Source organism: Nostoc sp. DedSLP03, from assembly GCF_034530815.1.
Taxonomy (GTDB): domain Bacteria; phylum Cyanobacteriota; class Cyanobacteriia; order Cyanobacteriales; family Nostocaceae; genus Nostoc.
Genome location: NZ_JAVRCK010000010.1, coordinates 1 through 57,671 on the forward strand (window position 1 = coordinate 1; position 57,671 = coordinate 57,671).

51 protein-coding genes (1 of these 51 running past the window's edge) are annotated in these 57,671 nt (G+C 42.2%); 17 read left to right on the forward strand and 34 right to left on the reverse strand.

Annotation, left to right across the window (positions count from 1 at the left end):
- Nucleotides 1-337 precede the first annotated feature (337 nt).
- The 4 genes from RM368_RS06890 to RM368_RS06905 form a co-directional block, all read right to left on the reverse strand.
- On the reverse strand, nucleotides 338-796 hold the full coding sequence (locus RM368_RS06890) for a phosphate-starvation-inducible PsiE family protein (RefSeq protein WP_322693387.1): 459 nt from the start codon (nucleotides 794-796) through the stop codon (nucleotides 338-340).
- A gap of 411 nt (nucleotides 797-1,207) precedes the next feature.
- Entirely contained in the window at nucleotides 1,208-3,442 is a 2,235-nt protein-coding gene (locus RM368_RS06895; protein ID WP_322693388.1) for a nitrate reductase, read from the reverse strand.
- 360 nt (nucleotides 3,443-3,802) lie between these two features.
- On the reverse strand, nucleotides 3,803-5,305 hold the full coding sequence (locus RM368_RS06900; protein WP_322693389.1) for a NarK family nitrate/nitrite MFS transporter: 1,503 nt from the start codon (nucleotides 5,303-5,305) through the stop codon (nucleotides 3,803-3,805).
- A 254-nt stretch (nucleotides 5,306-5,559) separates the two neighbouring features.
- On the reverse strand, nucleotides 5,560-7,155 hold the full coding sequence (locus RM368_RS06905; RefSeq protein ID WP_322693390.1) for a ferredoxin--nitrite reductase: 1,596 nt from the start codon (nucleotides 7,153-7,155) through the stop codon (nucleotides 5,560-5,562).
- Nucleotides 7,156-7,672: 517 nt separating this feature from the next.
- On the opposite strand from RM368_RS06905, the gene RM368_RS06910 reads away from it, so the two are divergent.
- From RM368_RS06910 to RM368_RS06925, 4 genes are all read left to right on the forward strand, one after another.
- Complete coding sequence (locus tag RM368_RS06910) at nucleotides 7,673-8,086, forward strand: ubiquinol-cytochrome c reductase iron-sulfur subunit (protein WP_322693391.1); 414 nt, start codon at nucleotides 7,673-7,675, stop codon at nucleotides 8,084-8,086.
- A 46-nt stretch (nucleotides 8,087-8,132) separates the two neighbouring features.
- Complete coding sequence (locus RM368_RS06915) at nucleotides 8,133-9,434, forward strand: HEAT repeat domain-containing protein (protein WP_322693489.1); 1,302 nt, start codon at nucleotides 8,133-8,135, stop codon at nucleotides 9,432-9,434.
- Nucleotides 9,435-10,409: 975 nt separating this feature from the next.
- Nucleotides 10,410-11,180 (forward strand): WGxxGxxG-CTERM domain-containing protein, encoded by a 771-nt coding sequence (locus tag RM368_RS06920; RefSeq protein ID WP_322693392.1) that lies wholly within the window; start codon nucleotides 10,410-10,412, stop codon nucleotides 11,178-11,180.
- 733 nt (nucleotides 11,181-11,913) lie between these two features.
- Complete coding sequence (locus RM368_RS06925; RefSeq protein ID WP_322693393.1) at nucleotides 11,914-12,891, forward strand: LysR family transcriptional regulator; 978 nt, start codon at nucleotides 11,914-11,916, stop codon at nucleotides 12,889-12,891.
- 90 nt (nucleotides 12,892-12,981) lie between these two features.
- Here RM368_RS06925 and gcvP read toward each other — a convergent pair whose 3' ends face one another.
- From gcvP to gcvT, 3 genes are all read right to left on the reverse strand, one after another.
- The gene (gcvP, locus tag RM368_RS06930; RefSeq protein WP_416212219.1) at nucleotides 12,982-15,876 is read right to left on the reverse strand and encodes an aminomethyl-transferring glycine dehydrogenase; all 2,895 of its coding nucleotides are present in this window, start codon (nucleotides 15,874-15,876) and stop codon (nucleotides 12,982-12,984) included.
- Nucleotides 15,877-16,122: 246 nt separating this feature from the next.
- The gene (gene gcvH, locus RM368_RS06935; protein ID WP_289797706.1) at nucleotides 16,123-16,512 is read right to left on the reverse strand and encodes a glycine cleavage system protein GcvH; all 390 of its coding nucleotides are present in this window, start codon (nucleotides 16,510-16,512) and stop codon (nucleotides 16,123-16,125) included.
- Nucleotides 16,513-16,636: 124 nt separating this feature from the next.
- Nucleotides 16,637-17,773, reverse strand: a complete 1,137-nt coding sequence (gene gcvT, locus RM368_RS06940) for a glycine cleavage system aminomethyltransferase GcvT (protein ID WP_322693395.1) — start codon at nucleotides 17,771-17,773, stop codon at nucleotides 16,637-16,639.
- A gap of 234 nt (nucleotides 17,774-18,007) precedes the next feature.
- Between gcvT and RM368_RS06945 the strand changes: the two genes are divergently transcribed.
- Nucleotides 18,008-18,505: a pentapeptide repeat-containing protein gene (locus RM368_RS06945; RefSeq protein WP_322693396.1), complete on the forward strand. Its 498-nt coding sequence runs from the start codon at nucleotides 18,008-18,010 to the stop codon at nucleotides 18,503-18,505.
- A gap of 78 nt (nucleotides 18,506-18,583) precedes the next feature.
- Here RM368_RS06945 and RM368_RS06950 read toward each other — a convergent pair whose 3' ends face one another.
- The 6 genes from RM368_RS06950 to RM368_RS06975 form a co-directional block, all read right to left on the reverse strand.
- On the reverse strand, nucleotides 18,584-20,353 hold the full coding sequence (locus tag RM368_RS06950; RefSeq protein WP_322693397.1) for a tetratricopeptide repeat protein: 1,770 nt from the start codon (nucleotides 20,351-20,353) through the stop codon (nucleotides 18,584-18,586).
- A 215-nt stretch (nucleotides 20,354-20,568) separates the two neighbouring features.
- Entirely contained in the window at nucleotides 20,569-20,697 is a 129-nt protein-coding gene (locus RM368_RS06955) for a DUF3368 domain-containing protein (protein ID WP_322693398.1), read from the reverse strand.
- A gap of 433 nt (nucleotides 20,698-21,130) precedes the next feature.
- Nucleotides 21,131-21,661 carry a hypothetical protein gene (locus tag RM368_RS06960; protein ID WP_322693399.1) on the reverse strand — a complete coding sequence of 177 codons (531 nt, stop codon included), beginning with the start codon at nucleotides 21,659-21,661 and terminating at the stop codon, nucleotides 21,131-21,133.
- A gap of 279 nt (nucleotides 21,662-21,940) precedes the next feature.
- The gene (locus RM368_RS06965; protein ID WP_322693400.1) at nucleotides 21,941-22,687 is read right to left on the reverse strand and encodes a class I SAM-dependent methyltransferase; all 747 of its coding nucleotides are present in this window, start codon (nucleotides 22,685-22,687) and stop codon (nucleotides 21,941-21,943) included.
- A gap of 403 nt (nucleotides 22,688-23,090) precedes the next feature.
- Complete coding sequence (locus tag RM368_RS06970) at nucleotides 23,091-24,884, reverse strand: tetratricopeptide repeat protein (protein ID WP_322693401.1); 1,794 nt, start codon at nucleotides 24,882-24,884, stop codon at nucleotides 23,091-23,093.
- Between the two features lie 6 nt (nucleotides 24,885-24,890).
- On the reverse strand, nucleotides 24,891-25,256 hold the full coding sequence (locus RM368_RS06975) for a hypothetical protein (protein ID WP_322693402.1): 366 nt from the start codon (nucleotides 25,254-25,256) through the stop codon (nucleotides 24,891-24,893).
- A gap of 134 nt (nucleotides 25,257-25,390) precedes the next feature.
- Here RM368_RS06975 and RM368_RS06980 point away from each other — a divergent pair, with 134 nt between their 5' ends.
- Together RM368_RS06980 and RM368_RS06985 are read left to right on the forward strand one after the other, a co-directional pair.
- Nucleotides 25,391-25,639: a hypothetical protein gene (locus RM368_RS06980; protein ID WP_322693403.1), complete on the forward strand. Its 249-nt coding sequence runs from the start codon at nucleotides 25,391-25,393 to the stop codon at nucleotides 25,637-25,639.
- A gap of 206 nt (nucleotides 25,640-25,845) precedes the next feature.
- Complete coding sequence (locus RM368_RS06985; RefSeq protein ID WP_322693404.1) at nucleotides 25,846-26,217, forward strand: hypothetical protein; 372 nt, start codon at nucleotides 25,846-25,848, stop codon at nucleotides 26,215-26,217.
- Here the strand turns inward: RM368_RS06985 and RM368_RS06990 are convergent.
- The 3 genes from RM368_RS06990 to nfi all read right to left on the reverse strand — a co-directional run bounded on the left by RM368_RS06990 (nucleotide 26,209) and on the right by nfi (nucleotide 29,625).
- On the reverse strand, nucleotides 26,209-28,170 hold the full coding sequence (locus RM368_RS06990) for an FHA domain-containing protein (RefSeq protein WP_322693405.1): 1,962 nt from the start codon (nucleotides 28,168-28,170) through the stop codon (nucleotides 26,209-26,211). The two genes, RM368_RS06985 and RM368_RS06990, sit on opposite strands and share 9 nt — an antisense overlap.
- A 130-nt stretch (nucleotides 28,171-28,300) precedes the next feature.
- Nucleotides 28,301-28,852, reverse strand: a complete 552-nt coding sequence (locus RM368_RS06995; RefSeq protein ID WP_322693406.1) for an FHA domain-containing protein — start codon at nucleotides 28,850-28,852, stop codon at nucleotides 28,301-28,303.
- A gap of 107 nt (nucleotides 28,853-28,959) precedes the next feature.
- Nucleotides 28,960-29,625 carry a deoxyribonuclease V gene (nfi, locus tag RM368_RS07000; RefSeq protein WP_322693407.1) on the reverse strand — a complete coding sequence of 222 codons (666 nt, stop codon included), beginning with the start codon at nucleotides 29,623-29,625 and terminating at the stop codon, nucleotides 28,960-28,962.
- A gap of 244 nt (nucleotides 29,626-29,869) precedes the next feature.
- Here nfi and RM368_RS07005 point away from each other — a divergent pair, with 244 nt between their 5' ends.
- The 5 genes from RM368_RS07005 (at nucleotide 29,870) to RM368_RS07025 (ending at nucleotide 33,498) form a co-directional block, all read left to right on the forward strand.
- Nucleotides 29,870-30,391, forward strand: a complete 522-nt coding sequence (locus tag RM368_RS07005; RefSeq protein WP_322693408.1) for a hypothetical protein — start codon at nucleotides 29,870-29,872, stop codon at nucleotides 30,389-30,391.
- 189 nt (nucleotides 30,392-30,580) lie between these two features.
- The gene (locus RM368_RS07010) at nucleotides 30,581-31,753 is read left to right on the forward strand and encodes a hypothetical protein (RefSeq protein WP_322693409.1); all 1,173 of its coding nucleotides are present in this window, start codon (nucleotides 30,581-30,583) and stop codon (nucleotides 31,751-31,753) included.
- A gap of 70 nt (nucleotides 31,754-31,823) precedes the next feature.
- Nucleotides 31,824-32,057 (forward strand): hypothetical protein, encoded by a 234-nt coding sequence (locus RM368_RS07015; RefSeq protein WP_322693410.1) that lies wholly within the window; start codon nucleotides 31,824-31,826, stop codon nucleotides 32,055-32,057.
- Entirely contained in the window at nucleotides 32,045-32,494 is a 450-nt protein-coding gene (locus RM368_RS07020) for a type II toxin-antitoxin system VapC family toxin (RefSeq protein WP_322693411.1), read from the forward strand. The genes RM368_RS07015 and RM368_RS07020 overlap by 13 nt, the downstream gene beginning before the upstream one ends.
- 38 nt (nucleotides 32,495-32,532) lie before the next feature.
- Nucleotides 32,533-33,498: an aldo/keto reductase gene (locus RM368_RS07025; protein WP_322693412.1), complete on the forward strand. Its 966-nt coding sequence runs from the start codon at nucleotides 32,533-32,535 to the stop codon at nucleotides 33,496-33,498.
- Nucleotides 33,499-33,531: 33 nt separating this feature from the next.
- On the opposite strand, the gene RM368_RS07030 is transcribed toward RM368_RS07025, so the two are convergent.
- The 7 genes from RM368_RS07030 to purC form a co-directional block, all read right to left on the reverse strand.
- Nucleotides 33,532-34,785: a DNA cytosine methyltransferase gene (locus RM368_RS07030; RefSeq protein ID WP_322693413.1), complete on the reverse strand. Its 1,254-nt coding sequence runs from the start codon at nucleotides 34,783-34,785 to the stop codon at nucleotides 33,532-33,534.
- 153 nt (nucleotides 34,786-34,938) lie between these two features.
- Nucleotides 34,939-36,105 carry a lipid-A-disaccharide synthase gene (gene lpxB, locus RM368_RS07035; RefSeq protein ID WP_322693414.1) on the reverse strand — a complete coding sequence of 389 codons (1,167 nt, stop codon included), beginning with the start codon at nucleotides 36,103-36,105 and terminating at the stop codon, nucleotides 34,939-34,941.
- Between the two features lie 164 nt (nucleotides 36,106-36,269).
- Complete coding sequence (gene lpxA, locus RM368_RS07040; RefSeq protein WP_322671486.1) at nucleotides 36,270-37,088, reverse strand: acyl-ACP--UDP-N-acetylglucosamine O-acyltransferase; 819 nt, start codon at nucleotides 37,086-37,088, stop codon at nucleotides 36,270-36,272.
- 307 nt (nucleotides 37,089-37,395) lie between these two features.
- Nucleotides 37,396-37,926 carry a 3-hydroxyacyl-ACP dehydratase FabZ gene (fabZ, locus tag RM368_RS07045; protein ID WP_322671485.1) on the reverse strand — a complete coding sequence of 177 codons (531 nt, stop codon included), beginning with the start codon at nucleotides 37,924-37,926 and terminating at the stop codon, nucleotides 37,396-37,398.
- A gap of 98 nt (nucleotides 37,927-38,024) precedes the next feature.
- On the reverse strand, nucleotides 38,025-38,873 hold the full coding sequence (gene lpxC / locus RM368_RS07050; RefSeq protein ID WP_322693415.1) for a UDP-3-O-acyl-N-acetylglucosamine deacetylase: 849 nt from the start codon (nucleotides 38,871-38,873) through the stop codon (nucleotides 38,025-38,027).
- Between the two features lie 239 nt (nucleotides 38,874-39,112).
- Nucleotides 39,113-41,845 carry a BamA/TamA family outer membrane protein gene (locus RM368_RS07055; protein ID WP_322693416.1) on the reverse strand — a complete coding sequence of 911 codons (2,733 nt, stop codon included), beginning with the start codon at nucleotides 41,843-41,845 and terminating at the stop codon, nucleotides 39,113-39,115.
- 176 nt (nucleotides 41,846-42,021) lie between these two features.
- A complete protein-coding gene (gene purC, locus RM368_RS07060; RefSeq protein ID WP_322693417.1) occupies nucleotides 42,022-42,759 on the reverse strand; it encodes a phosphoribosylaminoimidazolesuccinocarboxamide synthase in 738 nt (245 codons plus the stop codon).
- A gap of 639 nt (nucleotides 42,760-43,398) precedes the next feature.
- Between purC and RM368_RS07065 the strand changes: the two genes are divergently transcribed.
- On the forward strand, nucleotides 43,399-43,674 hold the full coding sequence (locus RM368_RS07065; RefSeq protein WP_322693418.1) for a hypothetical protein: 276 nt from the start codon (nucleotides 43,399-43,401) through the stop codon (nucleotides 43,672-43,674).
- Nucleotides 43,675-43,742: 68 nt separating this feature from the next.
- Here the strand turns inward: RM368_RS07065 and RM368_RS07070 are convergent, their stop codons facing one another.
- From RM368_RS07070 to RM368_RS07090, 5 genes are all read right to left on the reverse strand, one after another.
- Nucleotides 43,743-46,340, reverse strand: coding sequence for a GAF domain-containing protein (locus RM368_RS07070; RefSeq protein ID WP_322693419.1), 2,598 nt, complete (start codon nucleotides 46,338-46,340; stop codon nucleotides 43,743-43,745).
- A 178-nt stretch (nucleotides 46,341-46,518) separates the two neighbouring features.
- Nucleotides 46,519-47,649, reverse strand: a complete 1,131-nt coding sequence (locus RM368_RS07075) for a glycosyltransferase family 1 protein (RefSeq protein WP_322693420.1) — start codon at nucleotides 47,647-47,649, stop codon at nucleotides 46,519-46,521.
- A gap of 6 nt (nucleotides 47,650-47,655) precedes the next feature.
- The gene (locus tag RM368_RS07080; RefSeq protein ID WP_322693421.1) at nucleotides 47,656-48,300 is read right to left on the reverse strand and encodes a DUF4291 domain-containing protein; all 645 of its coding nucleotides are present in this window, start codon (nucleotides 48,298-48,300) and stop codon (nucleotides 47,656-47,658) included.
- A 12-nt stretch (nucleotides 48,301-48,312) separates the two neighbouring features.
- Nucleotides 48,313-49,467 (reverse strand): NAD-dependent epimerase/dehydratase family protein, encoded by a 1,155-nt coding sequence (locus RM368_RS07085; protein ID WP_322693422.1) that lies wholly within the window; start codon nucleotides 49,465-49,467, stop codon nucleotides 48,313-48,315.
- A 200-nt stretch (nucleotides 49,468-49,667) separates the two neighbouring features.
- Nucleotides 49,668-50,198, reverse strand: coding sequence for a hypothetical protein (locus RM368_RS07090; protein ID WP_322693423.1), 531 nt, complete (start codon nucleotides 50,196-50,198; stop codon nucleotides 49,668-49,670).
- 300 nt (nucleotides 50,199-50,498) lie between these two features.
- On the opposite strand from RM368_RS07090, the gene RM368_RS07095 reads away from it, so the two are divergent.
- The 3 genes from RM368_RS07095 to RM368_RS07105 all read left to right on the forward strand — a co-directional run bounded on the left by RM368_RS07095 (nucleotide 50,499) and on the right by RM368_RS07105 (nucleotide 52,943).
- A complete protein-coding gene (locus RM368_RS07095) occupies nucleotides 50,499-50,852 on the forward strand; it encodes a hypothetical protein (protein WP_322693424.1) in 354 nt (117 codons plus the stop codon).
- Nucleotides 50,853-50,939: 87 nt separating this feature from the next.
- Nucleotides 50,940-52,451: an AAA family ATPase gene (locus tag RM368_RS07100; protein ID WP_322693425.1), complete on the forward strand. Its 1,512-nt coding sequence runs from the start codon at nucleotides 50,940-50,942 to the stop codon at nucleotides 52,449-52,451.
- A gap of 141 nt (nucleotides 52,452-52,592) precedes the next feature.
- Nucleotides 52,593-52,943, forward strand: coding sequence for a DUF1257 domain-containing protein (locus RM368_RS07105; protein ID WP_094350625.1), 351 nt, complete (start codon nucleotides 52,593-52,595; stop codon nucleotides 52,941-52,943).
- Between the two features lie 192 nt (nucleotides 52,944-53,135).
- Here RM368_RS07105 and RM368_RS07110 read toward each other — a convergent pair whose 3' ends face one another.
- Together RM368_RS07110 and RM368_RS07115 are read right to left on the reverse strand one after the other, a co-directional pair.
- Nucleotides 53,136-53,585 carry a DEAD/DEAH box helicase gene (locus RM368_RS07110; protein WP_322693426.1) on the reverse strand — a complete coding sequence of 150 codons (450 nt, stop codon included), beginning with the start codon at nucleotides 53,583-53,585 and terminating at the stop codon, nucleotides 53,136-53,138.
- Nucleotides 53,586-53,798: 213 nt separating this feature from the next.
- Nucleotides 53,799-53,921: a hypothetical protein gene (locus RM368_RS07115; RefSeq protein ID WP_322693427.1), complete on the reverse strand. Its 123-nt coding sequence runs from the start codon at nucleotides 53,919-53,921 to the stop codon at nucleotides 53,799-53,801.
- A 34-nt stretch (nucleotides 53,922-53,955) separates the two neighbouring features.
- On the opposite strand from RM368_RS07115, the gene RM368_RS07120 reads away from it, so the two are divergent.
- Nucleotides 53,956-55,140: an AbrB family transcriptional regulator gene (locus tag RM368_RS07120; RefSeq protein WP_322693428.1), complete on the forward strand. Its 1,185-nt coding sequence runs from the start codon at nucleotides 53,956-53,958 to the stop codon at nucleotides 55,138-55,140.
- Between the two features lie 82 nt (nucleotides 55,141-55,222).
- Here RM368_RS07120 and RM368_RS07125 read toward each other — a convergent pair whose 3' ends face one another.
- The 4 genes from RM368_RS07125 to glsA form a co-directional block, all read right to left on the reverse strand.
- A complete protein-coding gene (locus RM368_RS07125) occupies nucleotides 55,223-55,717 on the reverse strand; it encodes a hypothetical protein (RefSeq protein WP_322693429.1) in 495 nt (164 codons plus the stop codon).
- Between the two features lie 43 nt (nucleotides 55,718-55,760).
- Complete coding sequence (locus RM368_RS07130) at nucleotides 55,761-56,831, reverse strand: FAD-dependent monooxygenase (RefSeq protein WP_322693430.1); 1,071 nt, start codon at nucleotides 56,829-56,831, stop codon at nucleotides 55,761-55,763.
- Between the two features lie 256 nt (nucleotides 56,832-57,087).
- Nucleotides 57,088-57,405, reverse strand: a complete 318-nt coding sequence (locus RM368_RS07135) for a hypothetical protein (RefSeq protein WP_322693431.1) — start codon at nucleotides 57,403-57,405, stop codon at nucleotides 57,088-57,090.
- 66 nt (nucleotides 57,406-57,471) lie between these two features.
- Nucleotides 57,472-57,671: the final stretch of a glutaminase A gene (gene glsA, locus RM368_RS07140; RefSeq protein ID WP_322693432.1), read on the reverse strand. 784 nt of this gene lie beyond the right edge of the window; the window shows 200 of its 984 coding nt (coding positions 785-984); its start codon lies off the right edge, out of view; it ends in the stop codon at nucleotides 57,472-57,474.

Genomic DNA, 57,671 nt, shown 5'->3' on the forward strand with positions numbered 1-57,671 from the left:
CTTTCATCTTCTTACTTCTCCCGCCTTTTTTCCTAATTCACATTAGGCGTAAATTAATAATTTATACTGTTGTTCAACAAACCCAAAATTGCTGTGTCCCTAAGAGGATGTTTGAAAAGTGGTATGTTGTGATTTTAATCGAATTATTACCCCCCCTTAATTTCACCGATATACTGGAGGGAAACAAGAAAATCCGATTCCCTCCCCAATATATCGGGGAGGGGGTAGGGTGGGGTAAAAAATATTTGATACATCAATCATGACTTTTCAAACATCTTCTGAGAGTGGTCTGTATTCCATGCAATTAAGAACTGCTATAATTTGTTAGGCATTTTATTTAGCTTGCATCTTTGGAATTACTAAGACGAATTATTAAATAACTAATTGATAAAGCAAGAATAGCTATACCTAAGCCAATTATATCAATTCCTGGAACTTTTTCTAAGTCAAGAATAATAATTTTTCTGGCAACAGCTATTAAAGAAGTGACAATAACCAATTCAACCTGAAAAACATGTCGTCGAAGATAGGCGGTAATATTTTCTAAAATTTCTAAAGCAATTAAAATATTTAAAAATAAACCGAAAATTTTATATAAGGTTGAGTTAAATTTTCCATAAGGAACTGCAAATAACTCTTTAAAAATAAAAATTCCTAAATCTCCGATCGTTACCAAAATTACGATCACCATAAAAATAGATAGAACTTTAGAAACTAGCACTTCTATGTTTTCAATGACGTGCATAAAGTTCCGATCGCTGGTAGCTCCTAGCATTCGTTTCATTAGCTTTTTCATCTGCTGCACCCAATTCTCAAATAAAAGAAAATCCCATAGATAAATCTAAAGGATTGGAAATAATTGACAATTTTTTGTAAATATCTCTGCTTTTTTATTCTTTATCCATAGCGAAAATAAACTTTAGTAAAATCCCTTGTTACTAAAAATTTATCTCTTTAAATATAGTAATTGGTAACAGTCAAAATTAGAGAGTTAGAAAAAATGATAATAACTATTGACTATTGATTATTGACGAAATTACCTGTTGCTGGTTATAAATTACCACTTCCGAGCTACACTTTGCAGCTGACTATAGGACTCATATTTGATTGCGTGAAAAAAACTCATTACACCTTTATTCCTTCTTCCCAGTCCCCAGTCGCCAGTCCCCAGTCCCTAGTCCCCGGCCTTTACGAGTAATTCTCCGAATCAAATCGGATTGCTATATTGTGAGGACTGGAGTTGATAATCTTTGATGGGAACTTCCAGCGAAATTGGTATCAGCTGCACAGCACAGGCTTTTAATTCTGGTTGCAGCGAATCGGGGCAAGATTCTGGATGGGTGAGGGCGTTGGCTTCGGCATTATCTGCCCACAGCGAACCCCAGTGCATAGGGACAAAAACTGTACCAGGTGCGATCGCTTTTGTGACTTTAGCAGGAAACTTCGCTTTACCACGACGCGAGCGCACTTCTATATACATACTATCGGCAATACCTAACCGAGCAGCATCACGCGGATGAATTTCGATAAACGGTTCGGGATGCATTTTGCAAATTTTTTCAATTTGACCGGTGCGTGTCTGCGTATGCCAATGTCCGTAAAGTCTTCCATTAGTTAACACAAACGGATAATTTGGGTCTGGCGGTTCTGCCAATCCCTTGGAGTAATATGCCCCAAATCGAGCGCGTCCATCAGGGGTGTGGAAGCGCAAGTTAGTGTATAGTCTTTTGCCACGATTAGCAGATGCTTCTCCCCCTGCTTCCCCTGCTCCTCTGCTTCCCCTGCTCTCTTCAGGGTGAGGCCATTGCGTCGGGCCTTGTGTCTGTAATTGCGCGTGACTGATACCTGTCATATCGCAAGGGCGATTTTTAGTTAGTTTGACAAATTCAGCATAAACTTCAGCAGAGTTAGCAAAGGCAAATTCTTTCTTAAAACCTAATCTACGTCCAACTTCGGCAAAAATTTCCCAATCGGCTTTAGCTTCTCTTGGTGGTTGGCGAAATGCTGAACACAGAGTTACCATCCGTTCGGAGTTTGTCATCACGCCAGTTTTTTCACCCCACTGGGCTGCTGGTAGTAGAACGTGAGCGTAGGCAGAAGTTTCTGTGGGATAATATGCGTCTTGGTAAATAGTGAAAGGCGATCGCAACAATGCCTTTTTAGTCCGCTCTAAATCTGGCATACTTACAGCGGGATTAGTAGCTGCAATCCACAGTAACCCTACAGCATCATTTTCTAACCCTGTAATCATGTCCCAAGCAGTCAAACCGGGATTGGGCGAAATCTGTCCTGGCTTGAGTCCCCAAAACTCCTCAACTTCTGCACGGTGCTGCGGATTTTTCACCACCCGATAACCCGGTAATAAATGCGCCAAACCTCCGGCTTCCCGTCCTCCCATCGCGTTCGGTTGACCTGTGAGAGAAAAAGGGCCAGCCCCAGGTTTGCCAATCTGTCCAGTCATTAGGTGCAGGTTAATAATCGTTCTAACCTTAGCCGTCCCTTCTGAAGATTGATTTACACCCATTGACCACAAAGACAGTACTCGCTCAGATTTACCCCAGTAACGTGCTGCTGTTTCTAAATCTTCAATACTAATTCCACATTGACGAGCTACCACTTCTGGCGGATAGTGGCGAATCACCTCAGCATAAGCGGGAAAGTTGCTGGTGCAGTCCTCCATGAACATCGTATCAATAGAGTTCCAGCGCATCAATAAATGGGCGATGCCGTTCAACAAGTCGATATCTGTACCGGGACGAATCGCTAAATGTAAATCAGCGGCTTCTGCGGTTGGTGTGCGACGGGGATCGACCACAATCATCTTGACTTTGCGGTTCTTTTTGTGATACTTTGCCAGTCGATTGAAAACGATGGGGTGACATTCGGCTGTATTAGTACCAATTAGAAATGCACAGTCGGTTAACTCCAAGTCATCGTAACAGCAGGGCGGGCCATCTGCGCCAAAGCTTTGAATGTACCCAGCCACAGCACTAGACATACATAAACGTGAGTTGGCATCAAAATTATTCGTACCCAGACAGCCTTTCATAAGTTTCTGGGCTATGTAGTAATCCTCAGTTTGAAACTGACCGGAACCATACATACATAAGGCTTCTGGCCCTTGGGTGAAACGCACGGTTTGAATGCGTTTGGCAATCAGATCGAAAGCTTCATCCCAGCTAACGCGGCGAAACTCTCGATCTAAAGAGTCTCGCACCATTGGGTAATGTAATCTATTTTTATCTAAAGATTCTGCGATCGTTGCACCTTTGACGCAAACCATTCCCTGACTAGATGGATGGGCCTTGTTACCCCGCACCCGCCAAGTTGGATTTCCTTGACTATCTCGATTAGTTGCTTTGCCAAGTTGAGCTGGGGGTGAAACTTCTAAACCACAGCCAACACCACAGTAGGGACAAAGAGTTTTGGTAAATTCACTCATGGCTGTTGTACCATTTTGTTATTTTGATTTTGCAACCTCAGATTTAGCGACAGCTTGAGAATGCAAGAGAGTTTGTAGTAAGCACTTTAGTGCTTAAGACTTTTTGGCATTGTGGGGATAAGGGGTGGGATGAAGAAGAGGGGGAAGGGGTAAAAGAATGGAATTTTTCCTTTCCCTTTAACCTTTTTTCCTGCATTCGTCTTGTTCCCAGCCTCTAGGCTGGGAATATATCTAAAAGAGGCTCTGCCTCTTGTCAAGAAGATCGGAGGCGGAGCCTCCCAGAATGGTTTCCCAGCCTAGAGGCTGGAAACTAGTCATGTATCTTTGCCTTATTGCCTAATCTCTATTTTCAAGACAGGTCTATTCTTCAGTTAATAAAATAGGGTTTTTCGTTGCGGTTTCTGGTAATTCACCTTCAAATGCAGGGGCAAAGGAACCTTTTGGTTCTTTGAGGAAGAAGGCACACATAAAAGCACAGACTAGTGCAGCTAAACCCATTGTGGAAAATAGTGTGGGAGCATCGGTTAAGCTGAAAATTGTCAGGTAAACTACACCACCAAAATTACCGTAAGCTCCCACATTACCGGCAATTTGTCCAGTGGCTTCTTTCTTAATTAGGGGAACGATGCTGTAAGTCGCACCGCAACCGGCTTGGGCAAAATAGGCGGCAAACATTGTCACTGCGATCGCTACCGGAATCGGCCAGTTACCATTAATAAAATGTGCAATCAAATAACTAACACCAATGCCGGCACTGATAATTGTCATTGTCCATTTACGGGAGCTAAATTTATCAGAAATTAAGCCACCACTTGGACGAGAAACCAAATTTAAGAATGGATAGGTAGCAGCAATCATCCCAGCTACAACGTGCTCTAAAGCAAAGGTTTTTTCAAAGAATGCCGGGAGCATGGAAACAACTGCCAATTCACTGCCAAAGTTCGTTATGTAAGTGAATTCAAGTAAGGCTACTTGACCAAATTGGAAGCGTTCGGATGGAGCGTAAGTTTTCTTGCCAATTAAAAGTTCTCGGTTTACTTGCCAAGCTTTGTAACTTTGGTAAGCAAATAATCCTGCTAACAGTAACCAAATCAAATACATTTGGCTCAAAGTTAGGAAGTGAATGTTCTTTTGTTCCAAACGCCAAGCCAATAAACCCAAGGCGAATATTAAACCAAAATTCGAGACAATCATCGCCCAGAAGCTTTTAACACTGGTTACTTCTAGAGAACCATTTTTCTTAGGTTTTTTGTAGACTTTACCTGTGGGTGTATCTTGGACGTTGTTGTAATAAATTACGCCGTAGATAGCTGCAATAATCCCTGTAAATGCGATCGCAAATCGCCAGTTAGAAGCACCACCAGCGAAAAAGCTCGTGGAAACTGCAAGTATCGGTAAGGCAAACTCTGCGCCAAAAGCCCCAAAGTTACCCCAACCGCCATAAATACCTTGAGCAATTCCCATCTCCTTCGGCTGGAACCATTCGGACACCATACGGATACCCACAACGAATCCAGATCCGACAATTCCCATCAGCAAACGGCTGATGACTAGTTGATTAAAGTCTTGCGCTAGCGCCGTCGCTAAACAAGGAACAAGCGCAAACATCAGCAGCATTGAGTAGGTGATTCTGGGGCCAAAACGATCCAGAAGCATCCCAATAATTAGTCGTGCGGGAATTGTGAGGGCAAGGTTACAAATGCCTAAAGTTTTGATTTGTTCTGGTGCTAAATGTAGTTCTCTGCCAATGGTTGTAGCGAAGGGGGCAAAGTTAAACCAACAAACAAAGGTGAGAAAGAAAGCAAACCAAGTCTGATGTAAGATGCGGTAGCGATCGCTAAATGAAAATAAGTTTTTAAGCATTCCAATCGTTCTAATTGAATAAAATACGGTGAAGAGGTAGCCGAAGTTGAGCCTTTAAGGTCGAAGGTTAAGCCTTTAAGGTCGAAGGTTGAGTCTTTAGGTTTGAAGGTTGAGTCTTTAAGGTCGAAGGTTAAGTCTTAAAGTTTGAACATTAAGCCTTAAAGTTTGAAGTATGAGTCTTGCCCAATGCCCAATACTTCGACTTCGCGGTAGTTGAGCGCAGTCGAAACTCAGTACAAGTGCCCAATGCTCAACTAGCAGTTACCAACTAGTAAGGCTTCTTGCTTGAGTTTTGCCCCAAACTTTTGGATGAGTAAATCTTGCAATATTGGCTGCAAATCTTCGCATGGGATGCCTTTGGTGATGCAAGTTCCCAAATGGGCATCTTTGCCAACTTTGCCGCCCATATATATGTCAACACCTTCCAAGGTTTTGCCATTTTTGCGAGTTTTAGTTCCCATCAAGCCGATGTCTGCAACTTGGGGTTGTCCGCAGGAGTTGGGACAACCTGTCCAATGAATTCGCACTGGTTCGGTGAAGGTTAACTCTTCTTCTAAGGCTTTAATCATTGCCAGGGCGCGGTTTTTGGTTTCGATCAGGGCAAAGTTGCAAAATTGTGCGCCTGTGCAAGATACTAGCGATCGCGCCAGTAAACCTGGATTGATAGAAAATCTTTCCAGTAAATGCTCAGTTAAAAATGTTGCTAAACGCGAGTCAGCAATATTGGGGATCACAATGTTTTGCTCAACTGTGAAACAGATTTCACCACTGCCGTAAACTTCAGCCAGACGAGCAATTTCAAACATATCTTCGGCATACAACCGACCAACAGGAATGTGTAAGCCTGCGTAATTTAATCCTGCTTGTTTTTGTTTATATACCCCGATGTGGTCGCGTTTTTCCCAGTCGATCTCGTCTTTGGGTGCTGCGGATATTAATGATTTACCCAAACGGCTTTCTACTTCTGCTCGAAACTTATCTAAACCCCATTCATCGATTAGCCACATCAAGCGCGATTTTTGCCGATTAGCACGCGGCCCACAATCTCGAAATACTTCCAAAACCGCTCTACATAAAGCTACTACATCTTCGGGAGCCACCCAAGCATTCAGAGGAATCGCCGCCTCACAACGTTTAGCTGAGAAAAAGCCCCCGACTAAAACGTTAAACCCGAAAATTTTGTCGTGGGAATCAGCAGAAGGAAAATTTTGCTCCCCTGCTTCTTTAAATGCTGGAACAAAAGCTAAATCGTTGATTTCAGCGTGAACTGAATTGTCTCTTCCACCTGCGATCGCAATATTAAACTTGCGTGGTAAGTTGCTAAATTCTGGGTTTCCTTCCCCCTTATTGGTGAGCATATCTTGAATTTGCTGTACCAACTCTCGCGTGTCGTACAACTCATCTGCGTCTAACCCCGCCACGGGATCGCCTGTGATATTGCGGACGTTATCCATCCCTGACTGAACGCTGGTTAAACCAACTGCGTGAAATCTATTAAAGATGTCTGGTAAATCTTCAATTCTGATCCCCCGTAATTGAATATTCTGTCTGGTAGTAATATCAGCGCAACCATCATCACCGTAACGCTGCACTACTTGAGCTAAAATACGCATCTGGCTGCTAGTAAGAATACCGTTAGGCATCCGCAACCGCATCATAAACTTTCCTGGGGTAACTGGGCGAAAAAACACGCCTACCCATTTGAGTCGATGATCGCGATCTGTTTCGTTCATCGCCTCCCAACCCAAGGCGGCAAATTTCTCTATCTCACTCTTGATGGCGAGTCCATCTTTTTCTGCTTTTAATTTCTCGAACTTATTAAGGTTAGTGGTAGTTGCTGTGTCTGTCATGAATTTGAATCTCGTTGCAAATTACTGATACGATCGGTAACTGTGGTCATAATTTCCCAATTCCAATCAATCCGTAGTTACATCAGGTGCTGTATCTGCGAGGGTTAGGGAATAAAAACTTAATATTTAACTACGGCTGATTATTTTTACTCAAGAACATTCCAACGCGAAACTTCAAATCCGTGGTTAGTTAAGGAAAATTTGTGACCATTTACATCTTGGGAATTTGTCAAGCAGGTTTAGATAATGTTCATGTAACAATTTCGATACTCATAACTTAAGGTGACTTTTGTGTTAAAATCGTATAAATTGTTACGATTTTCGGAAAACTTTTTTAAAAATGCATGAATAGTATGCATTATTTGCATTAAAGTCACCCATAAGCGATGCAGCGCCCTTAATCAACGGTATTTGAGCAGACTGAAGTAATTTTGGATCGCCATAGACTAATCTCAAATCTAAAATCCAAAATTGAATCGGAGATGTCAGCTAAAACTTAGATATTATTTCAGCAGCTATGAAACGTCGTGACTTTATTAATTGGGTAGGTTTGGGCTGGATTGCGAGTTCTCTACCTGTAGCGATCGCAGCTTGTTCTTCTCAAACAACTCCAGCATCTAAAGATTGGCAAACAGTAGGTACTTCGGCAGATTTAGATAAAACAGGTCAATTGCTGGCAAAAAACTCACCTGCTGGGCCTGTGCTGGTAGTCGGCACATCTAAAGCCGGAAATCTAACTGCTGTTGACCCTACTTGTACTCATGCAGGTTGCACTGTAGCATGGAAAGCAGATGCCAAAAAATTCGCTTGTCCCTGTCATGGTTCGGAATATGGAGCCGATGGTAAAGTGCAAAAAGGCCCAGCAACCGACCCTCTAAAAACTTACGCCGCCAAGATTGAGGGCAATTCGGTTGTAGTTAAGCCAAGCTAGTGGAGGCAGGGGGCAGGAGGTAGAAAATTGATAATTCAAGCAAGATATTGTGAGTAATATCAAACAGCTTTTGGTACAAGCCGAGGCAGCACATAATGCCGCTGATTGGTCATCACTAATTCAATATTTGCAACAATTAGTTTTAGGGGCAGACTCGGAAGATCCAGAAATAGTTAAAAATCGAGAATATCTTCTGAAATTAACACTTTCCATCTTAGAGATGGGGGATTTTCAGCAACGATGGGAAATTACCAAAGTGTTGATTCACTTTGGTAATATTGCTATCCCACCTCTGATTGAAATATTAGAAGATGAAGACGCAGAAGACGAATTGCGCTGGTATGCGGCAAGGACTTTGGGCGAATTTAAACATCCAGAAGCGATCGCGTCAATAGTTGAATTGTTGAAACACGATGAGGATGAAGAACTCAAAGCGATCGCAGCGACAGCATTGGGACAAATGGGTACTGTTGCGATTGCTTCACTAACTGAACTTCTATTAGATGAAAATACACGATTGTTAGCAGTGCGATCGCTTTGTTGTATTCGGCAACCAGAAACTATCACGCCACTGTTGAGTGTAGTGCAAGATCCACAAGCAGCAATCCGCGCCGCCGCAATTGAAGCCCTCAGCAGTTTTCATGACGAACGCGTACCGCCAGTATTGTTAAAAGCTTTGGACGATCCCGCCGCCACAGTGAGGCGTGCAGCAGTACTTGGTTTAGGTTTTCGCCCCGATTTACATCAAGCATTAGATTTAATCACGAGACTGCAACCCAAACTTTACGACTTTAACCTTGATGTTTGTTGTGCAGCCGCAATTACCCTTTCTCGGATTGGTAGTGATGAGGCTGCTAAATACTTATTTGATTTGCTGATTTCACCCCAGACACCGATAACGCTGCAATTAGAAACCATACGCGCTTTAAGTTGGGTGGGAACATTATTGAGTTTGGAATATTTGCAAACAGCACTGAATCAAAGTACTTCCGAGACAGTGTGGCAAGAAATTGTCACAGTTTTGGGACGAGTGCAAAAACCGGAGTTAATTACACCATCTGCGGAAATCTTACTGCAAATACTGCGATCGCCACATCCGGCCACAGAGGTTGCTAGCATCAAAAGTGCGATCGCTTTATCTTTAGGACAGTTAGGCGAAATGCAAGCAATTGAACCATTGATTTTGCTGTTAGCCGATTCTAATGCATCGGTGAGACTACATGCGATCGCAGCATTGAAAAATCTGGATGAGGAAGCCACACATCAACAATTGCAGCAATTAGCGAATAATGACGCAATCACATCAGATTTAAAACAAGGAATAGCGATCGCTTTAGCCGAATGGTAAATTTCAGCGTCAACTTTTAATCGCGTAGCGTCTCGTAAAGTCTGCGGCATAGCTACGCTTAGGGCGCTGCCTCTTTTAGATAAGAGAAGATTAAAATCATTATTACAAACCTTTAATTATTTATGCCATCCTACTGAACTGATAATAAAAGTATTCCTTAAGTCTAAAGTAAGACACATCTGGAGTATGAAGTTATAAGTTTTCAGGTGAAATAAGATTGTGAAGTATTCTTAATAGAGTCTCAACTGCAAGCAGCATCTGGCTGTATAGAGTTTTTAGTTCATTTATATCAAAATAACTAAAAGCCAATGTCAAAAAAGTAATTATATTTATTCAGATGAAAATCCTGTTTAACTTAGCGATCGCTTGTACTTCTTAGGTTAGTCTGTTTATCTAATTACAAACTCTATTCTATAATGTGGAGTTTTCTCACACTTATAGAACTCATATCTGATTTTTCAACAAGATTTCAGATAAAACCTCGATATAACAGGCTTTTCAGTCTCAGTATGTTTTTAGAAATAAAATCGGAGTCTTATATAAACCAACTTAACTTGAATGCCAAATTAATTCCTGGGATATAAGTGATTTTACTCTTATGGTAGAAGTCCGGCGAAAAACTAACACTTATGCTATCAAACAGTAACAAAATGATTCACAATAAGTAATTAGGAAAAATAGGATAGAAATAAGTGTAATAATATTTATTTTCTATTTTGAACAAGCGATTTTGTTCGTGAGTTCTTAATCCTAAAGTAGTAATTACTGATTATGAGTTATTTTGCTTAATGTGACAAAGAATGAGTTGTTGGTTGTATTTTCAAATACTTTCAACTTTTTCAGAAGAAGTTAAGTAAAGTACTCTGCAATCTCCCTCGCCATAATTTACCTAATTTAGCAGTGGATTGAAGAGACAACATTGCTTTTGTAAATCAATCAACGATACAAATCTAGAACATAAAAGGAACCATAAGCATGAAGCCTTTCAATTTATCTAAAGCTGTTTTAGCTACTGTATTTGCCATTAGTTTCGCTTCTGTATCTTTACCTACTTTAGTTTCCGCCCAAAGTGGAGGTTCCGGCAGTGGAGGCTCTGGTGGCGGAAGTGCTGGCAGTGGAAGCTCCGGTAGCGGAAGCTCCAGTGGTAGCACTGGCTCAGGTACTGGAACTGGAGCTACAGGCACTGGAACCGGGACAACAGGCAGTGGCACAACAGGCAATGGAACCGGGACAACAGGCACTGGTTCTGGTTTAGGTACTGGAACTGGAACTACAGGTACTGGCACAACAGGCACTGGAACTGGGACAACGGGCAGTGGAACCGGGACAACAGGCACTGGAACTGGGACAACAGGCACTGATGCCACAGGTAGTGGAACAACAGGTGGTGGAACAACGGGCAGTGGAACAACAGGCAGTGGAACAACAGGCACTGATGCCACAGGTAGTGGAACAACGGGCAGTGGATCAACGGGCACTGATGCTACAGGTAGTGGAACAACAGGTAGTGGAACAACGGGCACTGGCACTGATGCCACAGGTAGTGGAACAACAGGCACTGGCACTGATGCCACAGGTACTAACAGAAATACAGGTGTCGCAGCTTCCGAAAGAACTAGCGATCGCGGTTTCAATTTTGGTTGGCTAGGTTTACTTGGTCTAGCTGGTTTAGCTGGACTGCGTAATCGCGAAAAAGTCAGGGCTTATAGAGATCCCGATGAAGTAACAGGTTCTCGCTCTAGATAATATTCACCACACTCTAGACTAAAGTGTGAATTACCCCCCTTAATCCTCCCGATGCATTGGGGGGAAACTGGAAAATCTAGTTCCCTCACGCCACTTGCTACCCTGCGGGAACGCTAAGAGCGAACAAGCCGGGAAACCCGTTCAAGGCAGTGGCTCCCCAATACATACGGGGAGGGTTAGGGTGGGGTAAAACCTTGGGTTTTTCAGCTATTTCAGACTTGTGTATACACCGTAGCCTCTAGGAGGGCACAGCTATAGTTTGTGCCCTCTATGTCTTTTGCAAATCTGATGCGATCGCAGCTGTATCCCTAACTTGTATAAAACCAACCTAACCAACGGTAACATTCAGGTAATTGAGATGCGAAGTTCAAATGATTACTTTATGTCAATTAGAAACTGCTAGATAATCTGTCGCATCATGATGAAGTGAAACACTGATAGTTCGCTACAGTTCAACTATCAGCTTCTGTAATCACAAGAGAATGGCTCAAAACGATACCGTTAAAAATATTATCTAAAAATTCATATATTTCAGCAGAAAATAATTAATTATTTTTTGGGCGAAATTTACCGAAAAAATCGGTGCAAAGCGCATCATTGACAACAAAGGCGGTCAAATCTGATTTACTTAAATGTTAATCAGAGAAAAAAAGCTGTAACAAACTCTACTAAATTGTGGATAAAAATCCGTTAACTTTATAAAACCGATCAATGTAATTCAGGCTACATAAAAATGCGCCTAGAGCAGTTGCAAGCCTTTCTAGCGATCGCCCAAACCGGCAGCTTTCAACAAGCAGCGCGAACATCTGGTGTTACCCAATCGACGATTAGTCGCCAAATCCAAGCATTAGAAGCAGATTTGGGGATAGAACTGTTTCACAGAAGCACTCATGCCAAACTGACACTAGGAGGCGAACGTTTGTTACCCCGCGTTCGCAAAATTTGTCAAGAGTGGCAGACTGCTACAGAAGAATTAGCCGATTTAATCGCCGGAAAGCAACCAGAACTTTGCATTGCCGTGATTCACTCTCTCTGTGGATCTTACTTACCACCAGTGTTGCAAAAATTTTGTCATGATTATCCAGATGTGCAATTGCGGGTGACTTCATTGGGAAGCGATCGCGCCCTGAAAGTCCTCAAAGATGGATTGGTGGATTTAGCAATTGTGATGAATAATCGCTTTTTAACCACCAGTAGAGAAATGGTGGTAGAAGTACTTTATGATGAACCTATAGAAGTTTTAACCGCAGCCAATCATCCCCTCGCACAATATGAATGTGTCCCTTGGTCGGAGCTAATTCGTTATCCCCAAGTGGTTTTTAAAGATGGTTATGGGATGCAACGCTTAATACAAGATAAATTTGAGCGGATGGAAGCCACACTCCAGTCGGCTTTAGAGGTAAATACCCTAGATGCTTTCCGGGGAGTTGTGCGCCAAGGGAAATTGATAGCTTTGCTACCTCAATCAGCATTATTGGAAGCACGGCTTGACCCTACCCTGGCGATTCGTTCTTTAGCCAGTAATAATACTAATGGTTTAGCAGATGGTTCCAGTTTGACTCGACGGGTAGTTATGGTGACAACTCAAGATCGTCTGCAAATTCCTCCCATTAAATATTTTTGGCAACTCGTGCAAGAAAATATCCCACTGCAAATTAACCAGCAGCGATCGCCTTCGTCAACTGCGATTTTATTGGACAACGTAAGTTAATTAAAGCAACGCGATCCCAATTTTAAAAATTCCAGTGAAAAAAATAATCTATCGTAGGGCGCACAGCTAGCTGTGCGCCCTTAATTCAATTTAATAAGCATCCATTGGCAGACAAGAACAAACAAAATTGCGATCGCCAAAGGCTGCATCAATGCGACCGACAGCAGGCCAGAACTTATATTCGCGTGTCCAAGGCGCAGGATAGGCAGCTTGTTCGCGAGAATAGGGATGCTGCCATTCCCCGGTAATCAGACTTTCGGCAGTGTGGGGTGCGTTCTTCAAAAGATTATCTTGGATATCCACCTTGCCAACTTCTATTTCGGCAATTTCTTGACGAATAGAAATCAAGGCATCACAGAAACGATCCAATTCTTGCTTAGATTCACTTTCTGTAGGTTCCACCATGATTGTACCCCCTACAGGCCAGGAGACAGTCGGCGCATGGAAACCGTAATCGATCAGACGTTTGGCAACATCATCGATTTCGATCGCAGCCGATTTTTTGAGCGATCGCAAATCTAAAATACATTCATGGGCAACTAGACCATTTTTCCCTTGATACAAAACCGGATAGTATGATTCCAGTTTCTTGGCAATGTAGTTAGCATTGAGAATCGCCACCTTAGTAGCTTGGGTTAAACCATCTGCACCCATCATGGCGATGTACATCCAAGAAATCACCAAGATACTCGCACTACCCCAAGGCGCAGCTGCCACAGCACCAATATGCGAGTGCTGAGTTGAGTCATTGATAGTAACAACAGGATGTCCGGGTAGAAAAGGCACAAGATGAGATGCAACGCCAATGGGCCCCATACCAGGGCCACCGCCACCATGAGGAATACAGAAGGTTTTGTGCAGATTCAAGTGACAGACATCCGCGCCAATATCTCCAGGACGGCAAATTCCCACTTGGGCGTTCATATTTGCCCCATCCATGTAAACCTGTCCACCATGACTGTGAACAACAGCGCAGATTTCCTGAATTGGCTCCTCAAATACACCGTGAGTTGAGGGATATGTCACCATTAAGGCGGCTAATTCATTGCTGTGTTTTTCTGCCTTCGCCTTCAGGTCAGCAACATCAATATTACCTTGTGAGTCACAGGCAACTGCTACCACCTTCATCCCGCACATCACCGCACTCGCTGGATTTGTTCCGTGTGCGGAGGTGGGAATCAAACAAACATTGCGATGTGCTTCGCCCCGATTTTCGTGATATTGACGAATTACTAAAAGTCCAGCGTATTCGCCTTGAGAACCAGCATTTGGTTGTAAAGAAATTCCCGCAAAACCAGTAATTTCAGCTAACCATGCCTCAAGTTGCTCAAATAGGATTTGATAACCTTGCGTTTGCGACGCCGGAGCAAATGGATGAATCTTGCCAAATTCCTCCCAACTTACCGGAATCATCTCAGCTGTCGCATTCAACTTCATTGTGCAAGAACCCAAGGGAATCATCGATGTTGTTAGCGACAAGTCCTTGCTTTCTAGCTTGTGCAGATAACGCAACAACTCCGTTTCTGAGTGATAGCGGTTAAAGACTGGGTGGGTGAGATAAGTGCTTGTACGGGAGAGAGGAAGATATGAGGATGAGGAAGAAGTTAATTCTTCTAAAGTGAAGGGTAAATCATCTGTACCAGCGAAAATCTGCCACAGGTCGATTAAATCTTCTGACGTAGTTGTTTCATCCAGTGAAATACCAACAGTAGTTGCATCAAAAACCCGCAGGTTAATTTGAAGTTGTTCGCCAGCTGTCAAGATATCTTTTAAATTGCGTCTTCCCAGTTCTACTCGTAGCGTATCAAAGAAATCTTTGGAACTGATGCTGTAACCCAAACGCTTCAGTCCTTCCGCCAATAACACCGTCAAAGAATGGATATTTTCGGCAATTTGCTTAAGTCCAGTAGGCCCATGATAGACAGCGTACATACTCGCCATTACCGCCAGTAGAACCTGTGCAGTACAAATATTACTAGTAGCTTTTTCGCGGCGAATATGCTGTTCGCGGGTTTGCAAAGCGAGACGTAATGCAGGCTTACCTTGGGCATCTTTTGAGACTCCCACAATTCGCCCTGGAACCAGTCGCTTATACTCTTCCTTAGTAGCAAAGTATGCTGCATGAGGCCCCCCAAATCCCAACGGAATACCAAACCGTTGAGTGCTACCAACAGCAATATCAGCGCCAAATTCCCCAGGAGGGGTAAGTAAAGTTAAACTTAGAGGATCTGCTGCTACCGTCACCAATGCACCCTTAGCATGGGCTTTTTCGATAAAAGCGCGGTAGTCGTAAATAGTGCCGTCACTTGCAGGGTATTGCAGAACAGCCCCAAAAATTGGTTGCTTAAAATCAAATGTTTGATGATCCCCAACAACGATCTTAATCCCCAATGGTTTAGCGCGTGTTTGCAACACATCAATGGTTTGGGGATGGCAATCGCGAGAGACAAAATAGGCATCTGCCTGATTTTTGGAGACACCATAGCTTAGACTCATTGCTTCTGCTGCTGCTGTGGCTTCATCAAGTAACGAAGCATTGGCAATTTCTAAACCTGTGAGGTCAATAATCAGAGTTTGAAAATTCAGCAGCGCTTCTAGTCGCCCTTGGGCAATTTCTGGCTGATAAGGAGTGTAGGCAGTATACCAACCGGGGTTTTCTAGGATATTACGCCCAATGACAGGTGGGGTAATACTGTCGTAATAGCCCATACCGATGTATGAACGGAAAACCTGATTTTTGGCAGCAACTTTTTTTAACGATGCCAGTGCTGCATACTCACTTTCTGCTTTAGGTAAATTTAGCGGTTGCTTCAGCCGAATTGTCTGTGGAACTGTTTGGTCGATTAGGGCATCCAGGCTGGGAAACCGCAAAACTTTAAGCATTTGCTGAATATCATCGGAGTTAGGGCCAATGTGTCTTAGCACAAAACTACTTAAGTTTTGACTTTTTTCGTTCAGCACTTGCTGTTCATGAGACTTGAGAATAGGGGCGTTCAATACCACAAATTACTCTCCAGACGGTACTATTTCATATTTTGCAATAAATACTCTTAAACTGGGGGCTAGAGACTGGCGATTCGGAAGATATTGGATAGGTGAATAAGAATAATTGTTAATTACCTTCTCCACTCACCTACTCCCTTACTCTTCCATTCAGCACGGGCTAAACGCCCCGCTACTGCTAACAGCACTCAGCACGGGCTAAACCTTAGCTTTCCGCTAACAGCACTCCTACTCCCCTTCTACTTGGGCGCGATACTCATCTGCTGTCAAGGCATCCTCAACTTCGCCAGGGTCATTGACGCGGACTTTCAAAAACCACCCTTCCCCGTAGGGGTCTTCTGACACTTCTTCGGGAGAACTAATTAAGGCTTCATTGCGTTCTATAACGGTGCCTGTTACTGGTGAATTCAGTTCTTCAACGGCTTTCACTGATTCAATTGTGCCAAAGTTTTCTCCCCTGGTAAGAGCATCGCCAATTTCTGGCAGTTCCAAAAAGACGATATCACCCAATTCATGTACGGCAAACTCAGTAATGCCAATGGTGGCAATTTCACCATCGATTCGCACATATTCATGAGAATCTAAGTATCTGAAATCTTGAGGGTATTCAAAAGACATATCACTTCCTCTCCCTTATCAAAAAAACTATTTCCCTAACAGTCATCCAAGTTATATCTGGTAATGAACCTTAGTGTAGTTGGATAACTCACAACACATTATTCCTCAAAAGCCTCGACGCTTATCAGTTGGTAACACGATTTTTTGACCGATAAAAGGGACGTTTAACTACAACTGCTGGATAAGTTTTGCCGCGAATTTCGACTTCTAGCTGCTGACCGACAGTTGCTAGCTGGGTAGAAATGTAAGCTAAGGCAATAGGATAACCAAGTGTCGGTGACAGGGTGCCACTAGTAACTTCTCCCACAACTTTACCTGCGGATAACACTTGATAGCCATGACGGGCAATGTTACGTCCTTGGGTTTGCAAACCTACCAATCGGCGCTTTACTCCAGTGGCTTTTTGTCGTGCTAAAACTTCCCGACCAATAAAATCGCCTTTGGTATCTAAGTGAACTAGCCACCCCAAACCTGCTTCTAAGGGTGTGGTGATGTCATCGATATCTTGTCCGTACAGTGCCATCGCTGCTTCTAGGCGCAGAGTGTCTCTCGCACCGAGTCCACAGGGGATAACACCACTTTTATGGAGAGTTTGCCATAATTCTACTCCCACATTCGGGTCTACCATCACTTCAAAGCCATCTTCTCCGGTGTAACCTGTGCGGGCTAGGAAGGCAGGTTTACCTAGTAGAGTTGCTTCTAAATGTCCAAAGGCTTTGATTGGTTGCAAGTCTTCTTGCACTAATGGCTGGAGATATTTAATCGCTTTTGGCCCTTGGACGGCAATTAAGACTTTATCTGGTGAAAGGTCTTGGAATTGCACCTTATCCAAGTCAAGGTGTTGCAATAGCCATGCTTTATCTTTACTGGAGGTTGCCGCATTGACTATGATGAATGCTTTTTGTGTACCACTGGTGTCTTCACCTTGATAATAAACAATGATGTCGTCAATAATTCCCGCTTGGGGATTTAACAATACGGTGTATTGTGCTTGACCAGGTTGCAAACGACTCAAATCGGAAGGTACTAGTGGCTGGAGTTGGGAAATCAGGTTTTTACCTTGGAGGGTAAATTTGCCCATGTGGGAAATATCGAACATTCCGCCTGTATTTCTTACAGCCTCGTGTTCGCGGCTAATTCCACTAAATTGCACGGGCATTTCCCAACCGCCAAAGCTGGTAAGGCGTGCTTTGAGTTCTACACCCAATTGATATAAAGGGGTTCGCGCCAGAGATTGGGCGTTGTCTTCTTGATTAGCCACAGGTAATTATTGCGTAGATGCGGAGCAACTTGCCGTTAGGCATCGCACCTCAACATCTATCATCCTACGAGAGATTAGGGAAGAGGTGACAGGAGACAGGGAACAGGAGACAGATGACAGGAGACAGAGAACAGATGATAGGAAATAATCTGTACCCTATAACCTGCACCCTATTCCCTTCTGTGAGGTTTAATAGTTAATGGTGGCAATGTTGAGATTTATTAAGAAGAGATTATGAAATATTGGCAACTGTTAGCTAGCTTCGTCTTAGCTATGGTTCTTTTTTTGTTTCCCCTATCGGCGCAAGCTGCAAGTTCTTCTAGTATTACCCGTTCTGTGGGTAATGATGAACTCAAGGCCAAGGATTACTCTGGTCAAAGTTTAATTGGTACTGAGTTTACCAATCTCAAATTAGAGAATGCTAATTTTAGCAATGCTGACTTACGTGGTGGCGTATTTAATAGTAGCGTATTGCAGGGAGTAAATCTGCATGGTGCTGATTTTAGTGAAGGCATAGCCTATCTAACCAAGTTTAAGGATGCTGATTTAAGTGATGCTGTGTTGACTGATGCGATGATGCTACGTTCTACTTTTGATGGCGTGGATATCACAGGTACCGATTTTACGAATGCAATTTTAGATGGAATACAAGTGAAAAAACTTTGTGTTAACGCAAGTGGTGTGAATTCTAAAACTGGTGTGGAAACTCGCAAGTCTCTAGGATGTAAGTAAATCCTAACCCCCCTTCGCTAGTGGAAAGGGGGATATTTTTTTAACGAATTACGAATTACGAATTACGCACAGCGATCGCTAATGATATGCTTCTCTTAAAAAGCTGGCATAATTTGCCCGAACCGTCATAGTTGTCGGATGACTTATACCTAAAGTCCGTTCGCAAATTTTCAAAGCTTTCTCAAATAAGGGTTTGGCTTTCCTGTAGCGTCTTGTATGGCGGTAAAGCGCTGCTAGATTGTTCAGGCTAATGGCGACATCGGGATGGTTATTTCCCAACAGGCGTTTACTCAGTTCTAAAGCTTGCTCATACAAAGGTTCGGCTTGTTTGTAACTTCCTGTAGATTCGTAAAGTTGTGCTAAATTGTTCAGGCTGGTGGCAACATCGGGATGTGCATCTCCGAGCAGGCGTTTTCTCAGTTTTAATGCTTGCTTGAACAAGGGTTCGGCTTCACTGTAGCGTCTTGTATAGCAGTACAATGCTCCTAAATTGTTCAGACTAGTGGCAATATGGGGATGTTCTTCTCCCACTAGGCGTTTCCACAGTTCTAAAGCTTGCTGATACAAAGGTTCGGCTTCGTTATAGCGTCCTGTATATTCGTAGATTAATGCCAAATAGCTCAGGCTGGTGGCGACATCGGTATGTTCTTCTCCTAACAGACGTTTTCTCAGTGCTAAAGCTTGCTCAAGCAAGGGTTCGGCTTCTCTGTAGCGTCCTGTAGTTTCGTAAAGTACTGCTAAATTGTTCAGACTAGTGGCGACATCGATATGTTCTAAACCAAAACGATTTTGAGTTAGTTCTACACACCGTTGCAACCAAAGTTCTGCTTGCTGATAGAGTGCTTGACTTTGATAAAACCAGGCTAATTTGGTAAACAGAGTGATTAGATTTTTATCACCCAGATATTCGGATAGGTGAGTTGCAACTTCTTTAATATGCGGGATATGTGGAGTGAAGTTGAGAATATCTTCAGGGTTGAGCTGTTGCGGAATTAGCTTTGCTACCTCTAACATCATGGTTGCAAATTTAGTTTTTGCTTCATCCGCCTCACTTGACTTATCCAACTTCATTCGGAAAAGTTGTCGAATCTGTGGATTTAGAAGATAAATTCCTTTATTTTTCTGTTGTAATAAATGTAATTCTAGTAAATCGGCTATGGCTTTCTCGTTGAGTTCTTGTTTTTTATCATCTTCTATTGTCTCAACAGATAGAGGAATATCAGCTAAAGCACACAAACTTAGCAAACAGCCGAAGCTTTGGGCATTTTCATCCAACTGTTCCCAACTCAATTCAAAAGCTTCAACTATACCGTATTCATCAGGCATCAATGAGTTAGCATTGATTACTGGTTCATGTTCCACTCGTTTCTTCTCTAGCCGCTTTAGCAGTGTTTCCAGAGACAAATCTGGCATTTTATCCAAATATCGTCCCACTAACTCTAACGCTAAAGGTAAATATCCCAAAAATTTACAAATTCTTCTTGCAACCCAAGCTTCTTGTTGCAGTCGTTCCCGAACCACTAGCGATTTGAATAATTTCATCGCCGCCAATGGTTTCAGGACAGCCAATTCGCTATTATTATATTTTACGCTCAGGTAAGCTTGTAACTTTTCTAGTTTGTCTTGATTGTTGAAAGTCGCTAACTCAGGATTATTCTGGGCAAACTTGTTATATACTTCACCCACCCACTTTGTGAAAGCGGCAATATCAACGTTTAATTCGCTGGCAAGTTTAGCTTTAGTTTTACCTAAGTTTTCTGTCTGAAAATATTTTGTAAAAGCTGCCATTTGCTCCAGAGATAAGCCATTCGTAGCAGCTTCTTTTGCTATAAAATTAGCCCATTGCATAAACAGCTTGTAAAATTTATTTTTATTGTAGCTTTGTCTCCATTAGGAAATCTTCTATCTTTAGGATAAAAGTACCATTTGTATAAAAATATTTAAATTTAGTGACTACATACTTTGTTATTTAGTATGAAAATCAAATCGCAGAGTCGCAGAGGGCAAGAAAGAAGAGAGAAAAGGAAGCAAAAGCTATTTGAAGTTACAATTGATAGCGATCGCTATTCTCCTGTTTGTTGCTTGAGTAAATTGACCAAAGTATCGGATAACCTCAAACCAGCCTCACGCGAAGCTTGAATTCCAGGAGATATGCTTGGGATTAGTCCACGCCTTTTTGCTAGTATCAGCAAGCCTCCGGTTCTGATAGTAGTAATACTTTGGCTTGTGAAATTTCGCCTAATTCATACCATTTAACTGCTGTGTCAATTCGCATTTATTGGATAAATTCTTCTGGATTTTTACAAAATGCTAAAAATACTGTTCGCTACTTGACGCTACGCGAACATTTAGAGGATGTTTGAAAAGTCATGATTGATGTATCAAAGATTTTTTACCCCACCCTAACCCTCCCCTTGTAAAGGGGAGGGGACTGGATTTTTGGTTTCCCCTCAATGTATCGGGGGGACTAAGGGGGGTAATAATTCGATAAAAATTACAACATATCACTTTTCAAACAACCTTTTAACTCAATCTACAAATATTTTTAACTGAACCGTATTGCGAGTTAATGGATAATTGGTAATTGGTTTTCCAAAAGAATTAATTTCAGAAGTTAGACCGGATCTAGCGGTATCTAGCAGTTCCGGTGAGTACTATAGTTTGATATGACTGTAATTGTCCAAATAGAGGAGTACGAATAAATCCTGATGTTCTTTGAGTAGTTAAAATGGCTTCGGTTTGGACAGAAGTTTCTCGTGTTCCGATTGCTAGGTTGATAATTGGTAAGAGTAAGCTCAGTTTAACTATATTTCCTCCCAAATCGGGGTTTAGTGGTTTGCTAATAATTATCGTCAGTAGCGTACCGATATCAGTAGCTAATGTCTGAATTTGATCGCCACTAAAATGCTCAGAAATTGTTTGAGTTTTGTAATAAAGTTGTGGAACTCCATTGATAATTGAATACTTGATGTTAGTATCTTTACCTTCAAGTTCAAATTCATTTGGTCGTTGCACAACGATTGCTTGTGCTGGCTTGATAGATTTGGTAATCACAAAAGATAATAGTGATGTCGTGGTTAAGCCAGTCACAAAAGTGAGAGCAGTTTTGAGAACTTGACGACGGGGAAATTTTGAGGATATGTCTTTAAGGTTCATAATCGTAATTTAAACCATTGATAAAGATATATTTCTCTTCCTAGAAAGAGATTAAGATTGTGCTATCCGATATAGAGCGCGACGAACGCTAATATGATTCTAGATTATTCAGTCAGCAAGGTAGCTAAACTATAAGCTTACACCATAGGTATTACCCGACTCGATTCTCGCTAGCACATCGTTGAGCGACACATTGAACTTGACCACTCCTAAATCTGAATTTTATTTAAAGTTGATGTGACAAAGTATTAGGATGAGAAGTTCCCATGAAAAATCAGGTTAATTCTCACAACTTAGACCGATGATTAAGCAATTGTCTAAAAAATCTTGCCAGTAATCTTCTGTGTACTGTTCTATTGCTTGCTTTGGAATTTCTATAGGATGCCATGAAAACTTCTTAAACCCAGCTTCTGTTACAGCCCATTCATAAATAGATTGACTCCACCCAAAGTATTTAATCATAAATGGTGGATTTGTGTGAAGTTCAGTTTCAGAATAAAAGCCTTCTGACAAAGGTTCTTGTTTGAGTACCGTAAGTCCATACTTTGTTGAATTTGATTTCTTCCAAGAGAAATTTGGATTAACCGTTATGGCAACAAAACGCCCGTTTGACGCTAGATTTTTGCGAATATTAGAAAGCATCTGTAGTAGATGCTCTTTGTTTTCTGCATAATTAAGAAGATAAATGGCAGTAACTAAATCAAAACTGCCAAGCTTGTGAAGTTTGGCAATGTCTAACACTTGATATTCATTTCCAAGTGGATTTTTCATCTCTTGCTGGCGTGCAACGTTTACCATTTCCTCTGATATGTCTACACCAACAACTTTTGCAGCTCCTTGTTCTTTTAACAATCTGCTATAAAATCCAGTACCGCAAGCTAAGTCTAAAATGGTTTTTCCTTGAAAATTACCAAGAATTTTAAATAATGTAAATTTTTCGGCGATCGGCAATGTGGCTACAGTTTTAAACTGCTCGTAAACGCCGCCAATAGTATCATATAGCTCAGTCATTTGATCCTCAACCAATAGGAAATTAGAGTAATTATCTCATTCTCTCTATTCGATGCTGGGGTGCTATGCATTAGTCACATCTTTCTTAACAAAAAAGTGAAATGCTAGAAATTAAAATACCAGTTGTTCATTTTTAACTCTTCAGTTAGATAAAAATAAATTTCTGATGACAATATTAAGTGGTGTTGCAGTTCGTAAGCGATCGCACTGGAGCCTTTGAACCTCGAAGTTGCACCTTTAAAATCAAAATGGCTATACAATGTCTACGACGGGCTTACGCCTACGCACTATTATTGACTGTAATATTTGGTGTATAGAAGGCGATCGCTGCTAAAATTTGAACCACAACTGTTGTGTAGCATCAATTTGGTGTGATTTTGTGAAAGGGTGCGATCGCGTAGCGTGCAGGAGGCAATTGCTAGCGATATGCTTCTCTTAAAAAGATTGCATAATTTCCCCGAACCGTCATTGTATCGGGATGACCTACACCTAAAGTCTGTTCGCAAATTGACAAAGCTTGCTGATACAGGGGTTCGGCTTCGCTGTAGCGTCCTGTAGATTTGTAGAGTGCTGCGAGATTGTTCAGGCTAGTGGCAACATCGGGATGTTCTTCTCCCAGTAAGTGTTTGTCCAGTGACAAAGCTTGCTGATACAGGAGTTCGGCTTCGCTGTAGCGTCCTGTAGATTCGTAGAGTGCTGCGAGATTGTTCAGGCTTTGGGCAACATCGGGATGTTCTTCTCCCAGTAAGTGTTTGTACAGTGACAAAGCTTGCTGATACAGGGGTTCGGCTTCGCTGTAGCGTCCTGTAGATTTGTAGAGTGCTGCGAGATTGTTCAGGCTAGTGGCAACATCGGGATGTTCTTCTCCCAGTAAGCGTTTTCTCAGTGACAAAGCTTGCTGATACAGGGGTTCGGCTTCGCTGTAGCATCCTGTAGATTGGTAAAGTGCTGCGAGATTGTTCAGGCTAGTGGCAACATCGGGATGTTCTGAACCAAGACGATTTTCAGCTATCTTTACACACTGCTGCAACCAAGGTTCTGCTTGCTGATAAAGTCCTTGACCTTCATAAAATCGGCCTAAACCTGTGAAAGGCCAAGCTAAATCCTCGTTACTGAGATATTGGGATAGGTGAGTTGCAACTTCTGCAATGTGGGGAATATATGGAGTGAGGTTGAAAATATTTTCACGGTTAGGCTGTTGAGGAATTTGCTTTGCTATCTCTACCATCTGCGCTACAAAAGCAGTTTTTACCTCATCTGCATTACTTGACTCATCCAACTTCATTTGAAAAAATTGCCGAATCAGTGGATGTAGACGATAAATTCCTTTACTTTGCCATTGTATTAAATGCAGTTTCCGCAACTCAGTTATAGCTTTCTCCCAGAGTTCTTGTTCATCGTCATCTTCTATCCACTCTACAGAAAAAGGAATATCAGCCAAGGCATACAAACTCAGCCAACAGCCTAAGCTTTGTGCATTCTCATCTAACTGTTCCCAACTCAATGCAAAAGCTTCAGCGACACCATATTCATAACGCATCAATGGGTTAGCCTTGGCGATTGCTTCGTGTTCTAGTCGCTTTTTCTCTAGCCGTTTCAGCAGTCTTTCCAAAGACAAATCTGGCATTGTATCCAGATATCGCCCTACTAACTCTAACGCCAAAGGTAAATATCCCAAGAAATTACAAATTTCTCTCGCAACCCAAGGTTCACTTTTCAGCCGTTCTCTATCAACCAGCGATTTTAATAATTTCATCGCCGCCAATGGTTTGAGAACACCCAAAGGTAATTGCGGCAAAGTTCTATCAAACCCTAAGCGGGTTGTCAGCAATACTTTAAACCGGGGTGATTCTGGTGGTAGATAAGGCTGAACCTGTTTTTTGTAGTCGGTAACATCATCAAACACCAGCAGCACTTCACCTTTTTCCCAGTTCTGCCAGCAGTATCTCAGCCTATCTGCTAATTCCCAGTCATCCGGTGCAATGAGTTTAAATTTTAATTCAGCAAATCTGAGAATCTGAATTCCGACATCTATTCCCTGTGCAGATAACCAGCAAACCCCACCTTGATAATTCTGCAAGTGCTGTTTCGCATATTGGGTAGCGAGTTCAGTTTTCCCGACTCCACCCATACCTGCCACAGCTACAATTGCAACTTGCCGAGATGTTTGTAATGAGGAGTGCAGTTCTTCTAATTCCGCCTCACGTCCCACAAATTTTTAAAATGGAACAGCAGGGGGAATATTTTGATGAATTTCTTTAATTGTTGGTTGGGCAGCGTTCGACTGAGCGCTCACGCCGAAGTCTTGCCCGCCATTATATTTCGCTGTCAGACAAGCCCGTAACTTTTCCAGCTTACCGCGACTGTTAGAAGTGGCTAATTCAGGATAACTCTTGGCGAATTTATCATACACCTCAGCCATCCGCTTTTTGAAAGCAGCCGCACCAATATTTAATTCGCTGGCAAGTTTTGCCTCACTCTTACCTGAGTTTTCAGTCTTCAACCGTTCTACAAAAGCTGCCGTTTGCTCTGGAGATAAGCTATTAATAGCAGCTTCATTGGCTAGAAAATCAGCCCATTCCATAAACAGCTTGTGAGATTTCTTTTCGATTCTACTTAATTTCTACTTTTGTTCTACTTTGTCTCGATTTCTAGGGAATCTCCTCTTCTTCTGGCAGAAATACGATTTGCATAGAAACATTTAAAAGAGGTTCAGCCATGAAAACTGCTTTAACAAATCCAGTCAACTCCAATCAAACCATCCAAACTTTGCAATTAATCCCCACCTCGCCAACATCATTAGAGAATCCATCTATCTGGATGCGAGATGGATACAGTCCCACTGAAATTATTCTGGCGGTGGCAATTTTAACTTCATTGTCGATTGGGGGAATTGCTTCTGTGATTGTGGCGATTACGGGTTTAGTTAAGACTTTAGTACGCCCGACAAGCGAAAAAACAAAGTAGCCTCGGAATCAATTCCGAGGCTAATAGCCTAAGTCCGTTCAAACGGACTAAATTTTAGTTAATTTGAGTCAGTTTTAACTGACTTATGCTGTTAGCCTGCGATTTGAATCGCAGGTGGGCTAAAGGTATCGCCCGTAATTTGAGCCTTTGAGCCTTTTAATACCAATTCAATTAATGATTGCAACACATTCTTGGGTAAAGACGCGATGAATCGCGTCTCTACAAATGGTCTATTTGTCGCATTCTTTTTTGAAATTGGTATAACCTTCAACGTTGAGCCTTTTATCCTCAACGTTGCGCCTTTTATCCTCAACGTTGCACCTTTTATCCTCGAAGTTGCACCTTTTAACCTCAACGCTGCGCCTTTTATCCTCAACGTTGCGCCTTTTATCCTCGAAGTTGCACCTTTTATCCTCGAAGTTGCACCTTTTATCCTCAACGCTGCGCCTTTTATCCTCGAAGTTGCACCTTTTATCCTTGAAGTTGCACCTTTTAGCCTCGAAGTTGGGATTTGCTATTTAAAACAACCAGATAAATACTCTATCCCTCCTGCCCCCTGCACCCTAATACTAAGGTGATTGATTTAACACCCACTTCAACCACTGACTAAAGGAACTTAAAACATTCAACCTTTGAACTCCAGGCGCACGAGCGGCGGCCAGTCCATCAACGGCGACTAATGCAGCGTATTGCAAGCCCAAGAAACTATCAACTGCGGCATAAGGGCCACCTAAAGTAATCGCCCCCGCAGCATACATTTGACCTCGATCGCTACGCATTTCTACTAATTCAAAATTGTTCGCTACAGTTAATCGCCCCAAGTGATTCACTGGGAGATTGTAATGTTTCACCAAATCTGCCAAGAGGGGATTGGCATCTACCTTAGCATCCAGTCCAGTAGCATCAACAATAAAGTCAGCGAACAATTTCTTTTCCCCAAAGCTTTGCTCTCGGATACGGGTAATAGTCCGGTTTTGGGCATCTCGTTCCACATCCAAAACCTCACCAAAGGTAATTTGATACCAGCCTTCGCTTAACCCTTGGGCAGTAATTTGCTGCCAATCTCGGCGGTCGGCGGTAGTAGTTCCACCCCAATCTGCTAGTAAACGCTTGCGTTCATCGGGGGAGGCTTTTTCTAACATTGCCCGGAGTTCGCCGCCCCAACAGGCTTTCGGCCAGTTAAATGGTTGAAATTCGTAATGATTTTTGACTAGGCGCTGGGTATTTTGAAATTTGTTGCCTTGGGGTTTAGGCGATCGCATTAAATGCAAAACTGCAATATTCCGATTTCGTTTTCTAGCTTCATAAATCCGTTGCACAATCCGCGAAGCCACAATTCCCCGCCCCCGAATCAATACCGTACCACCATGTTGCTCTAGTTGCTCATAAACGCGATCGTGAGCTTCATAAGCATTGACGACAGATGTAAAATCTTGATATTTTTCCCTATAAGCTTGCAAATCTGGGAGAAACTGAATTGCTGGATATCCAGTAGCTAAATGTAAATAACGACTAACTAAAAAAGCATAATTTCCTGGGCCGCGAGAATAGGCTACGCAATATCTGCCATCATCAGTTTTGCGAATTACCCTAACTCGCCCATAGCGATAAATCTGATTCCAGCCGATGCGCTTTGTCTCCCTATCTATGGAATCAAAGACATTACCCGCACGAGGAGTATAAGTTTCTGCAAATGTTGGTTCAGCAAACACTTGCCATAAATACTTGAATGCTGACTTGATCTCGCCCTTAGCTAAGTCTCCCCAAGCTTCACGCAAGGCATAACTAGGCCAACCCCAAATATTATCGGGACAAGAATCAGAATTAGAACGCAGTCTTTCATATAAAGGAATTTGCGAATTCAGACAGAGGCGTTTGTAACGAGCATAAGGTTCCGCCTCTAATCCCAAAGCCACAATTTTGTCAGCACGCACACCACTAATTCGCAGCAAATCAGCCCAAACAAAGCTACCCAATCCCGCCCCGATCGCTAGATAATCAGATTCATCTACTGGTAATCCTGTAGCATGAAGTGCTTGCACAGAGACTTTTTGTGCCTGAAACGCCAATGGCGGGAAATTACTTGCCACAGGCGGCGTTAGCGGCTGAACTACAGGTAAGCTAGGGTCTGGGCGATTAGTATTTGCGTTGAAGTGAATCGTTGAAGGGGGGCTAGTATCTGGTGCAGAGGCGTTAGCACCAAATGTCACTGCGATCAGATAGGGGCCAATTTGCAACGTATCGCCACTAACTAGAACACTGCGCGTTTGTGGTTGACCGTTAACATAGACACCGTTAACGCTACCTTGGTCAATCACTACTAAATGATCTTGTTCCCAATCAATGAGGGCATGGTAGCGAGAAACTTCATTACTGTTAAGCAGCATCCGAGAAACCCGCATTCCTCTATGTTCAGCAGGTAAGCGAGCAAATTCTCGACCAAAAGCGATCGGCACATTTAACAGTGGTTCTCGCCGTTCGCCCGTCGCTGGTTCTTCCCAACTCAATTGGATTTGTAGGTCATTTGTCATTTGTCATTTGTCATTTGTCATTGGTCATTGGGCATTGAGTATGGAGATTGAATCTTCAATTTTGAATTTTGAGTCGCACCTTTGGTGCGCTTCCAGCGCAACTTGAATTTTGAATTGATTTCTCCCCTGCTCAACTACCCCGTGCTACCAACACACTCACAGCCGCAGCTAAAGATGTCCCACACCAATGACAGCCAATTTGTAGATTCTCTGCTGGGGAAACTTTATGACATTTGGGGCATTCTAAGCCATAAACTCCTGGCGGTGGTGCGGGGGGTGTTTGTGGGTGATGGTGATGTCCGAGATTTATTACTGGATTGGGTGGTAGCAAAATTGTTGCTGGAATGCTACCCGTGGAAACGCTTGTAACATTGAGTTTTATTTGTCCTAAAGTGATACTACTGCCCTCAGTTAACGGCATTTCACCTTGGACTAATTGCCGTCCATCGACAACGGGGGGATTTTGCGATCGCAAATTCCTGATATAAAAGCGCTGTTGCTGGTGATGAAAAAATATTTCAATGTGGAGTCCAGATACAGTAGGATGACTCAGAACAATGTCGCACCGGAGGGGATCGCGACCGATGCGGACAGTGCCATGATTTTGACTTGGCTGTTGTTCGTAAATATTCTGAGTTTTATCTTGGCCTGCATCGTGCCAATGTAAAGTTAGTGCGTTCATTGTTCTAACTTCGTAAGTGGTATTTAGTTACATCAACTTCTTTCTGTGCGATTCCTAACACGATTGAGTAGGTGCAAGCAAGTATTTAGAAAAAACTTCAACAAGCTTTATCTATCCGACGCTAATTTATCAGCAATGCGTGTAGTTTCTGGCAACCGATATTTAGGCGTACAGCGCAATACATAGTCAATCGCAGTCGGTAAACTAATTCGATGACCACTGGAAATATACAGAGGTTTTACTCCTGTGCGCGATCGCAAAACTGCCCCAATGGTTTCACCGTTATATATCAGTGGTTGCGTGCTGCCTTTGGTTTGTGCCAATTCTTCATGCTTACCTATCAACCTCGATTTAGCTACACCAATTGTTGGCATATCTATAAGTAACCCTAAATGGCTAGCTATACCTAATCTGCGGGGGTGAGCAATTCCTTGACCATCACACAGAATGATATCTGGTGTTGTTTGAATCTTTTCCAAGGCATCGAGGACGGCTGGAATTTCCCGAAATGAGAGGAACCCAGGAACATAAGGAAAGATCGTAGGACGATATGCTAGGCTGGTCTCGATTACTTGCAAATCAGGAAAACTTAGGACTGCGACAGCAGCACGGCTAATTGTCCCATCAGCTTCAAAACCCATATCCACTCCAGCAACATACTGAATAGGTTCTTGCAGTCGATCCTCAGTAATTACTTGATTTTGCAGCGTTTCTTGGATAACTATGGCTTCTTCTAGCGTCAAAGGCCAAGCATGATCTCGGTAAAACTTCATAATATTGAAAATTGGAATTAACTGATTACTATTAATCCTGTTAATTTAGCAAGCACAAAAACAGAAGTTCTTGATGTTGATACAGGGAAAATATATTTTTGTAAAAGTCTGTGAATGACTATCTTTATACTAAATATTTTAGTCCAGGTTAGCTGATATCTTGCATCATAATGTTACTTAAGGCTGTCAAGAGGGAATCCTGAGAATATAAGTTTATTTTTCTAGATTTTCTCTTTTACTGGTTATGACACAGCCAAATGTTCTAAAACTTGCAAAACAGGGAGATGTAGAAGCGATCGCATCTCTGATGAACCGCCACTTATACCCCAAAGGGATCAACGCAAAAGTTGCTTTTCAAGATACTTGCTTAGAGGTAACGCTAGAATCCGCCCAAGTACTAAATCAGCAAATTTTAGTTGCATTTATCCGCAAAGGGTTAACAGCTTTAGGGGCTGCATCTGTTGAAAGAGTCAAAATTTATGGACAACAAACAGGTAAGGAGTTTCCGACTTGGAGTAAAGAGTTTGATTTGGGCATGGTAGAAGCTGATTTAGAACCAGTAAATGATGAACACTCTTCTAGTAATCCTCAAAATCTAACTATTTATATTAACTTAAGTGGCGATACTGCGCAGGGATTAACAAACCAAGATTTTGAATTTATTGCTAATCAAATCAGTACTGATATTTTATCCTCTTCTACTAACGTTTTTATTCAAAAAGTAAGCATTAGTAATGGTAGCTCTGTGATTATAAAGGAACGATAATCTTTAATTTTTCTCACGTATAGATGCAGAGATAGAACCTCAAATACGGATTTCTATAATCACATTAATAAGTTTATATGAATTTTAAATAGAGGATTGGAAAAATTTTAAAAATGTTGCTTTTATCTGTAAATAGGGAATCCTGAGATGGAAGATATTATCTTAGTTATTTGGATTTAGTTATTGGTTATGAAACAGCCGAATACTCAGGAAGTTACTAAGCAAAAGCTACAAACGTTTTACTGGCCTTTATGGTTTCCTTATCCTAGTTCTTGGTTAAAAGCATTGATTTTGACTCTATTTTTGAGAGTTATTATATTTATAGTTCAAAATACTGGAAAGTTAGGCTACCGTATTGCATATTTTGTAAACAGTCCTGACTTATTTGCTATATTTACAATACTGTTAATCCTATCTCCAATTCCGATAATTTCTTTGACTCATCACTGCTTACACTTGCTCATTAGTCGATTTATCTCAGAAATTCAGGCACCAGAAATAGGTAGAACACAAGGATTCTTACCAGGAATAATGAGTTGGTGGGAAGGATTGTACGCTTGGCTTGTAATTGTAATTTCTACACTGATAGCAGCTTTTTTTTCTACAATACTTCTACCATTCTTTAATCTTAGCCACGCCAGACAAATTGAATACTACACACAAATGCAAAATATTAATAATATAATATTAATATTTGGGTTATTTTATGTTTCTGCTGGGGCACTGATTTATCAAATTGAGTATTTGGTAAAAAAACGAATAATATCTGCTCATTCTGGTAAAAACCAACAAGATACCAGTGAATCAAATATTAATTTAGAGACAGAGAAAAATACAGGAAAAGAACTCAATACATTGCGTGGAGAAATGGGGTTACACACAATCAAATCAAATATTTTATCGAATAATGGACAAAATACAATTATCGAGTCTAGACGGAAGGCTCGTAATTTAAATAAAAAGATTTTGTTCGTTTTGATAATATTTTTAATTTCTCTAGGAATATATTTTTCTTCAATATTTTCAGAAAAACTCCCCCTAATTTCTAAAAGTTCAACACAAATACCATCAAAGCCTGTATTAGTTACACCCTCACCAGTGAGTTCAGAATCGCCGACAGTGTTGCTTGAAACTGATACATTTCGAGAGGCAGTAAATCAAGCAATTAATGCAGCTAACCTGACTCAATCAGCAAAATCTCCAGATGAGTGGAAGACAGTTGTGAGTCATTGGCAAGGTGCGATCGCACTTATGAAAAACGTGCCATCTTCTAGCCCCAATTATGCAATAGCCCAGCAAAAAATCATAGAATATCAGAAAAATCTTAACTACGCTGATAAAAATGCCGTTGCTGGCAAGTAGCGCGATCGCACCTCAAAGCTAAACTAGAAAAAGCACTGCGATATTCCGGCGCTAATGAGGATAAACTATCATGCTTAATGGACTCAAACAAAAAGCGATCGTCAAACCTGGCGGTATAGTAGAAATCTGTTCTCCAGAACTTCCAGCAGGTGCAACTGTCGAGGTGATAGTCCTTCTGGAGTCACCCCCAGAGTATTCTGAAAAGCCTCTAACTAGCTTTCTTGGATCTGCTAAAGGCAATTTTGCCACACCGGAAGAAGTGGATAAGTTTATTCGCCAAGAACGAGATGCATGGGAATTCTAGATGCTATTCAAGGCACACGGATCTACCTCGATACCAACATTTGGATCTATGCTTTAGAGGGATATCCAGCATTTGCCCAAGATTTAACTCAGTTATTCCAAAGTATTGATCGAGGTAACTTGAGTGTAGTAACTAGTGAATTATCACTTGCTGAAGTATTGGTAAAACCTTTCCAAAATCAGGATTTAGCTCAACAGACAACTTACAAACAACTGATTAGCAATTCCCAGAATTTAACAGTAATTCCTGTCAGTCGTCAGATTTTAATTGAAGCTGCTCAACTTCGTGCCAGAATTAACATTAAATTACCAGATGCTATCCATGCAGCGACAGCACTGTTGACTCAATGTTCTACTTTTCTAACCAACGATCGGCGCTTTCGTAGTGTTCCTAAACTATCAGTAATTTTGCTTTCTAAGATTAATCCCCCTAGTTAGAATTTATAATAAGAGTAATTTCGCCCCCGAACCCAATCATGACAGAAGGAAAAACGCGGCGTAATTTCCTAATTACCAGCATTGCTGTAACTGGAGGTATTGTGGCAACTAATGCTTTACAGCAAAATACTACCAACACCGCAACACCGCCAGCAACTATGCCAGAGCGGGTACTGGGACGCACGCAAGTAAAACTCCCGATCTTTGGGTTAGGAGGAGCAGGACAAACGCCGTTATCCTGGGAAGGAAAAGAGGGTGATGCTACAGCAATTATTCAAAGAGCGCTGGAACTTGGTATCCGCTACTTTGATACAGCAGCTAGTTATGGGCCGAGTGAAGATTATTTAGGGAAAGTGCTACCACCCCATCGCTCAAAGGTGTTTCTCACAAGTAAGACGGATCGAAGAGATCGTGATGGTGCATGGCGAGAATTGGAGCGATCGCTTAAACGTCTCAATACAGATTATCTCGATTTGTGGCAGTTGCATCACGTTTCTTTTTCCGAAGAACTCGACACCATCTTTAGTCCATCTGGTGCAATTAAAGCTTTAGAAGAAGCCATAGAACAAAAATTGGTGCGTTTTGCTGGGATCACCGGACATCACGACCCTCAAGTAATTGCTGAAGGGTTACGTCGCTATCCTTTCCACACTACACTGATTCCTGTAAATGCTGCCGACAAACACCACCCACGTCCATTTATTCCAGTAGTTTTACCAGTTGCTCAAGAAAAAAATGTCGGTGTGATTGCGATGAAAGTCCCGGCTTATGGTCGGCTGTTTAAATCAGGCGGGTTGAAAGGTATGGAGCAAGCTTTAGGTTACACAATGTCTCAGCCTGGAGTTCATTGTTGCGTGATTGCGGCAGAGACAGTTGCACAATTAGAGAATAATGTCAAGATAGCGCAAGCTTTTGTGCCTCTTAAAAAGGAAGAATTGACTGCGATCGCTCAACAAACTGCTAATATCTGGGAAGATAGTACATTCTTCCGTGCTTGGACTTAGCCTAACTTGCACATATTACAGAGTGTATTCTGACTATTCACACTGATAATATTGTGCCGCTTGCGACATATTAAATTGTAATAGCTTCTCCTCTGGCAACTTGTAGCTCAAACTCGGCTTAAAAGGCAAAATATTCAAACTACGAATAATTTCTGACGCCACAGCCTTTGCGAGTAACGGTGGTACAGAGTTACCAACTTGTCGAAATCCGTGCCATTTGGTTACATGAAATCTAAACCAATCGGGGTAAGAATGCAATCTCGCCGCTTCTCTAACTGTAATACAGCGCGGCGTAGACGGATGAATCGGTCTTGGAGATGTGAAGGAACCCCTATACTTATCTGTTCCGGCTCTTAAAGTATTACAGACACCATCACGATGTAGCTTATGAAAACGACTAATTTTTTCTCTCTCACCTTGTTGAGTCTCCTGAAAACGTTTAACAGTTTCCGCAGAATGTTTGGTTCTTAAACTTGAAGAAAGTATTCGCAAATCATATTCTCGTTTGTAAGAATAATCATCATTTAGGCATTTGATCCCGCGAAGTACAAGAGCATAGTTACTAGGCTTTTCGTAGTCTGCAACAACCCAATCTCTTGTTAGTAACTCTGGATATTTTTCTATTTCAGGTAAATCTCCAATTGCATCCCATACTGTAGGACTCGATGGAATGTCAGATATTTTTTGAAAATTTAAATTATTTAGTAAAGCTTGTTTAGTAATCGGCTGAGGATATTTCGGTAATTCTATATTCTCTCTTGCACCTATAAGAAATAATCTCTCACGGGACTGTGGTACTCCGTAATTTGCAGCGTTGATAATTTGATAATTTTCTTCTACTTTATAGCCGTGAATTCTAAAATCGCTAATTAATGTTTGGAGGATTTGTTTATGTTCGCCAACTGTAATTCCCCGAACATTTTCCATCACAAAAAATTTCGGTTTTAGTTCAATAACCAGTCGATGAAAGTGAAATACTAAAGAGTTTCGAGGATCGTCAACAGCCCGTTTACCAATTAGGGAAAATCCTTGACATGGTGAGCCACAAATAACCACATCAATTTCGCGATCGCCAATCTCAGACCGATTCCTAATTTCTTCCCCAGTTGTATCCACAACACTTTTACATAACACTGAGCAATAAGGGAAGTTAAACTCATGTGTTGCACAGTGGATCGGGTCGATTTCCACAGACGCCAGCACATCAAAACCAGCTTGCTCAAAGCCAAGAGTCATACCGCCCGCGCCAGCGAATAAGTCAACTGCGATCGCTCGTTGTTTTTTCATCTCATAAGCCATGACGCCCCAATCTAATTCGTAATTCGTAATTCTTCTATAGGAAAATACGATTTATGGTAAAAACAGATGCCTCGCACTTAATTTTACTCATAAATAAACAGATTAATTCTCTATTTTCAATTACGAATTACGAATTACGAACTACGAATTATTTGGTCGCATTTGCAAAATTTCTTGAGCAGCGCGATCGCAAACCCCAACTTCTCCCAAACTTTGCCGCATTTCTTCATAATCTAGCAAAGTTTGCTCTCTGCGACTGGGATTGAGTAGCAGTTCCATTGCTGCTTGGGTAATATTTTCTGCTGTGGCTTGCTCTTGTAAAAATTCTGGCACAATCGGCTTCATCACTACTAAATTAGGTGGCGATGCGAAGGTTATAGAACCTTTGAGGATTTTTCGAGCTATCCACGCAGTCAAACGACTGAGGCGATAAACTACAACCTGTGGCACATTTAACAGAGCGAGTTCTAGATTGACAGTACCAGATTTGCTAATGGCTAAATCAGCCGCAGCAAAAACTTCTATTTGTTGACTTGATAGAACTGTCGCCCGTAAACCGTAACGCTTAATAGCCTCTTCGATTGGCTGTCTATAGACTTCTAGCGATAGGGGAATCCAGAAACGAACTTCAGGTAATTTAGCTTGAATCGTTTGGGCAGCTTGAAAAATAATTGGTAAAAGATATTTTAGTTCTTGACGGCGAGAGGCGGGGAGGAGTGCGATCGCAATTTCTTCTGGTGCAATCCCTAATGTTGCGCGAGCTGCTTTTCTACTTGGAGCATCTTGCATTCGGTCAACCAAAGGATGTCCCACCCAACTCACTTTTGCGCCTTTCTCGCGAAAGTAACGGGCTTCTTGTGGAAAGATTGCCAACAGCTTATCTGTAAAACCAACAATCCGGTTAGTTCTTCGCAAACTTATTGACCAAGCCCACTCTTGAGGAGCAATGTAATACACCACAGGCACATCTGGCAGATGTTGTTTCATATAAGTCCCAATTTCCAGATTGGGAGTCATATAATCGATCAGCACTACCAAGTCAGGTGGATTTTGCTTTAGGGAAGCGATCGCCTGACGTTGCACCTGAAGAGTCGGTAAAATATAAGGCAGCCCTTCTTGAATACCCACTGAGCCAATACTACTGGTATTTCCCAGCAAAATTGCCCCAGCCTCTACCATTTTTTCGCCACCCAGCGCCACAATTTCTAATTCCAACCCAATCGCCGCAGCTTGACGCTTCAGCGCTGAAATTAGTAGCGACCCTTGTAAATCGCCAGATACTTCGCCAGTGCTGATAAATATCCGCATTTGATAATTAAATTTAGGAGTTAGCTAGCTGTTAGAGACGCGATTAACCCAAGTCTTTCTAGGAGTTAGCAGTTAGGAGTTAAGAATGAGGAGTGAAGAGTTAAAAAAATTAATTTATCAACTCATAACTCATAACTCATAACTCCTAACTCCTAACTTTTAATTCACGATTCATCACTTGCGCCTTTTTTCCCTTTACTGGGAATCAAGCCACGTCTTCCAGGCATCTGAGAAAGTAGAAGGAAGCGTCGCAGATGCTGCAATTCTTCGCTATCCCCTAACAATTCCAACTGTTCCAAAGCATCCTTAAAAGACAAATCAGAACGGTAGAGAATGCGGAAGGCTTTTTTCAGCAAAAGCAAATCTGCTGAGTCCATACCAGACCGTTTGAGTCCGACAAGATTGAGAGTTCGCACCCGCGCTGGATTTCCTTCCACTAGCATATATGGGGCCACATCTCGGTCAATACGTGCCATACCTCCCACCATTGCTTGTCTACCAATATGCACAAACTGGTGGACACCTAAAACCCCACTTAGCCTAGCGCGTGATTCTATATGAACATGACCAGCCAAAGCCACAGAGTTAGCAATCACTACTTGGTCTTCAATGACGCAGTTATGAGCAACATGCACATAAGCCATCAAAAGATTACCATCGCCAATTACCGTCGCCTCACCAGCACCGGTAGCGCGGTTAATGGTAACGTACTCACGAATCAAGTTGTTATCACCAATTTTCACCCAGGTTGGTTCTCCTACAAACTTCAAATCCTGGGGTTCCATACCGATGGCTGCACCTGTAAAAATCTGATTTTGCGCCCCAATTTCACAAGGTCCCTCTAGCACTGCATGAGCGCCGATTATTGTTTCAGGGCCCACTTTGACATGCGCTCCAATCACAGCATAGGCACCGACTTGCACTGTATGGTGGAGTTCCGATTTCGGATGAATTACAGCAGTTGGATGAATTAGCGTTTTCAAGGGTGAATCTCCAGAACTGTCTTAATAATCCAGCGCCAGGCGGGGTTTCTGAGGCAGCGCGTTACTCTGCGAGAGTTGTACAGACTACCGCCCCATTGAGGCGACTGGCGTTGTTGAGTGTGAAATATTTCAGTGAACGAAAGTGTCGGGCAAAGCAAGTTAAATGTGTTTGTGAGTGCGTCTCGTAGAGAGGGCGGCGAAAATCAAGAAATTATTCAGATGCTATTGTGGATTTTTTAACTGTTATCCTGTTTTAGGATTCAGCAAGGGCATTTCACGGCTATACCCATACCACGAAAGCAAACTTTTAGCTAACTAAAGAAAACATTAATTCTCCTTCACAAGCAAGTTGACCATCAACTTCGGCACGACCTTGCATCTTACCGAAACGACGTTGTTTTACCCATAACAGTTCCACCGTCATTAGTAGTTGATCCCCCGGCACGACCTGGCGACGAAAGCGAACTTTATCGATACCAGCGAAGACGAACAACCCGCCTTCTACCGAAGACATTTGAGTTAGGACAATGCCTCCAACTTGTGCCATTGCTTCAACAATTAGCACCCCTGGCATCAGTGGACGTTCAGGGAAATGTCCTTGAAAATGGGGTTCGTTGATAGTGACATTTTTAACTCCAACAGCTTTTTTACCTGGCACGTAGTCAATGATTTTGTCTACAAGTAAAAATGGGTAGCGATGGGGTAGCAATTTCTGAATTTCTTCAGATGTGAAAGTTGTTTTAATCTCAGAACTGATTGTAATCTCATTTATACCCTGTGGTTCGGTAGATGTAGGTGTAGTCGTATCGATGGTATTCACTTCAGTGAGGATTGACATTGGCGGTGTAGTTGATTTTTTATCTAAAAGTTGAGTAGGCAAGCGTATATCCAAAGCCTTAATAATCCTGGATGCAAACTTTAGATCGAATCTAAAATCTAAAATCCAAAATCTAAAATTTTCTGAGCCAGTTGAATGTGTAAATTATGACTGGCTTTATACGCTAAAAAATGAGCACGAGGAAAAGTTCCTAGTAAACTCAAATCTCCTACTAAATCCAAGATTTTATGACGGACTGGCTCATTTGCAAATCTCAACGGTGGATTTAGCCAGCCTTCTGGGCCACAAACGAGTGCATTATCCAAACTGCCACCTTTAATTAACCCTGTTTTTTGTAAGTGTTCAATTTGATGCAGTAACCCAAAAGTACGAGCAGGAGCGATTTCCGCAGCAAAGCTAGCAGAAGTTTTTTCTAGTTCAGCGGTTAGCGACCAACTATGCCATTGATTACCAATAGCAGGCAGGTCAAAATCAATACCGTAACTAAAGCGGGTTTCTGCTGCTGGAAGGGCAGATACAAAGGCATCTTCTTGATAGACCCATATTGGTTCTGTAATAGCCAAGGGAACTTGGTTGTTAACGAGTTGTGAGACTAAGCCAATTTGGGCAATATTAGCCGTCCACACACTTGCTGAACCATCTAAAAGTGGGACTTCTGGACCATCAATTTCAATTCGGGCATTATCCACACCCATACTCGAAAGTGCTGCCAACAAATGCTCTACCGTGCGAACATATACCTCACCTTTACCCAACTGAGTTGAAAGAACAGTGTGACTAACTGCTGCAACTTGGGCTGGAATTATTGGCAAATCCGGTAAATCCACCCGCACAAAGTAGCGTCCACTTCCCGCCTCGGCTGGTAATATCCGCACCTGGGTATTCACACCGCTATGCAGTCCCACCCCTATTTGGGTGATTTGGGCTGCTAGAGTGTGCTGTCGCATAGCCGAAAAGTCAATATATTTCCTTTAGTATTGTTCATCGTCTGTTTTGGTAAAATCCCTGATATTCCCTGAAAAATGTCATTAATCCCTTTATCGGAACAGTATTGAGGTAAATGTAACAATTAGCAAGCTAATCCAGAAAAGTTAATTGTCATTTGTCCTTTGTCCTTTGTCACTTGTCACTTGTCCTTCGTGATTCACTAATGACCAATGACCAATGACTAATGACTAATGACAAATTAAAACCTTTCGCCAATACCGAAATTAATCCGACTGTCACCATCATCGTTGATACCGTAGTCAATCCGAATCGGCCCCAGTGGAGATTGGACGCGAACGCCAAGGCCATAACCATAGCCACTGCCATTTTTGTTCAACACTTCAGCAGCCCTAGTACTAGTTCCCAAGTCACTGCCGAGATCAAAAAATAGTGCGCCACTAACTACTGAAAAAACTGGAAACCGATACTCAACTGATGCTTGCACATAAGAGCGTCCACTACCTAATGCTCCTTCTTCATAACCCCGGACGGAGTTACTACCCCCAAGGGTAAAAGCTTCATAGGGAGGCAAGTCACCGACGATGGTTCCTGCTTGCAGGTTAAATGCTAAGGTTTGTGCCCCTTTGCTAAGGCTAATCAGCTTAATGGGTAAATATTGGCTGTAGCTACCCCGCAATCTGGTCAGGAAGATGTTGCCTAGTCCCACAGGGACTGACTGATCGACTCCAAAGCGGAGATAAGAACCACTAGTGGGTTGCAGCGGATTATTACGGAGATCGCGCTGTACCCCTACTTGAAACAGTAGTAAATCGTCTTGACCGCCGCTAGAGAGAGTCAATGGAATTTCATCACTGAGGCGGTTTCCAGTATCATCATCAAATACCGCTCCTGTTTTTCTCAGATTGCCATCAGCATCACGAGCGGAAACTCGTTGATACTGTAAACCCGCTGAGGCAGTCCAGACAGAAGTTTTATAAGGATTGGCAGACAAGGGACGGGTAAAGGTGACACCACCACCTACACGGAGAATCCGGGGGCGATCCTGAGAATCCACATCAGTGGGATTACCCGGATCAAACGTCCTAATATCTTCATCTTTACCATCGAAAATCAACGAAATAGAACTGCGACGGAAAATATTGGTTGTGTAGGAAGTCCGGTAAGGATCTCCTGCGATCCAGGGATCGGTAAACCGCACGTCAAACAGCAGTTCCCGTTCTCCCACCTGTATTTCTGTCCCCAGTTTTTGGTTCCTACCGTTCAGGTTTTGCTGTTGATAACTAACTGTTCCAAAAAGTCCGCTAGCAGAACTAATCCCTGCCCCAGCCGCAATAGAGCCGCTGCTGCGTTCAGCTACATTCACTACTACATCCACCTTGCTGGGGTCGGTACCAGGGTCAAGGGACACATTTACATCTTCAAACAGTCCCAGTCCATACACGCGCTGTAGGTCTTTTTGTACTGTGTTGCGATTGAATACTTGTCCTGGCTTTAACTCCACTTCTCGGGTAATGATGTAATCCTGTGTCCGTCCGCGAATTGGTTGTCCTTTTTCGTCTGTCTCCTGTCCATCTTTGTTGCGGAACCGGACTCTAATATTTTCTACTACCCCTTCTGCTACTTGTAAGGTAACAACTCCGCTTTCAGAGACTTGTGGCGCCCCAATCACGTTAGCTAGGACGTAACCTTGGTCTTGATACCGCTTGTTTAACTGCTTGATGCCTTCTTGCAAGTCACGCAAATTGAGGATTTTGCCATACTGTTCTTTAAATACCTCATCTACAGTATTAGCTGGTAGTACAGAAGGGACACCAGTACCAGGATTGGCTTGCACTTCTACTTTACTGAGGACGGGGTTAGGCTGGACAACAAAGCTTACCCGCACTCCCAAGGGGGTATCTTCTGGCGCTGCTTGGACGTTGGAGAAGAAGCCAGTACCAAAGATAGCGTTAATATCTTCTTGCAGTTGGCTGCGGGTAGTTGTTTGTCCTGGTTGGGTACGAATTACTCTGTAAACTTGCTCTTCCAGCCCTGGTGGTAGTTGCCCAGCTTGGGATCTAACTACTACTTCCGATACCAGTACGCGGGGGTCATTGGCTTCTGGGGCTGTGTTGGGTTGAGTATTGTCCGGAGTTGTCGGTGGATTTACATTCTGGGGACTGGGAGTAGCACCTGGGACTGGAGTATTGCCCGGAGTTGTCGGTGGATTTATATTCTGGGGACTGGGAGTAGCACCTGGGAATGGAGTATTGCCCGGAGTTGTCGGTGGATTTACATTCTGGGGACTGGGAGTAGCACCTGGGACTGGAGTATTGCCCGGAGTTGTCGGTGGATTTATATTCTGGGGACTGGGAGTAGCACCTGGGAATGGAGTATTGCCCGGAGTTGTCGGTGGATTTACATTCTGGGGACTGGGAGTAGCACCTGGGAATAACGTAGGTGTTCTTTGTTGGCTAGCTGGGGGGGGAATATCTGGAGTAGCTGATGGTTCTGGAGTTGTGGGTAATAAAGGTTCTGTTGTCGGTGGATTTACATTTTCTGGGACTGGAGTGGTCTCAGGAGTTAGGGAAGGCGTTGGTTGTTGAATTTCTGGCGGTGGAATGTCTGGAGCCGGAGACGGCTGTTGAGTAGGACTGGAATTAATTTCAGGGGTTTGTGCAGTTCTTGGCGTTGTGGAGGTTGGCACAATTACCTTTGGGGTCGCGCTTGCTGCTGGGTTGGCAGGGTAAATTGCGACGACGCGGGATTGGGGACGCTCTGCCTCTATAGTTGCTGTAGATTTAGGTTGAGATTCTAGACTTTTACTAGAGTTAACCTGACCAGTGTCCTTTTCTGGGTGTTGATTTTTTTCTAGTGTCAAAACTTCTGTTGTCTGTTTGGAATTGTTGGCGGTTTCTGCATTCGCACTCAATGAGCCACCCAAAGGGGCTGCAATTGCTACTGCTGCCAGCAATACGGGAGATAAACGCATTTTACTTATATTCCTCTTCACGACCACACACACACCATCACAAGGCAATAATGCCCTTATGCCAAAGGTAAAATTTCAAAACATAATTTTTTTCTTTTGCTTTTTTACTTTACAAGGCAAAAGGCAAAAGGCAAAAGTTAAATATAATTCCTTCTCACCTTTTGGTTTTTACTTGATTAACTTATAGTTTCTACTGCTTTTAGCACTCTTTGTAAGACCTCCTGGTAGGCATCCTCTACATTTCCTAAGTCTCGGCGAAAGCGATCTTTGTCCATTACCCGGCGGTTTGAGTCTTTTTCTGCGGTATCCCATAAACGACAGGTGTCGGGGCTAATTTCATCTGCCAAGAGTAACTGCTGTTGTGAGTCCAAACCAAACTCTAGTTTGAAGTCTACTAGGGTAATGCCACACTGCTGCCAAAAGTTATTGAGAAATTCATTGATTTGCAATGCAAGATGTGTAATTGCGTCTACTTGTTCCGCAGTCGCCAGTTCTAACAGGTACAGGCGATCGCGTGTCAATAAAGGATCTCCTAATGAATCGTTTTTATAATAGAACTCAACCAAAGGCTGTTTCAGAATTGTACCTACTGGTAAACCAGTTTGCTGACACAAACTGCCAGCAGCAATATTTCTGATCACTACTTCTAAGGGTAAAATCTTTACTGCTCTCACCCGCATTTGATTCGGGGCAGGACTATCGATAAAGTGAGTCTTTATACCAGAATCCTCTAACTGTTTAAAAAGCTGGCTAGAAATGCTACAATTAATTTTTCCTTTTCCTTTGATGTTGCCACGCTTTTGGGCGTTAAACGCCGTGGCATCGTCTTTAAAATCAGCCAACAAGACTTCTGGATCGTCCGTTGTATAAAGAATTTTTGCTTTGCCTTCGTATAATTTGGAATTAACAGACATGATGGCAGGTAGTGTTTTAGGCGACGGACAAAAATTGTCCTTTGAGGCTTCACCATTTTATCTTTAGTTATTAACTATTAACCATTGGTGATTATTTAAGAGGAAGCAGAGGCAGGTTAAAATAAGTAATAACTAATACCCAGACCAATTTTCTCTTGTGGCTCGCTGCTTAATAGCCAGTTGCCAAATATTTATAACTAAATCTCTAACTTTTAACAGAGGACAATTTGCTTTCGGATCTAGTATTTTCATCTAAGTAGTTTTACGCTCATAAATCTAATGAGTTTTGATAAAATAAGTTACTTAGCCATACTAGTATGCCATAATAATTTGTACCTAAAGATTTCGACTGAAGCTAATTACAATTTAAACTTCATAAATAAAGATGAGATAAATTGATAACCAGGAGGAAAATAAAATATTCTCTCTAGTTACTTTGGCGCAAACTTTTTTTGTAATATTTACAACACAAAGTATCTTAAGCTTTATCCTCTAGTATCAAAATCTGAATTAACCAATTCCCGATCGACAATTGGAAAAGGAGTCGGACGATCTGATTTACCCCAATCTGACAAAAGTAAAGATTAGGTTAGCTGGTAATTCAGCTTCAGAAACCCAAACACAAGGTGAATTGAATAAATGGAGAAAAAAATAGTGAACAAGGATGATTTTCTCTTCCCTCGCGGTCGCTACTACGGTCAGGTGAAGCCAGAAAACTTGGTTTTTAATGCAAATCTCCAGGAATTTGCTCAACGGGTAAGTTACATTTGCAACTTAGAGACAGGTGGAAAACTACCTCCAGGTGCAGCTTACGAACAAATAAAGGATCTATGGAAACAGTTGAAACGCTCAAAAAAAGAGCTAGGAATTGGCGAAGATCCCTTTCAAGATGATCGAGGAGAGACTAAAGATTGAATGGGCATGGGGCATGGGGCATGGGGCATAGGGAAAATAACAAATGACAAATGACCAATGACAAATGACTACTTAGTAAGCATTGTCCAGACACCATCCCAGGACTCTGGAGGAGGGGTTTGTTGATAATTACGCGCACGCTCTAGGTGGATATCAACAGCTTGGTCTTGGGGTTGAATGCATTTGGCGGACTCAAAACAGGCGATCGCTTGTGAGAAGTTGCGCGATAAATAAGCAGCGCGTCCAGTATGATAATGAAACAAAAACTCTTGAGTGTTGGTATCTAGGGGAGTATTGCGATCGCCAATTAACTCGTAGATATTCACGGCCTGGTGTTTCCCTTTGACTCGGATTTTATCTAACTGGCGCACCCAAATGCGATCGCTGCACAATTGATAAGTAAATTCGCTTAAAAGAATATCACAACCGTAATCTTTAGTTACCGCTTCCAAACGCGAACTTAAATTTACACCATCTCCAATGACGGTGTAATCCATTCGTTTGCGGGAACCAATATTACCCGAAACCACATCCCCAGAACTAATCCCAATGCCAATACGAATTCGCGGCTGCGCCTGGATAATTCGCCGTTGGTTAAATTCCTCTAAGCGGCGTCTCATATCTAACGCTGACTGCACAGCCCTCCAAGCATGATTTTCTGTCAATGGTAGCGGCGCACCAAATACCGCCATTAAGGCATCACCAATAAATTTATCGAGAGTGCCTTCGTGGTTAAAAACCGCCTCTACCATCGTTTCAAAATACTGATTGAGCAGCAATACCACCTCAGCTGCACCGAGATTTTCCGTAAGTGTTGTGTAGCCACGGATATCAGAAAACAAGATAGTTACTTCCTTGCGTTCGCCTACCATTAAAGCATCTTCCCCTAGAGCCATAACTTGTTCAGCGACATGGGGCGTTAGGTAGCGGGACATGGTAGTTTTCATTCGTTTCTCTTGAGTAATGTCTTCTAAGACCACTAAACCACCACGTACACCGCCTTCTGGGTTAGTCAGGGGATTAACAGTAAGATTGATATTGCGCTCTAATGTTTGTACCTCATTAGAAGTGAGAAACTCAGATTGGAGAGTCAGAGATTGATTCCAAGGAATAAAAGTATCGGGGTTGGTGCGATCGCGCACTGCTAAAATTGAGTACTGAGTGGTGAATGCTAAGTATTGAGTTTCACTTTTAACTCCTAACTCCTCACTCATAACTTGATGCACTCCCAGCATCAAACTTTGCTCTGGCACATAATGTTTCGCTCCAGTTTTCAGACTATCTTCTAGTCGCATTTGGAGATTTTCAATTGGCACAACTTCCCACACTAGACGACCAATCAAATTTTGTTCCCACAAAAGCTTGTTGTTTTTACTATTAGCATCTCCTATCGGACAACCCAGTAACTCTAGGGCTGCATCATTAATCGTGACAATCTGTCCTGCCATATCTGTAGAAATCACGGCATCTGACAGACTTTGTAAAATATCTTTTTGATACTGTTTTTCTAACAGCACATTTTCAAACAGCCGAGCATTTTCTAAGGCAATTCCTGCCTGATTATTAAAAGCCCGCATAAACTCTTCATCAGAAGCAGTAAAACTGCTTTGTTGCTTATTAATTAATTGTGTAACGCCAATCAATTCATTTGCAGAATTAAATACTGGCAAACACAGGATATTGCGAGTTATATAACCAGTTTTTTTATCTGTAGTCGGGTCAAAGCGGGGGTCTTTATAAGCATCGGAAATATTTAAGGCTTCACCAGTGGAAGCTACATATCCAGCAATGCCACGGTTAGCAGGAATGCGAATTTCTATCAAGTTTGTGCCATCTGCTGCTGCTGCAACTTTCGTCCAGAGTTCGTTTAGCTCTTTACGATATAAAAACAGAGTGCTGCGGTCTGCTTGCATTAAAATTCGAGCTTGTTCCATGACTATCTGCAAAGTCGCTTCTAAATCTAAACTTTGCCCCAATGTCTGAGTTGCCCGCAACAAAGCCGTTGCGCCTCTTTGATTCCGAGCCGCTACATAAAAAGATTGGCAGCTTTCCAGGATAATACCAATCGAAGCTGCAAAGTCTCGAAAACGTTCTTCATCATCATGATTAAACGGAACATTCCCGGTTTTATTAGCTAGTTGCACTACCGCTACAGTCTGGTTTTTACTACTGATAACGGGCATACATAAAATATTACGGATTTTGTAGCCCATTTGTTTTTCAAGTTCTGGGCTAAACAGGGGATGAGTATAAGTTTCAGATATATTTAGATATTGACCTGTACTGGCAACATGACCAGGGATACCCACTGTAATGGGAGTACGAATTTCTAAGAATTTTTGGGTATTATCTTGAGGAACTTTTGACCACAGTTGACCTTTGTCATAATCAACTAAAAAAATGGCTGTATGTTCTGCTTGGAGAATTTGACCAATTTTGAGTGTGATAGCTTCTAATACTTTCTCCAACATAGTTTCTAGAGCTTCATTATTGATTAGTTCAATAGCTCTCAGAAATTGCTGGAACTCAGCAGTTATAAAGTCGAGTAAGCAAACAAATTCATTAACAGATAAGTCTTTGACGCGACGCAGTAGGGCATGAGCGCGATTAACTTGAGTCAGTTCAGTTAATGTAGCCAAGACGCTGCCAGAGTTGGGGAGTGTCACGTCGCTTCGCTCCGAATTAAAAATTCAAAATTCAAAATTAATAATCCCCATAAATAAATGGGCTTGTATCATGAGTCTGTTTCGCTCATCGGAATTTCAGATTTTAGATTTTGGGCATAGGGCATGGTTATTAATTCTTCTTCCCCAGCCTCCCCTGCTCCCTCATCTCCCCACTTCCTTATTTTGCCAACTGTTCAGAAAATATCACCTTTTGATAGTAATCTTGTAGCTGCCTGGTAGCAGCTGCCCAACCCCAACTTTCTGCTTCCTGGCGGGCATTTTGACGGATGATATCTCGTTGTTGTTTTTGTTCTAAGAGTCGAACAGTAGCAGCGATGGCTCCTTGAACATCTGCTGTTGGCTCAAAAAGATATCCATTTACTCCATCTGTGACAATATCAGGAATTCCCCCGGAACGGGCTGCTACCACGGGACAGCCAGCAGCCATTGCTTCTAGTAGTACTAAGCCTAGTGTTTCTGTGCGGGAAGGAAAAATGAAGGCATCGGCACTCGCAAAGGCAGAACCTAACTCTTGCCCCATAAGATAGCCAACAAAATAAGTGTTTGTGCCAGCAAAGTGTTTTTGCAATGCTTGACGGTGCGGCCCATCTCCAACCAATGCTAACCGCGCTTCGGGAATCGCTTCTAAAATTGGTTTGATACGCTCAATTTCTTTTTCAGCCGAAAGTCGCCCCACGTAAAGTAATAATGGACTTTCTGGATGATTTTTTGATAGGCGCGATCGCATCTCTACACTAGCTAAATCGGGGTGAAATAATTCCGTATCTACCCCGCGCTGCCATAAATCTACACGTTCAATACCATGTGCTGTCAGTTCCTCCACCATTGCTGTGGAGGTACACAGATTCAAAGCAGCTTGATTATGAGCGCCTTTTAGCAGTTCCCAAAGAAAACCTTCCAGCATCCCTAAGCCGTAATGCTGGAGATATTGGGGTAAATGCGTATGGTAAGACGCTACTAAGGGGATTTTGAGGATTTTGCTATAAAATATGCCAGATAAACCTAAAACTGCTGGATTAACGACATGAATAATATCAGGCTTAAACTCTTCTAAAGCGTAACCAATGGCTGGGCGGGGAAGTGCCATTTTCAATTCTGGGTACAATGGCAGAGGAAAGCCAGTAACGCCGTAAACTTTAGCGCCTTTGTGTTCCGTAATGCCTCCATCAGGGGCAATCACCAATACTTGATTACCACTGCGCTGGAGATGATCGACAGTATGGCGCAGGCGCGTTACAATGCCGTCAACCTTGGGTAAAAAGGTTTCGGTAAACAGGGCAATTCTCATAAAAAACTATTCAGTCCAGGCAGATAATCTCAGCTTTGCTTGCGTTTCGGTATCAAACACAGAATAGACCCTCTCCTGTGGTGTAATCAACTCTGCACAGTCAGATTTAATGTTTTGCCTCTGTTTTTGTACAAAGTCCGAGATATCCTCAATGTTGACAATCCAATCTTTGGCGTAAGCAGCTAGTACTTCACCACGTAACCCTAACTGAATAGCGCGTCTTGCTAATTTTGTCCCAGATGGGTGATGGTCTGGGTCCCATTGTAGGCGAACTTGCGATCGCTTCAATGCTTTTTGCCATACACTTTTTTCAGGATAAAGTTCTGGAATGTAGCTGGAATGAACAGCCGTCGCTAAGATTTCATCAAAAGCCGAACGCTTAATCCAAATAGCTAACACTACCTCTTGCCCATTTTTTGTACCCCATCCAGAACGATACATCATCCAAAGGAAGTTAGGTTTTATCCAACTCATACGCTCAAAACTGAAATCACCACCAAAATGACCGTAGGTGGCGGCAAAGTTACCAATAGCTGGACGATACGCTTGATAAACAACAATTGAATGGTCGTCATATTGCGCTAAAATATGACGACCATTTTCAGGCCAATTACTGACTTGAGTTAAATAAGGTTCTGTTATCAGCCGCACGCAGAGTTTATCCTAATTTCTGTGCCAAGAGACTTTAGGCAGAATTTGTTTAGGATCGACTCGCGTCTGATACTTGATGGCAAAGTTTAACAGAGAATCAAGGAGAGAGTCAGAAAGCAAGTGAGGTTGTAAACCTAAATCGAGCAATTTAGTGTTTTTAGCGTTGAAGTAATGTTCTTCTTTCTCGACTCTGGGATTATCTAGGTGATTGATTTCTACGTTCAATCCCATAGCGTTACCAGCTTTTTTCACCATCAATGCCAAGTCGCCAACGCTGAATTGTTCGGTAAATTGGTTAAATACGCGGAATTCACCAGCTTCGGCGGGGTTAGCGATCGCTAATTCCACACATCTAACTGTATCCCGAATATCCAAAAATCCGCGAGTTTGTCCACCTTTACCGTAGACAGTTAACGGATGTCCAATTGCTGCTTGAATACAAAAGCGGTTTAGTGCAGTACCAAACACACCATCGTAATCTAGCCGATTAATCAATAGTTCGTCCATCCCCGTTTCTTCGGTTAAGACGCCATAAACTACACCCTGATTTAAATCCGTTGCCCGTAATCCCCAAATTCGGCAAGCAAAGTGGATGTTATGACTATCATGCACTTTGCTTAAATGGTACATTGAACCGGGCTGCTTGGGATAAGGTAGGGTATCCTTGCGTCCATTGTGTTCAATGGTGATATACCCTTCTTCGATATCAATATTGGGTGTACCGTATTCGCCCATTGTCCCCAGCTTCACCAAATGACAGTCGGGGAAATCTTCCCGCATAGCGTACAGCAAGTTCAACGTCCCAACTACATTATTGACCTGGGTAACAACTGCATGTTCTCGGTCAATCATGGAAAATGGGGCTGAACGCTGTTCGCCAAAATGCACCAAAGCATTCGGCTGAAATTGCTGTAATGTTTTATGGAGAAACTCGTAATTCGTAATATCGCCGATGAACAAGTCAATCGATTTACCCGTCAAATCTTGCCAGCGCTGGAGACGTTGTTGAATTAGTGCGATCGGAGTGAGAGTTTCGACACCAAGTTCATTATCCCAGTGCCGCCGCACCAAACTATCTAAAATTCCAACTTCATAACCTCGATTGGAAAGGTAAAGAGCAGTTGCCCAACCGCAATATCCATCACCACCAATAACCAGGACTTTCATCTTCACCAGTTTTTACTCGCTGATAGCTAAATCTATCAGGTTTCTGTACCCTCTCAATCATCATTCTGAAAGAGATGTGGATTTTCGGGATTGGGAGTGAGGAGTGAGGAGTGAGGAGTGAGGAGTGAGGAGTGAGGAGTGAGGAGTTAATAGTTCTTATTCTTCCTCTGCACCATGCCCCATGCCCCATACCCCATAACTCAGGACTTCGGAATGCGATACTGCTGGGCAATGTAATAAAAGAAACGATAGTAATTTTGAAATTCTTGGCTCTTGCTTCGTCCCTGCCAGTAGTATTTCACTTGACTCTGAGTTAGTGTCAGTGTCATTGAACCTAGTTGTCGATCGACTTCTACAACCAGTACCCCAGACATTCCTTGGGCGGTTTGAAAGTTGGGTTTTATCTGTTTCACAGATTCTCGATCTGTAACAATAGAATTTGGTAACTGCTGACTTGCCCACCCTCGAATTTCTACTGAGTTATCCTGTGGTGCAATAAACGCAATTCCATCATCATTTGCTGGTGCTGCTAAAGAAGTCCAATTACTCGGATATGGAAATTCAAAGCCATAACGGAAGTTGCTATAAGTTTTCCATGCGATCGCTCCAGCGTTAAAATCATTTGCAGTACAACCCCACAGCATGATTAACAGGGCAATGACTCCGCTAACGCTGGCGGCAAACCGATAAATTCTTCGCCCCAAACTAGAGATTTTATTAGCAGTAGCCATTTACATTACACATTTTGCCAAAGTCACTGATTTCATAGAAATACCAGGAAATACCAGAAACTCTGATATTGCACTATTCTCAATCAGCTAACTAATAATCTGCCACATCAATTTTAAGAGATTCGTAGTGAGCGATTTATCGCTCAATTTCAAGGGCTAGAGCCACTAATGATGATGCCAGCAACCGAAAATATAAATAAATGTAACGAAATAGACGTTAAAACGTTTTACTGTCTTGACAACCAATAAAAGAACCGATAACTTGATATACATACCCGGGTAAGACCGTTAAAGAGTTATATGCAAACGCAAACTAAGCAAAAGGTCACTTTGTATTTATCGCCAGAGTTGCACAGAAAACTGAAGATTCGTTCAGCAGTTGATTCCGAGCCAATGTCAGAACTTGCCGAACGTGCCCTTGGTTTTTACCTATCCAATCAAGAATTGGTTGATGAGTTAGAAGATTCTTCTTATGGGCGGACTCATAGAGTTTATTCATGTCCAACTTGTGATAGCTCGCTAGTCTTACGTGATGGGGAACTGGTTACTTTAGGCAATCAACCAGGAGTAGTTGGTCAAGAGCATCTTTCTCTTAACGAGATGGATGAAGATGAAACCAATCCCAAGAGTGAGGAAGAGTTAGTTCCTTGCTAAATTGCTAAATAGATATTCACAGATCCGGTTGTCTTTACCAGAAGCAATGTCTCTACTGTCTCTATAAGGTCTCAAGTAGGTCGAAGTATGAACGAAGAGCTCAAGATCCTAATTCAAGCTCAATACCCTTTAATCTACCTTGTTACCTCCGAGGAAGAGCGGGCCGAGCAAGCAATTTCCACAATCGCACAGTCATTAAAGCCCCAACGTCGGGTATTTGTTTGGACAGTAACACACGGGATTGTTGAGTACGGTCAACCGCGGAATGTTACCCAACATAATACCGTGTCTCCAGAGGCGGCGATTGAGTGGATTATCCGGCAGAAAGAACCAAGTATATTTATTCTTAAAGATTTACATCCCTTTATAGATGCGCCTGCAACTAACCGATCGCTGCGTGATGCGATCGCTAGTTTCAAAGGTATGCAAAAGAACATCGTTTTGATGTCTCCGATGCAACAAGTACCTATAGAACTGGAAAAAGAAGTTGTCGTTCTCGACTTTACATTGCCAGATATGGCTGAGTTGAATAAAGTCTTAACTCACCATATAGAGCAAAATCGCGGTCGGCGGTTGACAACAGAAGCCAGAGAAAAACTTCTCAGAGCTGCTTTGGGTCTAACTAAAGATGAAGCGGAGAAAGTCTACCGTAAGGCACAGGTAACTAAAGAGCGTTTAACGGAAGATGAAGTAGACATCGTTTTATCTGAGAAAAAGCAACTAATTCGGCGTAATGGCATCTTAGAATATATTGAAGAAGATGAAACTATTGATGCTGTAGGTGGCTTAGAAGAGTTAAAAAGATGGCTCAAGCAACGCTCTAACGCTTTCACAGAAAGAGCGAGAGAGTACGGTTTGCCTCAACCAAAGGGGATGTTAATTTTAGGAGTTCCCGGTTGCGGTAAGTCATTGATTGCTAAAACTACTTCCCGGCTGTGGGGTTTACCACTGTTGCGCTTGGATATGGGGCGAGTCTACGACGGCTCAATGGTGGGACGAAGTGAGGCAAATCTGCGAAACGCCCTGAAAACAGCAGAATCTATTTCCCCAGCGATTTTGTTTATCGATGAATTAGATAAATCCTTTGCTGGTAGTGGAGGTTCATCTGATTCTGATGGCGGGACTTCAAGTAGAATCTTCGGCTCTTTCCTCACCTGGATGCAAGATAAGAAATCACCAGTGTTCGTGATGGCAACAGCCAACAGAGTAGAACGCTTACCTGGCGAGTTCTTGAGGAAAGGACGATTTGATGAAATTTTCTTTGTCGATCTGCCCACACCAGAAGAACGGCAGCAGATTTTCAACATTCATCTGACCAAGCGCCGTGAAGACATCTCTCGATTTGACCTTGAGCAACTAGCCAAGATGTCTGATGGCTTTTCTGGGGCAGAAATAGAACAAGCGATCGTTGCGGCAATGTATGAAGCTTTTGCCCAAGATCGGGAGTTCACCCAACTAGATATTATTGCTGCACTAAAGGCAACATTGCCGCTGTCTCGAACGATGCAAGAACAAGTAACGGCTCTGAGAGATTGGGCCAGACAGCGCGCACGCCCCGCAGCATCCTCCGTAGCTGAATATCAGCGAATGGAGTTTTAAAAGCTTTCCTCTGCCATCCCAGGGGGAAAGGCTAGCAGAAAATGCTAGCAGTTATAAAAAAAGCCGCATCCTGTTAAGCGCGGCTTCGCCCAAAACAAACCGTTGTCGTTTTTCTCAATCTTCTCATTGGAGGAAACCCAAATGTCTCACTTTAGCACCCTGCGTACCAAAATCACCGATGCCGAAATCCTCAAGGCTTCCTTGCGCGACCTCGGTATCAGCGTAAAGACTGAAGCTGATGTCCGTGGTTATAACGGTCAGCGTGTCCGTTCTGACATCGTTGCCGTGTTGGAAGGCGAATATGACCTCGGCTGGTCTCGCAATGGCGATGGTTCTTTTGACCTAATCGCTGACCTGTGGGGCGTTGCTAAGAAGCACAACCAAACCGAGTTGATCAACTCAATCAACCAAAAGTATGCCGTTAACAAAACTTTGGCTGAAGTGAAACAGCGCGGTCTGCAAAACGCCAATGTGAAGTTGGTATTGCAATAACAATTTCTCTGCGCGTTCCCAAAGCTGCACGGGTTAACCATATAAATAGCGGTTAGCCCGCTTTTTTATCGGGACTGAGATTTATTTCTCAGTCCCGATTTTTGATTAGTCTAGTCAATACTAATTTGAAATTAGTAATTTTATTTCATCGTAGTAACATTGATGTATTCAGCATGACAACCAAGGTTGTTTTTAATTGTCTATAGCATCAGTATGTAAATTATTGATGGCTGTTTGTATTGTCATAATGACAATATCATCAGTCAGTTGTATAGATGAGGCTTTTGCATGAGAAGGATTACTAGAAACGCACCGAATATTTAACGTTTTCTTTGGCTCTGGAATATCCTTAGCAGCTTTAAAAAAGGTATCAGATGCTTGATCCAATAGGTAAAATGAAGGAGCTAACCAAAGAATCTTAATATTTTTAGGGATTACATGGTCAGATAACCATCTGACAGCCGTAAATGTCTTGCCAGCACCTGTAGGAAGTACTAAAATTCCACTACCAGGTTTTTCACTACCAAATTTAAACGTTTTACTCAGGGCTTCAAATGCTTCAATTTGATGCTGGAAAGGTGTTTTAGAGTGGTAGTTAACAGATTGATTTCTTAATTGATCAAGATTGATAGATTTGTACATAATGGTGTTGTCCGATTCGGTGGGAGCATCCATTTTCGGCGGATTTACTTTTTTAGATGAACCATATAGTAGGGTTTTCGGAGTATCAAAATTATGTTTCTTCCAAAAGTGGATGCTCCCGATTCGGTTTTACCTAGTGATAATAATTTGACCACTAGATTAGTTTGCCCATAATGTATGCTTCAAACTCTTATGCTTTGAATTTTTTCTCTATCAAACCTGACCTAAATCTAAAATAAATTCACCACTAAAACTAAAACCCTGCACCTGTATCATTTTGCTTCTTTCTGGTAATGTGTAGTGCGCGATCGCATCCCAGAAGATCCACTTTTGCACCTATAGCTTAGACTTAAAAAAAAGCTTAGTATCGATGAATCAAAGTCTAAGTGCTACTCCCAGCCTGGAAAAACACACTCATGAAAATCTTGTTGTTACCAAACAACAGCTATTTAGCAAGCAACTAATTGTCCTTGTCTTGGAAATGCTTCTGGCATTACCTCTGGGTTTACTCCTTGCAAAGTTCCAAATTGGCAGGATTGCCTGGATATTTGGCGGCATTGCGGCTGGTACAGTGGTTCTTCAAGGGTGTCGAATTTTTTATCAATATTCTCCCCAACCTAACCGCACTGCTAGAAAAGTGGGAATGGCACTTGTTGGCTTAACTGTTGGCGCTTCCAATTCCCACGCTAATCTAGCTAGTATTGCTTCCGGTATTCCTATATTTATTTTTCTTACCTTATTTCTGCTGCTGAGTGGAGGCTGTATCGGTTACATTTACTCTCGCATCAGCAAAACTAACTTATTTACAGCAATGCTGGCTACAGTTCCTGGCGGTGTCGGAATTATGGCAGCGATCGCAGCCGATTACAATAAAAATGTTAGCTTGGTTGCCCTAGTTCAGGCGATTCGCGTTACCTGTGTAGTTGTTCTAATTCCCTTCATCGCTAAGACATCAGCTGGTAATGATTATCCGCAAACACTTCCAATCAACACTGTTTGGCTCAATCTCGATCCATCTCAACTAGAATTACTCTTGTTAGTACTGGTAATTACTGGATTAGTAGTTTATCCAGCTATATTATTTAAAATACCTGCTGGCGATTTCTTTGGTGCATTGCTGATTGGTATCGGGTTTAATCCTTTGCTACATTGGCTGCCTTTTGTCGGTGATATTAGCTTTAGTCCGCCGCCAATAATAAACTTATTGGGTCAAATGCTCCTGGGAATTACGATTGGTGAATATTGGGGAGACAAGCCCAATTTTAGAAAGCGGACTGTCGGCTATGCCTTGATGTCTGTAGGAATGACTCTCGTAGCCGGGGCGATCGCTGCTATACTTGCAATGCAATTAACCTCTTGGGACTGGTTAACGTGTCTCTTAGTCACAGCACCAGGAGGATCGGCAGAAATGATCTTAGTTTCGCTTGCATTGAATCATAATGTTGAAATTGTCACAACTGGTCATTTAGTACGATTAATTGCGATTAATAGTTCTCTACCGCTTTGGCTGTTTTTGTTTCGCCGTCTGGATAAGCAACTTTCTGAAACAGTTTAATTTTATTAAAAATAAAGGTCAAATCACCCAATTTTGCTCAATTGCAACCTTCTTTGCTCAAATCTAGGACTATCTAATCTATTTAGGAAAAACGAGTTTCTTCAATAAAAGAGATACTATCGAAAATACCATCTTTCAAAGCTTGTGCACTACGAACTCGGTGATTTTCATCGAGTAAAGTTACTGTTTCTATAAATGTAATCAGCGCGTTATCTTGAGCTTTCGTCATCCGAAAGTAAATTGTGTTTTGACCTACATCCAAAGCGGTTCCAGAAAAATCAGAATAATTGCTAGAAAACCATTTCAGAATTTTATCTTCAAAGTATCCTTCAAAATTAAGCTGGAGATGAGAGCCATCTGAGTATTCATAATTGTTAACTTGTCGGTACTGACTCCCCTCAATCGAGATGGTAATAGTAACGAAAAAGCTGCCAGAAAAATGTCCGCGTTTATCAGTTTTGATAAACTCACCTTTCCAAGTGCCAATATGACGTGTAAAAATTTCTGGAACTTTCTCCAGATCGACAGATATCGTCGAGGTGATGATATCTTCGTTAATTACAGGATCGTTACTCATTAAATTTAGATAAAAACTAATTTTACTTTAAGTTTCGCCTTGGCTAACGACGACCAATTTTCTGGCTCATTTCCCGACTCGTGCGTTGATATTCGTGGACAATGGGTAATCTTTCCGTCTGATAATTTTCCAGAGCTTCGGCAATATTAGTACTAGACGTGAGATGTTGTGTTAAAGCCAAACCATCTTCCCAACCTGAAGTCATGCCTCTAGCGCGAGTTGGACTTTTTGCGTGAGCCGCGTCACCAATTAAAATAACGCGACCATCAGACAATTGAGGCAAAGGATCGATGTCATAGGAATAACGACAGATAATATTTTCCACAGGGGTTGACTCAATTAAATTTCGTGCATCCTCTGGGAGTTTAGCTAATTCTTCGGGAGGAATAGATATATCAGTCGGTTGTAGTGCGCCTATTTCAGAACCCGTCTGCTCTTTTTCGATAAAGAAACCCCAATGAGTCAGATTTCCGCCAATATGAAAGAAATTTGCATAAATTCCCCGACCGCGTACATAAACAAAAAAGTTTCCTTCTGGACAGAAGCTATTATCTGTCACAATCCCTCGCCAAACTAGATCGCCTAAATAGCATAGTTTTACATTCGGAACCACAAACTGCCGAACCTTAGAAAGAATGCCATCAGCACCCACTATCAGATCCCCTTCCCAGTGACTTCCATCTTTAAAGTGTGCGATCGCACTATTCTCAGTCTGCGTTATCGAAGCTAATTGAGCGTTAAAATGAATATTATTAGCGGGTAAAGTATCAATAATTGCTTCTAAAATCGCTTTCCGGTGTACGAGCATTCCTGGTAGTTCATCTTCAGCATAGGTGACGGTTTCTGAATTGATAAATCCACCTTTAAGGTTGCGAAACTCAAAGTATTTTACAGGATCGCCTGAGTTAATAATTTTTTGGCTGATTTGAGGGTTTCCTTGATGAAGTGCTTGCATACCTGATTGGACAATCAAAATACCACATCCATCGGTACGAACTACAGGCGCTTTTTCAAACAAGTCAACTTGAAACCCTTCTTGAATAAGCAAACTGGCAAGATAAGCTCCTGATGTCCCTGCGCCGATAATACCTATCTTGCTGTTGGAAGAAACCATCTCTGACTCTCTTGATTTAATCTTGTTTAGATGATACTTGATTGAGATATTATCTTAAATAGTAAGCCAAAAAGTTGTTTATAGAGCGATGCCTGCGGTGGTCACTGAGCTTTGTCGAAGTGCGGGCTACGCTTACGCTAATAATCAGCTGTGTTTAACTGAAATGAAAAGGCTCAAGTAGTTATTAAACTTATAACAAGCTCAATAATACATCCAGCTAAAAGCAAATAAATTTCATATTTAATTGATATCTCATTTAAGCTGGCGGTTGTATCTTTTGAAGTTCTTTAATTGCTTCGATATGGGCTTGATTTACCTTCGTATGCTCCTCTACTGCTTCTGAATATACATCTGTTGAAGGATCTTCTATTAGTCTGTGCGCCAAATCTTGAAATTTCTGCGCGTGTTCGTGCATGGTTTTTCCATAGGCTTCGATACGTTCTTTTTGTTCGGGATCGATTTGGTCATCTGTTTCTAAACTCTTACCCAACTCTTGTATCTCTTGGCTATGCTCAATTGCTTTTTGAGCATGTTTTTGTGTTGCCTTTATAGTCTGCTTTGAAACTTTATGCATAATATTAATCCCGACTCTCGTCTTAAAATAACTATAAAATAAAATTCCTCTACCCCTTTGCTTCTTTCAACCAAATTTCGCCTCTTGACCTGAACAATCAAATAGATGTAAACCTAACTGTTGAGAAAGTTCTTCACACACCTTTACCCCCCGCACACTATTACCACGCACATCTAGCAGTGGTGAAAAAACTCCAATGCCCATCTTATTGGGCACAACGGCAATAATCCCACCAGAAATACCGCTTTTCGCCGGAATCCCAATTT

What these genes read in the sequence shown, in the direction of transcription:
- RM368_RS06890 (WP_322693387.1), bottom strand. Translation starts at nt 796, where the DNA reads ATGAAAAAGCTAATGAAACGAATGCTAGGAGCTACCAGCGATCGGAAC.
- RM368_RS06895 (WP_322693388.1), bottom strand. Translation starts at nt 3,442, where the DNA reads ATGAGTGAATTTACCAAAACTCTTTGTCCCTACTGTGGTGTTGGCTGT.
- RM368_RS06900 (WP_322693389.1), bottom strand. Translation starts at nt 5,305, where the DNA reads ATGCTTAAAAACTTATTTTCATTTAGCGATCGCTACCGCATCTTACAT.
- RM368_RS06905 (WP_322693390.1), bottom strand. Translation starts at nt 7,155, where the DNA reads ATGACAGACACAGCAACTACCACTAACCTTAATAAGTTCGAGAAATTA.
- RM368_RS06910 (WP_322693391.1), top strand. Translation starts at nt 7,673, where the DNA reads ATGAAACGTCGTGACTTTATTAATTGGGTAGGTTTGGGCTGGATTGCG.
- RM368_RS06920 (WP_322693392.1), top strand. Translation starts at nt 10,410, where the DNA reads ATGAAGCCTTTCAATTTATCTAAAGCTGTTTTAGCTACTGTATTTGCC.
- RM368_RS06925 (WP_322693393.1), top strand. Translation starts at nt 11,914, where the DNA reads ATGCGCCTAGAGCAGTTGCAAGCCTTTCTAGCGATCGCCCAAACCGGC.
- gcvH (WP_289797706.1), bottom strand. Translation starts at nt 16,512, where the DNA reads ATGTCTTTTGAATACCCTCAAGATTTCAGATACTTAGATTCTCATGAA.
- RM368_RS06945 (WP_322693396.1), top strand. Translation starts at nt 18,008, where the DNA reads ATGAAATATTGGCAACTGTTAGCTAGCTTCGTCTTAGCTATGGTTCTT.
- RM368_RS06950 (WP_322693397.1), bottom strand. Translation starts at nt 20,353, where the DNA reads ATGCAATGGGCTAATTTTATAGCAAAAGAAGCTGCTACGAATGGCTTA.
- RM368_RS06960 (WP_322693399.1), bottom strand. Translation starts at nt 21,661, where the DNA reads ATGAACCTTAAAGACATATCCTCAAAATTTCCCCGTCGTCAAGTTCTC.
- RM368_RS06975 (WP_322693402.1), bottom strand. Translation starts at nt 25,256, where the DNA reads ATGGAATGGGCTGATTTTCTAGCCAATGAAGCTGCTATTAATAGCTTA.
- RM368_RS06980 (WP_322693403.1), top strand. Translation starts at nt 25,391, where the DNA reads ATGAAAACTGCTTTAACAAATCCAGTCAACTCCAATCAAACCATCCAA.
- RM368_RS06985 (WP_322693404.1), top strand. Translation starts at nt 25,846, where the DNA reads ATGAATCGCGTCTCTACAAATGGTCTATTTGTCGCATTCTTTTTTGAA.
- RM368_RS06990 (WP_322693405.1), bottom strand. Translation starts at nt 28,170, where the DNA reads ATGACAAATGACCTACAAATCCAATTGAGTTGGGAAGAACCAGCGACG.
- RM368_RS06995 (WP_322693406.1), bottom strand. Translation starts at nt 28,852, where the DNA reads ATGAACGCACTAACTTTACATTGGCACGATGCAGGCCAAGATAAAACT.
- nfi (WP_322693407.1), bottom strand. Translation starts at nt 29,625, where the DNA reads ATGAAGTTTTACCGAGATCATGCTTGGCCTTTGACGCTAGAAGAAGCC.
- RM368_RS07005 (WP_322693408.1), top strand. Translation starts at nt 29,870, where the DNA reads ATGACACAGCCAAATGTTCTAAAACTTGCAAAACAGGGAGATGTAGAA.
- RM368_RS07010 (WP_322693409.1), top strand. Translation starts at nt 30,581, where the DNA reads ATGAAACAGCCGAATACTCAGGAAGTTACTAAGCAAAAGCTACAAACG.
- RM368_RS07015 (WP_322693410.1), top strand. Translation starts at nt 31,824, where the DNA reads ATGCTTAATGGACTCAAACAAAAAGCGATCGTCAAACCTGGCGGTATA.
- RM368_RS07020 (WP_322693411.1), top strand. Translation starts at nt 32,045, where the DNA reads ATGGGAATTCTAGATGCTATTCAAGGCACACGGATCTACCTCGATACC.
- RM368_RS07025 (WP_322693412.1), top strand. Translation starts at nt 32,533, where the DNA reads ATGACAGAAGGAAAAACGCGGCGTAATTTCCTAATTACCAGCATTGCT.
- RM368_RS07030 (WP_322693413.1), bottom strand. Translation starts at nt 34,785, where the DNA reads ATGAAAAAACAACGAGCGATCGCAGTTGACTTATTCGCTGGCGCGGGC.
- lpxB (WP_322693414.1), bottom strand. Translation starts at nt 36,105, where the DNA reads ATGCGGATATTTATCAGCACTGGCGAAGTATCTGGCGATTTACAAGGG.
- fabZ (WP_322671485.1), bottom strand. Translation starts at nt 37,926, where the DNA reads ATGTCAATCCTCACTGAAGTGAATACCATCGATACGACTACACCTACA.
- lpxC (WP_322693415.1), bottom strand. Translation starts at nt 38,873, where the DNA reads ATGCGACAGCACACTCTAGCAGCCCAAATCACCCAAATAGGGGTGGGA.
- RM368_RS07055 (WP_322693416.1), bottom strand. Translation starts at nt 41,845, where the DNA reads ATGCGTTTATCTCCCGTATTGCTGGCAGCAGTAGCAATTGCAGCCCCT.
- purC (WP_322693417.1), bottom strand. Translation starts at nt 42,759, where the DNA reads ATGTCTGTTAATTCCAAATTATACGAAGGCAAAGCAAAAATTCTTTAT.
- RM368_RS07065 (WP_322693418.1), top strand. Translation starts at nt 43,399, where the DNA reads ATGGAGAAAAAAATAGTGAACAAGGATGATTTTCTCTTCCCTCGCGGT.
- RM368_RS07075 (WP_322693420.1), bottom strand. Translation starts at nt 47,649, where the DNA reads ATGAGAATTGCCCTGTTTACCGAAACCTTTTTACCCAAGGTTGACGGC.
- RM368_RS07085 (WP_322693422.1), bottom strand. Translation starts at nt 49,467, where the DNA reads ATGAAAGTCCTGGTTATTGGTGGTGATGGATATTGCGGTTGGGCAACT.
- RM368_RS07090 (WP_322693423.1), bottom strand. Translation starts at nt 50,198, where the DNA reads ATGGCTACTGCTAATAAAATCTCTAGTTTGGGGCGAAGAATTTATCGG.
- RM368_RS07095 (WP_322693424.1), top strand. Translation starts at nt 50,499, where the DNA reads ATGCAAACGCAAACTAAGCAAAAGGTCACTTTGTATTTATCGCCAGAG.
- RM368_RS07100 (WP_322693425.1), top strand. Translation starts at nt 50,940, where the DNA reads ATGAACGAAGAGCTCAAGATCCTAATTCAAGCTCAATACCCTTTAATC.
- RM368_RS07105 (WP_094350625.1), top strand. Translation starts at nt 52,593, where the DNA reads ATGTCTCACTTTAGCACCCTGCGTACCAAAATCACCGATGCCGAAATC.
- RM368_RS07110 (WP_322693426.1), bottom strand. Translation starts at nt 53,585, where the DNA reads ATGTACAAATCTATCAATCTTGATCAATTAAGAAATCAATCTGTTAAC.
- RM368_RS07120 (WP_322693428.1), top strand. Translation starts at nt 53,956, where the DNA reads ATGAATCAAAGTCTAAGTGCTACTCCCAGCCTGGAAAAACACACTCAT.
- RM368_RS07125 (WP_322693429.1), bottom strand. Translation starts at nt 55,717, where the DNA reads ATGAGTAACGATCCTGTAATTAACGAAGATATCATCACCTCGACGATA.
- RM368_RS07130 (WP_322693430.1), bottom strand. Translation starts at nt 56,831, where the DNA reads ATGGTTTCTTCCAACAGCAAGATAGGTATTATCGGCGCAGGGACATCA.
- RM368_RS07135 (WP_322693431.1), bottom strand. Translation starts at nt 57,405, where the DNA reads ATGCATAAAGTTTCAAAGCAGACTATAAAGGCAACACAAAAACATGCT.